At 63.7% G+C, this 57,054-nt stretch carries 51 protein-coding genes and 2 pseudogenes (2 of these 53 cut by a window edge); 30 read left to right on the forward strand and 23 right to left on the reverse strand.

The genetic code is table 11. The features are described from left to right. The 4 genes from ABID59_RS10215 to ABID59_RS10230 all read left to right on the forward strand — a co-directional run. A protein-coding gene (locus ABID59_RS10215) for a methanol/ethanol family PQQ-dependent dehydrogenase (protein WP_148756034.1) crosses the window boundary here: on the forward strand, positions 1-1,544 show its 3' portion. Its footprint begins 121 nt before the window's first position; the window shows 1,544 of its 1,665 coding nt (coding positions 122-1,665); its start codon lies off the left edge, out of view; it ends in the stop codon at positions 1,542-1,544. Positions 1,545-1,582: 38 nt separating this feature from the next. After that, the gene (locus ABID59_RS10220) at positions 1,583-1,927 is read left to right on the forward strand and encodes a c-type cytochrome (RefSeq protein ID WP_148756033.1); all 345 of its coding nucleotides are present in this window, start codon (positions 1,583-1,585) and stop codon (positions 1,925-1,927) included. After that, on the forward strand, positions 1,924-2,847 hold the full coding sequence (locus tag ABID59_RS10225) for a substrate-binding periplasmic protein (protein ID WP_354083306.1): 924 nt from the start codon (positions 1,924-1,926) through the stop codon (positions 2,845-2,847). Before ABID59_RS10220 ends, ABID59_RS10225 begins: the two co-directional genes overlap by 4 nt. Before the next feature lie 102 nt (positions 2,848-2,949). Next, positions 2,950-3,375: a hypothetical protein gene (locus ABID59_RS10230; RefSeq protein WP_148756031.1), complete on the forward strand. Its 426-nt coding sequence runs from the start codon at positions 2,950-2,952 to the stop codon at positions 3,373-3,375. Positions 3,376-3,423: 48 nt separating this feature from the next. Here ABID59_RS10230 and ABID59_RS10235 read toward each other — a convergent pair whose 3' ends face one another. Then, positions 3,424-4,392, reverse strand: a complete 969-nt coding sequence (locus tag ABID59_RS10235) for a helix-turn-helix domain-containing protein (protein WP_148756030.1) — start codon at positions 4,390-4,392, stop codon at positions 3,424-3,426. Between the two features lie 515 nt (positions 4,393-4,907). On the opposite strand from ABID59_RS10235, the gene xoxF5 reads away from it, so the two are divergent. The 7 genes from xoxF5 to ABID59_RS10270 all read left to right on the forward strand — a co-directional run bounded on the left by xoxF5 (position 4,908) and on the right by ABID59_RS10270 (position 12,769). Continuing rightward, positions 4,908-6,713, forward strand: coding sequence for a lanthanide-dependent methanol dehydrogenase XoxF5 (xoxF5, locus tag ABID59_RS10240; RefSeq protein ID WP_354035397.1), 1,806 nt, complete (start codon positions 4,908-4,910; stop codon positions 6,711-6,713). A 111-nt stretch (positions 6,714-6,824) separates the two neighbouring features. Then, a complete protein-coding gene (locus tag ABID59_RS10245) occupies positions 6,825-7,313 on the forward strand; it encodes a c-type cytochrome, methanol metabolism-related (protein ID WP_354035493.1) in 489 nt (162 codons plus the stop codon). 61 nt (positions 7,314-7,374) lie between these two features. Further along, a complete protein-coding gene (locus ABID59_RS10250) occupies positions 7,375-8,484 on the forward strand; it encodes an S-(hydroxymethyl)glutathione dehydrogenase/class III alcohol dehydrogenase (RefSeq protein WP_354083307.1) in 1,110 nt (369 codons plus the stop codon). Positions 8,485-8,517: 33 nt separating this feature from the next. Beyond that, entirely contained in the window at positions 8,518-9,078 is a 561-nt protein-coding gene (gene gfa / locus ABID59_RS10255; RefSeq protein ID WP_148756027.1) for an S-(hydroxymethyl)glutathione synthase, read from the forward strand. Between the two features lie 611 nt (positions 9,079-9,689). Further along, the gene (locus ABID59_RS10260) at positions 9,690-10,142 is read left to right on the forward strand and encodes a (2Fe-2S)-binding protein (protein ID WP_148756026.1); all 453 of its coding nucleotides are present in this window, start codon (positions 9,690-9,692) and stop codon (positions 10,140-10,142) included. Between the two features lies 1 nt (position 10,143). Next, entirely contained in the window at positions 10,144-12,456 is a 2,313-nt protein-coding gene (locus ABID59_RS10265) for a xanthine dehydrogenase family protein molybdopterin-binding subunit (protein WP_354035395.1), read from the forward strand. A 52-nt stretch (positions 12,457-12,508) separates the two neighbouring features. Further along, positions 12,509-12,769, forward strand: coding sequence for a hypothetical protein (locus ABID59_RS10270; RefSeq protein WP_354083308.1), 261 nt, complete (start codon positions 12,509-12,511; stop codon positions 12,767-12,769). Positions 12,770-12,858: 89 nt separating this feature from the next. Here ABID59_RS10270 and ABID59_RS10275 read toward each other — a convergent pair whose 3' ends face one another. The 4 genes from ABID59_RS10275 to ABID59_RS10290 form a co-directional block, all read right to left on the reverse strand. Then, positions 12,859-14,607: a methanol/ethanol family PQQ-dependent dehydrogenase gene (locus ABID59_RS10275; protein ID WP_354083309.1), complete on the reverse strand. Its 1,749-nt coding sequence runs from the start codon at positions 14,605-14,607 to the stop codon at positions 12,859-12,861. Between the two features lie 116 nt (positions 14,608-14,723). Continuing rightward, positions 14,724-15,377: a QcrA and Rieske domain-containing protein gene (locus ABID59_RS10280; RefSeq protein ID WP_148756022.1), complete on the reverse strand. Its 654-nt coding sequence runs from the start codon at positions 15,375-15,377 to the stop codon at positions 14,724-14,726. Positions 15,378-15,605: 228 nt separating this feature from the next. Next, positions 15,606-16,070, reverse strand: a complete 465-nt coding sequence (locus ABID59_RS10285) for a group III truncated hemoglobin (RefSeq protein ID WP_354035390.1) — start codon at positions 16,068-16,070, stop codon at positions 15,606-15,608. Between the two features lie 136 nt (positions 16,071-16,206). After that, positions 16,207-17,058 carry a 3-hydroxybutyryl-CoA dehydrogenase gene (locus ABID59_RS10290; protein ID WP_148756020.1) on the reverse strand — a complete coding sequence of 284 codons (852 nt, stop codon included), beginning with the start codon at positions 17,056-17,058 and terminating at the stop codon, positions 16,207-16,209. A gap of 895 nt (positions 17,059-17,953) precedes the next feature. Here ABID59_RS10290 and ABID59_RS10295 point away from each other — a divergent pair. After that, positions 17,954-18,652, forward strand: coding sequence for an ABC transporter permease (locus ABID59_RS10295; protein ID WP_148756019.1), 699 nt, complete (start codon positions 17,954-17,956; stop codon positions 18,650-18,652). Here ABID59_RS10295 and ABID59_RS10300 read toward each other — a convergent pair. Beyond that, positions 18,626-19,435, reverse strand: a complete 810-nt coding sequence (locus ABID59_RS10300) for an ABC transporter substrate-binding protein (protein WP_354083310.1) — start codon at positions 19,433-19,435, stop codon at positions 18,626-18,628. The genes ABID59_RS10295 and ABID59_RS10300 overlap by 27 nt on opposite strands. A gap of 240 nt (positions 19,436-19,675) precedes the next feature. On the opposite strand from ABID59_RS10300, the gene ABID59_RS10305 reads away from it, so the two are divergent. Together ABID59_RS10305 and ABID59_RS10310 are read left to right on the forward strand one after the other, a co-directional pair. Next, positions 19,676-19,948 carry a hypothetical protein gene (locus tag ABID59_RS10305; RefSeq protein ID WP_354035386.1) on the forward strand — a complete coding sequence of 91 codons (273 nt, stop codon included), beginning with the start codon at positions 19,676-19,678 and terminating at the stop codon, positions 19,946-19,948. Positions 19,949-20,111: 163 nt separating this feature from the next. Continuing rightward, positions 20,112-20,966, forward strand: coding sequence for a hypothetical protein (locus tag ABID59_RS10310; protein ID WP_354083311.1), 855 nt, complete (start codon positions 20,112-20,114; stop codon positions 20,964-20,966). A gap of 15 nt (positions 20,967-20,981) precedes the next feature. Here ABID59_RS10310 and ABID59_RS10315 read toward each other — a convergent pair whose 3' ends face one another. Continuing rightward, a complete protein-coding gene (locus ABID59_RS10315) occupies positions 20,982-22,298 on the reverse strand; it encodes an alpha/beta hydrolase (protein WP_354083312.1) in 1,317 nt (438 codons plus the stop codon). 265 nt (positions 22,299-22,563) lie between these two features. Between ABID59_RS10315 and blaBJP the strand changes: the two genes are divergently transcribed. Then, positions 22,564-23,454, forward strand: coding sequence for a BJP family subclass B3 metallo-beta-lactamase (gene blaBJP / locus ABID59_RS10320; RefSeq protein ID WP_354083313.1), 891 nt, complete (start codon positions 22,564-22,566; stop codon positions 23,452-23,454). 9 nt (positions 23,455-23,463) lie between these two features. Here blaBJP and hutU read toward each other — a convergent pair whose 3' ends face one another. The 3 genes from hutU to hutI are packed head-to-tail and all read right to left on the reverse strand — an operon-like array spanning position 23,464 to position 27,930. Next, positions 23,464-25,134: a urocanate hydratase gene (gene hutU / locus ABID59_RS10325; protein ID WP_354083314.1), complete on the reverse strand. Its 1,671-nt coding sequence runs from the start codon at positions 25,132-25,134 to the stop codon at positions 23,464-23,466. Between the two features lie 25 nt (positions 25,135-25,159). Further along, positions 25,160-26,719 carry a histidine ammonia-lyase gene (gene hutH / locus ABID59_RS10330; RefSeq protein ID WP_354035376.1) on the reverse strand — a complete coding sequence of 520 codons (1,560 nt, stop codon included), beginning with the start codon at positions 26,717-26,719 and terminating at the stop codon, positions 25,160-25,162. Then, positions 26,716-27,930: an imidazolonepropionase gene (hutI, locus tag ABID59_RS10335; RefSeq protein WP_354083315.1), complete on the reverse strand. Its 1,215-nt coding sequence runs from the start codon at positions 27,928-27,930 to the stop codon at positions 26,716-26,718. Before hutI ends, hutH begins: the two co-directional genes overlap by 4 nt. Positions 27,931-28,028: 98 nt before the next feature. Here hutI and ABID59_RS10340 point away from each other — a divergent pair, with 98 nt between their 5' ends. The 6 genes from ABID59_RS10340 (at position 28,029) to ABID59_RS10365 (ending at position 34,014) form a co-directional block, all read left to right on the forward strand. After that, the gene (locus ABID59_RS10340) at positions 28,029-29,387 is read left to right on the forward strand and encodes a formimidoylglutamate deiminase (RefSeq protein ID WP_354083316.1); all 1,359 of its coding nucleotides are present in this window, start codon (positions 28,029-28,031) and stop codon (positions 29,385-29,387) included. Next, positions 29,384-30,112: a histidine utilization transcriptional repressor HutC gene (gene hutC / locus ABID59_RS10345; RefSeq protein WP_148756009.1), complete on the forward strand. Its 729-nt coding sequence runs from the start codon at positions 29,384-29,386 to the stop codon at positions 30,110-30,112. The genes ABID59_RS10340 and hutC overlap by 4 nt, the downstream gene beginning before the upstream one ends. 106 nt (positions 30,113-30,218) lie before the next feature. Further along, on the forward strand, positions 30,219-31,163 hold the full coding sequence (locus ABID59_RS10350; protein WP_354083317.1) for an ABC transporter substrate-binding protein: 945 nt from the start codon (positions 30,219-30,221) through the stop codon (positions 31,161-31,163). Positions 31,164-31,233: 70 nt separating this feature from the next. Then, positions 31,234-32,007: an ABC transporter permease gene (locus ABID59_RS10355; RefSeq protein ID WP_354035492.1), complete on the forward strand. Its 774-nt coding sequence runs from the start codon at positions 31,234-31,236 to the stop codon at positions 32,005-32,007. After that, on the forward strand, positions 32,004-32,789 hold the full coding sequence (locus ABID59_RS10360; protein WP_354083318.1) for an ABC transporter ATP-binding protein: 786 nt from the start codon (positions 32,004-32,006) through the stop codon (positions 32,787-32,789). Before ABID59_RS10355 ends, ABID59_RS10360 begins: the two co-directional genes overlap by 4 nt. Then, positions 32,782-34,014, forward strand: coding sequence for a Zn-dependent hydrolase (locus tag ABID59_RS10365; protein ID WP_354035370.1), 1,233 nt, complete (start codon positions 32,782-32,784; stop codon positions 34,012-34,014). The genes ABID59_RS10360 and ABID59_RS10365 overlap by 8 nt, the downstream gene beginning before the upstream one ends. Here the strand turns inward: ABID59_RS10365 and bamA are convergent. The 6 genes from bamA to ABID59_RS10395 form a co-directional block, all read right to left on the reverse strand. Next, the gene (gene bamA / locus ABID59_RS10370) at positions 34,011-36,527 is read right to left on the reverse strand and encodes an outer membrane protein assembly factor BamA (RefSeq protein WP_354083319.1); all 2,517 of its coding nucleotides are present in this window, start codon (positions 36,525-36,527) and stop codon (positions 34,011-34,013) included. The two genes, ABID59_RS10365 and bamA, sit on opposite strands and share 4 nt — an antisense overlap. A 116-nt stretch (positions 36,528-36,643) precedes the next feature. Next, on the reverse strand, positions 36,644-38,212 hold the full coding sequence (locus tag ABID59_RS10375; protein WP_354083320.1) for a GMC family oxidoreductase: 1,569 nt from the start codon (positions 38,210-38,212) through the stop codon (positions 36,644-36,646). A gap of 40 nt (positions 38,213-38,252) precedes the next feature. Beyond that, on the reverse strand, positions 38,253-39,110 hold the full coding sequence (locus ABID59_RS10380) for a carbohydrate ABC transporter permease (RefSeq protein ID WP_354083321.1): 858 nt from the start codon (positions 39,108-39,110) through the stop codon (positions 38,253-38,255). Continuing rightward, the gene (locus ABID59_RS10385; protein ID WP_354035362.1) at positions 39,107-39,994 is read right to left on the reverse strand and encodes a carbohydrate ABC transporter permease; all 888 of its coding nucleotides are present in this window, start codon (positions 39,992-39,994) and stop codon (positions 39,107-39,109) included. The genes ABID59_RS10380 and ABID59_RS10385 overlap by 4 nt, the downstream gene beginning before the upstream one ends. Before the next feature lie 65 nt (positions 39,995-40,059). Then, a complete protein-coding gene (locus tag ABID59_RS10390) occupies positions 40,060-41,295 on the reverse strand; it encodes an extracellular solute-binding protein (RefSeq protein WP_354083322.1) in 1,236 nt (411 codons plus the stop codon). A gap of 201 nt (positions 41,296-41,496) precedes the next feature. After that, on the reverse strand, positions 41,497-42,531 hold the full coding sequence (locus ABID59_RS10395; protein ID WP_148756001.1) for a LacI family DNA-binding transcriptional regulator: 1,035 nt from the start codon (positions 42,529-42,531) through the stop codon (positions 41,497-41,499). Positions 42,532-42,662: 131 nt separating this feature from the next. On the opposite strand from ABID59_RS10395, the gene ABID59_RS10400 reads away from it, so the two are divergent. From ABID59_RS10400 to ABID59_RS10415, 4 genes are read left to right on the forward strand one after another with little or no spacing between them, the layout of a single operon-like run. Beyond that, positions 42,663-43,445: a glucosamine-6-phosphate deaminase gene (locus ABID59_RS10400; protein ID WP_354035359.1), complete on the forward strand. Its 783-nt coding sequence runs from the start codon at positions 42,663-42,665 to the stop codon at positions 43,443-43,445. Next, positions 43,442-44,590, forward strand: a complete 1,149-nt coding sequence (locus ABID59_RS10405; protein WP_354083323.1) for an N-acetylglucosamine-6-phosphate deacetylase — start codon at positions 43,442-43,444, stop codon at positions 44,588-44,590. The genes ABID59_RS10400 and ABID59_RS10405 overlap by 4 nt, the downstream gene beginning before the upstream one ends. 9 nt (positions 44,591-44,599) lie before the next feature. Beyond that, positions 44,600-45,649, forward strand: a complete 1,050-nt coding sequence (locus ABID59_RS10410; protein WP_354083324.1) for a Gfo/Idh/MocA family protein — start codon at positions 44,600-44,602, stop codon at positions 45,647-45,649. Positions 45,650-45,659: 10 nt separating this feature from the next. Further along, a complete protein-coding gene (locus ABID59_RS10415) occupies positions 45,660-46,649 on the forward strand; it encodes a Gfo/Idh/MocA family protein (protein WP_354083325.1) in 990 nt (329 codons plus the stop codon). Positions 46,650-46,686: 37 nt separating this feature from the next. Here ABID59_RS10415 and ABID59_RS10420 read toward each other — a convergent pair whose 3' ends face one another. The 6 genes from ABID59_RS10420 to ABID59_RS10445 are packed head-to-tail and all read right to left on the reverse strand — an operon-like array spanning position 46,687 to position 52,552. Beyond that, positions 46,687-47,736: a LacI family DNA-binding transcriptional regulator gene (locus ABID59_RS10420; RefSeq protein ID WP_354083326.1), complete on the reverse strand. Its 1,050-nt coding sequence runs from the start codon at positions 47,734-47,736 to the stop codon at positions 46,687-46,689. Continuing rightward, positions 47,733-48,377 (reverse strand): ThuA domain-containing protein, encoded by a 645-nt coding sequence (locus tag ABID59_RS10425; RefSeq protein WP_354083327.1) that lies wholly within the window; start codon positions 48,375-48,377, stop codon positions 47,733-47,735. The genes ABID59_RS10420 and ABID59_RS10425 overlap by 4 nt, the downstream gene beginning before the upstream one ends. A 10-nt stretch (positions 48,378-48,387) precedes the next feature. Continuing rightward, the gene (locus ABID59_RS10430) at positions 48,388-49,485 is read right to left on the reverse strand and encodes a Gfo/Idh/MocA family protein (protein ID WP_148755995.1); all 1,098 of its coding nucleotides are present in this window, start codon (positions 49,483-49,485) and stop codon (positions 48,388-48,390) included. A gap of 22 nt (positions 49,486-49,507) precedes the next feature. After that, entirely contained in the window at positions 49,508-50,356 is an 849-nt protein-coding gene (locus tag ABID59_RS10435) for a carbohydrate ABC transporter permease (RefSeq protein ID WP_354083328.1), read from the reverse strand. Then, complete coding sequence (locus ABID59_RS10440; protein WP_148755993.1) at positions 50,349-51,290, reverse strand: carbohydrate ABC transporter permease; 942 nt, start codon at positions 51,288-51,290, stop codon at positions 50,349-50,351. The genes ABID59_RS10435 and ABID59_RS10440 overlap by 8 nt, the downstream gene beginning before the upstream one ends. 2 nt (positions 51,291-51,292) lie before the next feature. Beyond that, entirely contained in the window at positions 51,293-52,552 is a 1,260-nt protein-coding gene (locus ABID59_RS10445) for an extracellular solute-binding protein (protein ID WP_354083329.1), read from the reverse strand. A gap of 161 nt (positions 52,553-52,713) precedes the next feature. Here ABID59_RS10445 and ABID59_RS10450 point away from each other — a divergent pair, with 161 nt between their 5' ends. From ABID59_RS10450 to ABID59_RS10470, 5 genes and pseudogenes are all read left to right on the forward strand, one after another. Then, on the forward strand, positions 52,714-53,472 hold the full coding sequence (locus ABID59_RS10450) for an SDR family NAD(P)-dependent oxidoreductase (RefSeq protein WP_354083330.1): 759 nt from the start codon (positions 52,714-52,716) through the stop codon (positions 53,470-53,472). A 458-nt stretch (positions 53,473-53,930) separates the two neighbouring features. Beyond that, a complete protein-coding gene (gene tnpA, locus ABID59_RS10455) occupies positions 53,931-54,335 on the forward strand; it encodes an IS66-like element accessory protein TnpA (protein WP_354083331.1) in 405 nt (134 codons plus the stop codon). Further along, positions 54,332-54,679: an IS66 family insertion sequence element accessory protein TnpB gene (tnpB, locus tag ABID59_RS10460; protein WP_354083333.1), complete on the forward strand. Its 348-nt coding sequence runs from the start codon at positions 54,332-54,334 to the stop codon at positions 54,677-54,679. The genes tnpA and tnpB overlap by 4 nt, the downstream gene beginning before the upstream one ends. A 69-nt stretch (positions 54,680-54,748) precedes the next feature. Further along, positions 54,749-55,111 (forward strand): annotated as a pseudogene (locus ABID59_RS10465) (transposase domain-containing protein); the annotation flags it as partial. A 632-nt stretch (positions 55,112-55,743) separates the two neighbouring features. Continuing rightward, positions 55,744-56,523 (forward strand): bestrophin-like domain, encoded by a 780-nt coding sequence (locus ABID59_RS10470; protein ID WP_354083334.1) that lies wholly within the window; start codon positions 55,744-55,746, stop codon positions 56,521-56,523. A gap of 174 nt (positions 56,524-56,697) precedes the next feature. Here ABID59_RS10470 and ABID59_RS10475 read toward each other — a convergent pair. Next, positions 56,698-57,054: pseudogene (locus ABID59_RS10475) on the reverse strand (arylsulfatase); it runs 1,277 nt beyond the window's last position.

Here is a 57,054-nt window from a genome sequence, read left to right on the forward strand (position 1 = left end):
TGGGCTACAATCTCCAGCGCTTCTCGACGCTGAACCAGATCAACAAGGACACCGTCAAGAACCTCGTCCCCGTCTGGAATTATTCCTTCAACGACGATCGCAGCGAGGAATCGCAGCCGCTGGTGTACCAGGGCGTGATCTACGTGACCTCTCACAACGCGACCATGGCGGTCGACGCCAAGACCGGCAAGCAGATCTGGAAATCCAAGATCGAATATCCGGCCGAGACACCGCGCATCGTCTGCTGCGGCATCATCAACCGCGGTGCCGCGCTGTTCGACGGCAAGCTGTTCCGCACCACGCTCGACGCCAACGTGATCGCTATCGACGCCAAGGACGGCAAGGAGCTGTGGCGGCAGAAGGCGGCCGACATCAAGGAAGGCTATTCGATGACGGTGGCCCCGCTGGTCGCCGACGGCGTGGTCATCACCGGCATCTCCGGGGCCGAATTCGGCACCCGCGGCTTCATCGATGGCTGGGATCCGGCAACGGGCAAGCATCTCTGGCGCACCCATTCGGTCCCCTCGCCGGACGAGCCCGGCGGCGACACCTGGAAGGGCGACACCTGGAAGCTCGGCGGCGGCTCGACCTGGATCACGGGCTCCTATGATCCCGAGCTGAACACGGTCTATTGGGGCATCGGCAATCCCGGCCCGTTCAACGCGGCTGTGCGCCCCGGCGACAATCTCTACACCTGCTCCGTGCTGGCGATGGATCCAAAGACCGGCAAGATCAAGTGGCACTACCAGTTCTCGCCGAACAATCCGTTCGACTATGACTCGGTGGCCGAGATGGTCCTCGCCGACATGAACGTCGAGGGCAAGCCGACCAAGGTGCTGATGGATGCCAACCGCAACGGCTTCTTCTACGTGCTCGACCGCACCAACGGAAAGGTGCTCGCGGCCAATCCTTACGTGAAGGTGAATTGGGCAACCGGCGTCGACCTGAAGACCGGCCGTCCGATCGAGACCGACGTCGTCAAGGATGCGCGCGAGGGCAAGAAGGTCGTCGTCTATCCGTCGATCCTCGGCGGCAAGAACTGGGAGCCGATGTCGTTCAACCCGCAGACCGGATTGGCCTACGCCAACACGCTCGCCTTCGGCGGCAGGTACAAGTCGGAGCCGGCCACCTTCAAGCAGGGTGAATGGTATCTCGGCATGGACCTGACCGATCCCTGGGAATGGGGTGACGGCGCGCGCGGCCATCTGAAGGCGATCGATCCGATGACCGGCAAGGCGAAGTGGGAGGCGGCAAGTGACATCCCGCGCTTCTCCGGCGTGCTGTCGACCGCGGGCGGCGTCGTGTTCACGGGCGCGCTGACCGGCGAGTTCGAGGCCTTCGACGCCGACACCGGCAAGAAGCTCTGGCAGTTCCAGACCGGCTCCGGCATCGAGGGACAGCCGGTGACCTGGCAGCAGGACGGCGTGCAGTACATCGCCGTCACGAGCGGCTATGGCGGCGTCTACTCGCTGTTCTCCGGCGACGAGCGGCTGGCCAAGGTGCCGCCCGGCGGCTCGCTGTGGGTCTTTGCGGTGAAGCAGTAACGGCAAGAGACGTTGAGAGACAAGAGACGTTGAGAGACATGGCTCACAAGGCGGTGGCGATCCTTGCCACCGTCGCAGTGCTGACGGTCGCGCTTGCGGCGACCGTTCGTGCCGCGGACGATTCGAACGGCAATCCGCTGCAAGCGCAGATCGACCACGGCAAGTCGACCTATGCCGAAAAATGCTCGCACTGCCACGGCCCCAACATGATGAACTCCGGCACCATCACGCCGGACCTGCGCGCCTTTCCCGACGACAGGACGCGCTTCGTCACCACCGTGAAGAACGGCAAGAACAACAAGATGCCGCCATGGGGCGACATTTTGAACGACGACGAGATCGGAAATCTCTGGGCCTTCATCTCCAGCCGGAGGAAGCCATGACAGGCCGGCTGGCAGCGCTCGGTCTCGCCATCATGCTTGCGGCTCCGGCAATGGCGTGGGCGGCAGATCCCCTCGGCATCTGTCTCGACGAGGACCGCCCGCCGCTCTCCGCGCATCACCGCGGCAAGCCGGACTCGGGCTTCGACGTGCTGCTGGCGCAGGCGCTCGCGGAGGGGCTGGGACGCCCGCTCAGGATCCAGTGGTTCGAGAGCAAGCTGGATGAGGATTCGAGCCCGCAGCTCGAGGCCAATGCGCTGCTGTCCGACGGCCGCTGCTCGCTGGTCGGCGGCTACGCGCTGACGACGGATTCCCTCGTCAAGCCCGGCCTGAAGACGGCGCGCTTGCCGGATTTCGCCGGCGCCACGCGCGATGACCGGCGCCGCCGCGTTGCGCTCGGCGTGCTCGCCCCGAGCCGGCCTTACGTCTATTCGCCGATGACGGTGGTGCTCGGGCCGAAGGCGCGCGGCCGCAAGATCAGCGATATCGGCGACCTCGCCGGCCTGCGCCTCGCGATCGAAAGCGGATCCCTGGGCGACGCCATCCTCATGACCTTCGACAGGGGGCGGCTGATCGACAACATCACCCATCTCGTGCCCGCCCGCGACGACCTCCTGGGCGCGCTCGATCGCGGCGATTATGATGCGACCCTGATCGATCTCGCGCGCTACGACGCCCATCGCGACGCGCATCCCGACACCGCGATATCAGCCTCCGGCTATTATTATCCGATCGGGGCCAATCGCGGCTATGTCGGGCTTGGCAGCGATCCTGCCTTGATCGAGGCCGTCAACAAAGCGCTGACGGATCTTGCGGCCGAGGGCAAGATCGCCGAGTTCGGCAAGCAAGCCGGCCTGACCTATCTGCCGCCGCGCGAGCCGGCGATCCTCGGCGACGTCTGGACGAAGATCATGCAGCGGTGAGCCGAGAGCGCCCGCCGCAACCCGTCCGCTGGCCTAGCGGCACCGGCCGCCGTATGATGCCGCCGGAAGCCCTTGCCGTCCCGAACGAGAAAGGCAGCCCTCATGAGACCTGATGCCGTCGCCGTTGCCGCCCTGGTCATCCTGCTTTTCCCGATGGGCTATTTCCTGCTTGCGTCGCCCGCTTTCCTGCTGGTGAAGCTCGACATCCCGCCCGTCACGCAGCTATTGCGCGGGATGTTCAACATCCAGTTCAGGATGGTGAGCGTCGCCGGCGTGATCGGGACAGTAGCTTTCATCTTCGCCGGACGACCGCTGTTCGCGGCAGGCGTCGGCCTGATAGCGGTCGTCGCGATCTGGGGCCGCCCGTGGTTCATGCAACAGATAGACGACCAGCTCAGTGCCAGAGATGCGGGCGATGCGGATGCGGTGCGCCAGCTGCGTCATTTGCATTGGAAAGCAATGCTGTGCAACGCGGCGCTGGTCGCCGCTCTCGTGGCCAGCATTCCCTACGTCGCCATATCGGCGTGAGCTATCGCGTGTCCAGCAAGCCGCGACGAGCAGCAGCGTGAGGCGCGCTTAATTCTGATCCACAGCAACAGCGCCCTGTTGCCCCTTGTGGATCGAGGACGGCACCACACCGAAATATTTCCGGAACACGCGGCTGAAATGCGATGAGCTGGAGAAGCCCCACGAGAACGCGACGTCGGTGATGGTCTTGCCGCCGTGAGCTTCCAGCTCCTGGCGGCAGTTCTGGAGGCGCGCCTGCCAGATGTAATCGCTCACCGTGGTGCCACGCTCTGAGAACAGCATGTGCAGATAGCGCTTGGAGCAGCCGAGCTCGGCGGAGATCTGGTCGATGCACAGATCGGGATCGCGCAGGTGCTCGCGGATGAAAAATTGGGCACGCACATACATCGCCTCGGGCCCGACCCGATCGAACATCGTGTCGGCTTCGCGCAGCGGCAGCAGCAGCAGGTCGATCAGCGAATCGGCAACACCGACCGCGCTGTTGGCCGACAGCTTCGCCGCCTCGTCGAACGTGGCATGGACGAAATCATGGGCGATCCGTCCTGTCCCCGTCTTCGCCGACAGCTTGCAGGCCGGCATGCGCTGCGACGGGAAGCCGCGATCGCGCAGCAGCGCCTTCGGCACGATCACCACGTCGTGGCGCGTGAAGGCGGGACTGACGATCAGATGCGGGCATGAGACGTCATAGGCGATGATGTCGCCCGGGTTCAGCTCGATGTGGCGGCCTTCCTGCTCGAAATAGGACACGCCATATGTCTGGAAGTGAATTTTGATGTAGGGGTGCTCATTGGCCTTGGCGCGCGCCAGCGTGTGCGCGATGCGATGCTGGCTGACCTCGATCTGACAGAGCTTCAGGCGCGAGACGCTGGTGTAGTCGATGCGTCCCTCGAGCGAGGTTGCTTCCAGCGGATCGACATCGAAGTGCCCGCACAGACTCGTCAGCCCGTCGATCCAGCTCTGGATCTGTCGCTTCGGCGTCAGTCCGGTCGTCGAGAGCGTGTGAATTGTGTCGGACATTAATCCAGTCACTGGTGATACCCGGAGATCCGACGCGAATCGCGGCCAGCGCCTGATGGAGCCCTCAGCCTTGATTGCGTGACGTTTACCTCAACTTTGGGCGGTCTTTGAAACGAGCGCCATCGTTCCTTTGCTGCCCTTGAAAGTTAATCCTCCGCCTTAGTTGCAACGCCGTCAAGCGGAACCTGAGCGTTGGCGCGCGGCGCCAAGCCGCGCGGAAGCCGCTGAATTCGCTACTGCAAAATCAAAAACTTTGCCTCCGTGCGCTGTCGAGCAAAGCGGCTTCTCTCTTGGGCAAGTTTCCCGATAGCGAAGTCGTTAGGAATTACGGCAGGAACAAAAAAAACGGGCCGCTCCTGCACGCGGACCTGTAGCTCTCATCCTGAGGAGGAAACAGCCCAGCATCGTTTCTGGTCCCCAACGTGACCGCCCTGCACGAGCAGACGCCGGACGAAAAGCCCGGTGATTAAGCAATGCTTCGGAAACAATAAAACGCGACCAACGGAGGAATGACTATGCGCAAGGTGCTACTGGCGACCTTTCTTGGCTCCGCAGCGGCTCTCGCCGTCGGCGGCGCCTCTGCCAATGACGAGCTGAACAAGATGTCGCAGAACCCGAAAGATTGGGTGATGCCGACGGGCGACTATGCCAATACCCGCTACTCCAAGCTCAACCAGATCAACGCACAAAATGTCGGCAAGCTCCAGGTCGCCTGGACCTTCTCGACCGGCGTGCTGCGCGGCCACGAAGGTGGCCCGCTGGTCATCGGCAACATGATGTACGTCCATACGCCGTTCCCGAACAAGGTCTACGCCATTGACCTTTCGCAGGAGAACAAGATCGTCTGGAAGTACGAGCCAAAGCAGGATCCGAACGTCATCCCGGTGATGTGCTGCGATACGGTTAACCGCGGCCTGTCTTACGGTGACGGCAAGATCTTCCTGCATCAGGCCGACACAACCTTGGTTGCGCTCGACGCCAAGTCCGGTCAAGTTGCATGGACCGCCAAGAACGGCGATCCCAGCAAGGGCGAGACCGGCACCTCCGCGCCGATGGTCATCAAGGACAAGGTGCTGGTCGGCATCTCCGGCGGTGAGTTCGGCGTTCAGGCCCACATGACCGCCTACGACATCAAGACCGGCAAGGTCGCCTGGCGCGGCTATTCCGAAGGGCCGGACGACCAGATCCTGGTTGACGACAAAACCACCGCACTCGGCAAGCCGGTCGGCAAGGACTCCAGCCTGAAGACGTGGCAAGGCGATCAGTGGAAGATCGGCGGCGGCGCGACCTGGGGCTGGATCTCCTACGATCCCGAGCTGAACCTCGTCTATTACGGATCGGGCAACCCCTCGACCTGGAATCCGAAGCAGCGTCCCGGCGACAACAAATGGTCGATGACGATCTGGGCACGCAACCCGGACACCGGTGTGGCCAAGTGGGTCTACCAGATGACGCCCCATGACGAATGGGACTATGACGGCGTCAACGAGATGATCCTCTCGGATCAGTCGATCAACGGCCAGCCGCGCAAGCTGCTGACGCATTTCGATCGCAACGGTCTCGGCTACACGCTCGATCGCACCAACGGCGAACTGCTGGTCGCCGAGAAGTACGACCCGAAGGTGAACTGGACCTCCGGCGTCGACATGGACAAGAGCTCCGCCACCTATGGCCGTCCGAAGGTGCTCGACGCAGCTTCGACCGACAAGGCCGGCGAAGATCACAACGTGAAGGGCATCTGCCCGGCGGCGCTCGGCACCAAGGACGAGCAGCCGGCGGCCTACTCGCCCGACACGCAGCTGTTCTATGTTCCGACCAACCACGTCTGCATGGACTACGAGCCGTTCAAGGTCAGCTACACCGCGGGCCAGCCCTATGTGGGCGCGACGCTCTCGATGTATCCGCCGCCAGGTGAAACCAATATGGGTAACTTCATCGCCTGGGACGGCAAGACCGGCAAGATCGTCTGGTCGAACAAGGAGCAGTTCTCGGTCTGGTCGGGTGCGCTCGCAACCGCCGGCGGCGTCGTGTTCTACGGCACGCTCGAAGGCTACCTGAAGGCAGTCGACGCCAAGACCGGCAAGGAGCTCTACAAGTTCAAGACTCCCTCCGGCATCATCGGCAACGTCACCACCTACGAGAACGGCGGCAAGCAGTATGTCGCAGTGCTCTCCGGCGTGGGCGGCTGGGCCGGTATCGGTCTGGCAGCCGGCCTGACCGATCCGACCGCAGGTCTCGGCGCGGTCGGTGGCTACGCGGCGCTCAGTAACTACACGGCACTCGGCGGCACGCTGACCGTGTTCTCGCTGCCGGCGAACTAGCCTCACCTCCGTATCGCTCCGGCGCGTGGATCAACTCCACGCGCCGGCTCGTCTCCACCGAACGCCTTCGAGGAACACCTTTTGCGTAAAATCTGCTCTGTCATTGCTGCGATGATCTTCGTTGCGTCCGGAGGAATTGCTGTCGCGGACGGCTCGGGCGACCCGACCGCCGTCAAGCAGAACGAAACTGGCGAATGGCTCGATAAGGAGGGTAACCCGACCTACAAGATCAACGGCGACTCCGTCGACTGGTACACCTATTCCGGATACCGCCGCTATCACTCGGACTGCCATGTGTGTCATGGCCCGGACGGCATGGGCTCGACCTATGCGCCCGCACTGAAGGATTCGCTCAAGACGATGAACTATGCCGATTTTCTCGGCGTCGTCGCCTCGGGCCGCAAGAACATCTCCACCGCCGCAGAGAACGTGATGCCGGCCTTCGGAGATAACCCGAACGTCGCCTGCTACATGGACGATCTCTACGTCTATCTGCGCGCCCGCTCCGACGAGGCCTGGGGCCGCGCCCGTCCCGGCAAGCATGAGGACAAGAACGACGCCTATACCAAGAGTGAAGACTCATGCATGGGCAAGAAGTGAACGTTTGCAGCCCGGCCGAGGCTTAAGTCTTGGCATCCTGCGAGAATTTGAGGAGTTACCGATGAAGACACGTGCCGCTGTCGCTTTTGAAGCCAAAAAACCGCTCGAGATCGTCGAAGTCGATCTGGAAGGGCCGAAGGCCGGCGAGGTCCTGGTCGAGATCAAGGCGACGGGCATCTGCCATACCGACGCCTACACGCTCGACGGTCTCGACAGCGAAGGAATCTTCCCGTCGATCCTCGGCCACGAGGGCGCCGGCATCATCCGCGAGATCGGCGCGGGCGTGACCTCGGTGAAGGCCGGCGATCACGTCATTCCGCTCTACACGCCGGAATGCCGTCAGTGCAAAAGCTGTCTGAGCCAGAAGACCAATCTCTGCACCGCGATCCGCGCGACGCAGGGCAAGGGCGTGATGCCCGACGGCACCAGCCGCTTCTCCTACAAGGGCAAGCCGATCTACCACTATATGGGCTGCTCGACCTTCTCCAACTTCACTGTGCTGCCCGAGATCGCGGTGGCCAAGATCCGCGAGGACGCCCCCTTCGACAAGAGCTGCTATATCGGCTGCGGCGTCACCACCGGCGTCGGCGCCGTCGTCAACACCGCGAAGGTCGAGCCGGGCTCCAACGTCGTCGTGTTCGGCCTCGGCGGAATCGGGTTGAACGTGATCCAGGGCGCCAAGATGGCCGGCGCCGACAAGATCATCGGCGTCGACCTCAACGACTCCAAGGAGGAATGGGGCCGCCGGTTTGGCATGACCGACTTCGTCAACCCCAAGAAGATCACCGGCGACATCGTCCCGCATCTGGTGACCCTAACCGACGGCGGTGCCGACTACACCTTCGACTGCACCGGCAACACCACGGTGATGCGCCAGGCACTGGAAGCCTGCCATCGCGGCTGGGGTACATCGATCATCATCGGCGTCGCCGAAGCCGGCAAGGAGATCGCAACCCGCCCATTCCAGCTCGTCACCGGCCGCAACTGGCGCGGCACCGCCTTCGGCGGCGCCCGCGGCCGCACCGACGTGCCGAAGATCGTCGACTGGTACATGAACGGAAAGATCCAGATTGACCCGATGATCACCCACACGCTCAAGCTCGAAGACATCAACAAGGGCTTCGACCTGATGCACGAGGGTAAATCAATTCGCTCAGTCGTCGTGTTCTAGCTCGCAAGCGTCACCCCCAAGGAGGATCGACCCATGACTGCACTCCATCCCTCGATCGACAACGGTATCAAGCAAGGCACAGGCCACTTCGCCGGCGGCACGCTCGCCTGCAAATGCAAGGACCACCAGGTCAAGGTCGGCGTGAAGGGCGACGTCGCCCACAACCACGCCTGCGGCTGCACCAAGTGCTGGAAGCCGGCGGGTGCGACCTTCTCGGTCGTGGCCGTCGTGCCGCGCCAGAACGTCACCGTGCTCGAGAACGGCGACAAGCTCCAGATCGTCGATCCCTCGGCGGCGATTCAGCGTCACGCCTGCAAAGCGTGCGGCACGCATATGTTCGGCCGCATCGAGAACAAGAACCATCCGTTCTACGGGCTCGACTTTATCCATCCGGAGCTGTTCCAGGAGCAGGGCTCGCAGGCGCCGCAATTCGCCGCCTTCGTCTCCTCGGTGATCGAATCCGGCGTCAAGCCGGAGCAGATGGCCGGCATCCGTTCGCGGCTGAAGGAAATTGGGCTCGAGCCCTATGACTGCCTGTCGCCAGCGCTGATGGATGCGATCGCGACCCACACGGCGAAGGCCAAGGCCGCCTGACAAGGCTGCCAGAACCTTGTCCGTCCCCTCGCTGGTCCCCAGAGAGGGGACGGACAGCTCTCGAATGGTTTGCGGCGAGCTTGCCGCCAGTGCACTTTGCGTATGCGAGCGCGTTCCGCTCCCTCAGTCCTGGTCTCTGAATGACTGCGCAGTGCCGCCCTCTTCCTGCTTGAAGTCAGCGTCCCTGCGATTCTCCCTCCCTCGACTGAGGCATACTGCTTCGTCCGCGCAGTCCCTCTGGCGGACGAAGCTTTTTTCACCGCGCCTCAGATTCCGTGATTGTGCGACGCGCGACCTGTTGCCGCGCCCTGCTTTTGACAAACCCCGGATGCAATCTGTTCACGTCGAGAACACCCGGCTGTGAATGCCGGTCCGGCGCGATCTCTGCTACGGTCGCGCCGTCACGATGCCGCGCGAGCTCAATCAATCAAGAACAAAACGGGAGGTATCGAGCACATCCGGACATTGCGATTCGTATTCCAGCTTCATGCCGGGATTTGCCCGCGCAGGACAACCGGCTGGAGTGCGGTTGCGACAGCGCACGGACCATTGTGCCGACAGACATCGGCCAGTCCAACATCGGCAAAGCTTATGAAGAGCGAGGGACGATCATGATCAAGGTGAAGATCAACGGCCAGGAACAGAGCTGGGACGGCGACCCGGATCTCCCGCTACTCTGGTTCCTGCGCGACGAAGCCGGGCTGACCGGCACCAAATTCGGATGTGGCCAGGCCCTGTGCGGCGCCTGCACCGTCATCATCGACAAGGAGGCGGTCCGCTCCTGCATCACCTCGATCAACGACGTGGCGGGGCGCGAAGTCACCACGATCGAGGGGCTGCATCCGGATGGCGATCATCCCGTCCAGAAGGCCTGGCGCGAGGTCAATGTTCCCCAATGCGGCTTCTGCCAGGCCGGCCAGATCATGCAGGCGGCTGCGCTGCTGATGGAGAACCCCAAGCCGTCGCATGACCAGATCCGCGAGGCGATGTCCGGCAACATCTGCCGCTGCGGCTGCTACCAACGCATCGAGAACGCCGTCCACCTCGCATCAACGGGAGTGTGACATGAATTTCATCGACAATCCGCGGAAGCTTCGTGGCTTCGAAAAGAATCTGAAGGTCGAGAAGATTTCGCGCCGCAGCATCCTGAAGGGGCTCGGCGTCACCGGCGGCTTCGTGCTCGCCGCACCCGTGATGACGCGCCGGGCCTTCGCCTATGAGACCGGCGCCGGCAAGATGCCGCATGGCGTCGTGGTCGATCCGCGCGTGTTCGTCGCGGTCGCGCCTGATGGCACCGTCACCATCCTCGCCCACCGCGCCGAGATGGGCACCGGCGTGCGTACCAGCCTGCCGCTGATCGTGGCCGAGGAGATGGAGGCCGACTGGTCCAAGGTCAAGGTGCAGCAGGCCCATGGTGACGAGGTCAAGTTCGGCAACCAGGACACCGACGGCTCGCGCAGCACGCGGCATTATCTCATCCCGATGCGCCAGATCGGCGCCTCCGCCCGTACCATGCTGGAGCAGGCCGCGGCAAAGCGCTGGGGCGTGCCGGCGACGGAAGTGAAGGCAGTCAATCACGAGGTCGTCCACAGCGCCAGCGGCCGCAAGCTCGGCTTCGGCGAGCTCGCAGCCGACGCCGCCAAGGAATCGGTGCCGAGCATCGAAGGCCTCAAGCTGAAAGACCCTAAGGATTTTCGCTATCTCGGCAAGGGTCAGGTCAGCATCGTCGATCTCCACGACATTACCACCGGCAAGGCGCGCTATGGCGCCGACGTGCGACTGCCCGGGATGAAATACGCCGTGATCGCCCGCCCACCGGTGACCGGCGGCAAGCTCACCTCGTTTGATCCGGACGCTGCACTGAAAGTGCCTGGCGTCGAGAAGGTGATGCAGGTGCGCGGCTGGCCGTGGCCGTCGAAATTCCAGCCGCTCGGCGGCGTCGCAGTGATCGCGCGCAACACCGGCGCTGCGATCAAGGGCCGCGACGCGCTGAAGCTCGTCTGGGACGACGGCGCCAACGGCAAATACGACTCGGTTGCCTATCGCAGGGAGCTCGAGGAGGCCTCGCGCAAGCCGGGCCTCGTCGTGCGCCAGGAGGGCGACGCGGACGCCGCGCTGAAGGCGGCGGACAAGGTCGTGATCGGCGAATATTACCTGCCGCATCTCGCTCATGTCAGCATGGAGCCGCCGGTCGCGGTCGCCGATGTCAAGGGTGACAAGGCGGAGATCTGGGCGCCGGTGCAGAGCCCCGGCGGCACCCGCGAGGACGTCGCCAAGACGCTCGGCATCCCCGAGGGCAATGTCACCGTTAATGTCACGCTGCTCGGCGGCGGTTTCGGCCGCAAGTCGAAATGCGACTTTGCGCTCGAGGCGGCGCTGCTGTCGAAGGAGCTCGGCACGCCGGTCAAGGTGCAGTGGACGCGAGAGGACGACCTCCACCACGACTTCCTGCACACCGTCTCGGTGGAACGGATCGAGGCGGGGCTGGACAAGGACGGCAAGGTGATCGCCTGGCGCCACCGCAGCGTGGCGCCGACCATCGCCTCGACCTTCGCTGCCGGTGCCAAGCATGCGGCGTCCTTCGAGCTCGGCATGGGCCTCGTCGACATGCCGTTCGAGATCGCCAATATCAGTTGCGAGAACCCGGAGGCAGCCGCATTCACCCGCATCGGCTGGTTCCGCTCGGTCTCGAACATCCCGCGCGCCTTCGCGGTGCAGTCGATGGTCGGCGAGATCGCAAATGCGACCGGACGCGACCAGAAGGAGACGCTGCTCGCACTGATCGGCACACCACGCATCGTCAAGCCCGCCGTCAAGGACATGTGGAACTACGGCGAGCCTTATGACAGCTACCCGATCGACACCGCGCGCCTGCGCAAGGTGGTCGAGCTGGTCGCCGAGAAGGGTGAATGGGGCCGACAGGTCCCGAAGGGCCACGGCCTCGGCATCGCCGTGCACCGCAGCTTCGTCAGCTACATTGCGACCATTGTCGAAGTCGCTGTCGACGACAAGGGCAAGCTGACGGTGCCGCGGGTCGATACCGCGATCGACTGCGGCACCTATGTCAACCCGGAGCGCATCGCCTCGCAGATCGAAGGCGCCGCGATCATGGGCCTGAGTCTCGCCAAATATGGCGCGGTCACTTTCAAGGACGGCAAGGTGGAGCAGAAGAACTTTGACGACTTCCAGGTCATCAGGATGGACGAATCTCCCGTGGTGACCAATGTCTACATCGTCCCGCCCGGACCCGACACGCCGCCGAGCGGCGTCGGCGAGCCCGGCGTGCCGCCGTTCGCGCCTGCACTGATGAACGCGATCTTCGCCGCGACCGGAAAGCGCATCCGCGCATTGCCGATCGGCAAGCAATTGGAGGCTTGACGGAACAGACGCGGCCTCGCGCCGTTTCCATCGATCTGACTGGAGCAGATCGATGACAGACATTCCAAGGGCGCTCGCAGTCTCGCTGCTGTCGAGCGTCTTTCTTTTGACGAATGCAGCCGCGTTCGCCCAGAGCACCGCCACGCCGCCGAGCACGGCGACGCGCCCCACCGCGCCGGAGCAAAACTCGCTTCCCAACGCCAGCGCGCCGCCCGCCTCGACCACCCAGACCACGGGGCAAAGCAGCGCCGATCCGAAGGTTCAGGAGATGAACCAGAAGGAGAAGGACAAGGTGGATCGCCAGGGGAAGTAGCGACGTTCACACACGCAAAATGCGGCGGACGTTGCCGTCCGCCGCATTTGCCCCCACTCGCTCCGCCGTCTTCGATCCGCCTGCGGAGCTTATTTCTTCAGTGCGAACACCCAGATCACGCCGCCTTGCGGCACGTTGGACTCGATGCCGATATTGTTGGTCGCGAGCGCGTCCTGGATGCGCTGCGCGTCCACGCCCCAGCCCGACTGGATCGCGATGTATTGCGTGCCGTCGATCTCATAGGACATCGGCATGCCCATGATGCCGGAGTTGGTCTTCTGCTCCCACAACTGCTCGCCGGTCTTGGCGTTGAAGGCGCGGAAGTTGCGGTCGTTGGTGCCGCCGGCGAAAACGAGATCGCCCGCGGTTGCCGTGACCGAACCGAACATCTGCGATTTCGGGAAGTTGTGCTGCCACACCTTCTTGCCGGTCGCGGGATCCCAGGCCTGGATCTCGCCGAAATGATCGGCGCCCGGCTTGGTCTTCAGGCCGATATCCTCCGGCTTGGTGCCGAGCCAGAGCTCCCCTGGCTTGAGCGCGATCTTCTCGCCGGTGAAGCCGCCGCAGAAATTCTCGTTGGCGGGAACATAGACGAGGCCGGTCTTCTGGCTGTAGGCCGCCGACGGCCAGTCCTTGCCGCCCCACAGTGACGGACAGAACTCGACGCGCTTGCCGACCACCGGCTTGTGCGCGGGATCGAGGATCGGCTTGCCGTTCTCGTCGATGCCCTTCCAGACGTCGGTCGAGACGAACGGCCAGCCGGCAACGTAGTTGATCTTGGTCGGTGTGCGCTCGAGCACCCAGAAGATTGCGTCGCGGCCCGGATGAATCAGGCTCTTGATGCTGCGGCCGTCACGCTGCAGGTCGACCAGCATCGGCGCATCGACCTCGTCCCAGTCCCAGGAATCGTTCTGGTGGTACTGGTGATAGGTCTTGATCTTGCCGTTGCCGGGATCGAGCGCGAGCACCGACGAGGTGTAGAGATTGTCGCCGGGATGCATCTCGCCGGGCCACGGCGCGGCGTTGCCGACGCCCCAATAGACCGTCTTGGTCTCCTTGTCGTAGGTCCCGGTCATCCAGGCCGAGCCGCCGCCATTCTTCCAGTCGTCGCCCTGCCATGTGTCGTGGCCGGGCTCGCCTTCGCCGGGAATGGTGAAGGTCCGCCACAGCTCCTTGCCGTCCTTGGCGTCGTAGGCGGCGACATAGCCGCGCACGCCGAACTCGCCGCCGGAGCCGCCGACGACGACCTTGCCATCGACGACCAGCGGCATCAGGGTCATGTATTGACCCTTCTTGTAATCCTGCACCTTGGTGTCCCACACCACCTTGCCGGTCTTGGCATCGAGCGCGACGACGTGGTCGTCGGTGGTGGCGAGATAGAGCTTGTCCTCCCACAGGCCAACGCCGCGGCTGGTCGGATGCAGCTGGAACAGATCGTCCGGGAGCTGCCGCTTGTAGCGCCAGTATTCATCGCCGGTTTTCGCGTTCAGCGCGATCACCTGCCCCATCGGCGTTGCCACGAACATCACGCCATTGTTGACGATCGGCGGCGCCTCATGGCCTTCGACCACGCCGGTGGCAAACGTCCAGACCGGCGTGAGGTCCTTGACGTTGGACGTATTGATCTGGTCGAGCGGGCTATAGCCCTGCCCGTCATAGGTGCGCCGATAGAGCATCCAGTTGCCTGGCTCCGGATTCTCCAGGCGTTGCTGGGTGACGGGCGAGTAGCTCTCGATCGGTCCGGCGATTGCAGCGGTCGAGACAAGGCACGTGAAGGCGACGAAGCCGGACAGCAGTATTTGCTTCCTGGTGATGGACGTTTTCTTCGACGTTTTCATGGACGTTCCCCTTTGTCATCCGTTTGAATTCTTGTTTTGAATTCTTGTCGTTCGTCCCGACGTCCGCCCCTCGGCGGATGCGGCCTCTTGTGACGCGGGCACGACCCGCACGTCCATCATCCCGGCTGCGCGCCACCTACCTTTCCGATGAATCCACCCGCGACGCTGAGCGAACCGTCAGCGAGCGCAAGCGGCAGCGCGGCGAGCCGCCGCGGCGCCGGCCCGAACACCACCTGCGCGCTGGCGCGGGGATCGTATTCGGAGTTGTGGCACATGCATTTGAACACCTCCTTGTCGCCGACATCGCTCTTGACCCAGGCGGTGACGGGACAGCCGGCGTGGGAGCAGATCGCCGAATAGGCGATGATGCCGTCGACGGCACGCGCGCGCGTTTGCTCGTCGAGCTCGGCAGCATCGAGCCGGATGATCAGGATTTCGTTGAGCCGCGAGGCATTGCGCACCACCGATGTCTTGGGATCCTGCGGCCAGGCATGCACCGGCGGGCCGCCAGCCGTCAGATCAGCCGGTTTGATGAGCTTTCCTTCGTGATCGCCTTCGGAGAACACGAGCATGTCGCCCTTCTGCGGACGTTCGTCGGAGCCGGGCGGATCTTCGCCCGCACGCGCTGGCGCGGAACAGCCGAGACAGGCGGTGGTGGCGAGTGCACCGAGCAGCAATGTTCGCCGCGTTTGCTCCGCGCTCACATCGGCTTCGGGTTCCGCAGTGCTGCCGGGGGATGATAAAGTGATATTGAATGATGCGCGCGACATGCACGGTAGCAGGCGCTGGAACTCTGCCGAAATGAAGGCGAAGAATTGGCGCCGCAATGCATCAATATGGCTTTGCTCGCTTTGATTGAACGCGATTGAACGCATTCAAACGGGTTTTTGCCATTTCAACGTCATGCCGCGCGATCGGCATGATCATTTTGCAGATCAGACTGATCATGTTGGAATTGGTGCAACGCGCTTTTAACAGCGCGACGCAACCAGTCGTGTTCAGGACCTGAGCACGTGACGCGGCGACGCGATGCGGCCGGCGATGGTGGCCGACGCCATTTCAAAACTGTCGGCGATGCGACGCGCCTTGTCGATGAACAGCGCAGCCGCCGGCGGCGGGCAGACTTCGCGCGCGGTTTGTTCGAACAAATCGAGCCAGCGGTCGAAATGATCGCCGACCAGGCTCAGCGGCATATGCGCCCGCATCGGCGAGCCATGGTAGCGGCCGCTCATCAGCACCACCGACGACCAGAACCCCTTGAGCTTCTCGAGATGCTCGTCCCAATTCTGCACGATTGCGAACACCGGTCCGAGCAGCGTGTCCTCGCGGACGCGGCCGTAGAAACGGGTGACGAGTTCCCCGATCATCTCCTCGGTGATCCCGGTGCGCTCGATCGCATTCAGGGTCAGCAGGTTCCGCCGTTCGGCCGCAGCTTCCCGCTCGGCCTTCAGTCGATCCGACATGTCCTTTGTTTTCCGTTTTTTGTTGTTCCCGCGAGCCGCCCGTTCGACATTGTCGGGCCAATTGCACGCGGCGTCTTTGTCGCAGCGCAAATTGCGGGAGTGAGCGACGGGCGCTAAGCCCGCCGCCCGCGCCAAATCAGGCGCCGTAAGTGTAAAAGCCCTGCCCGGTCTTGCGGCCGAGATGGCCGGCATCGACCATTTCCTTGAGTAAGGGGGCCGGACGGTATTTAGGGTCGTTGAAGCCCTTATAAAAGACCTCCATCACTGACAGCATGGTGTCGAGCCCGACCAGATCGGCCAGTGCCAGCGGCCCGATCGGGTGGTTGCAGCCGAGCTTCATGCCGGCGTCGATTTCCTCCGCCGTTGCGATGCCCTCCTGGAGCGCGAAGATTGCCTCGTTGATCATCGGGCACAGGATGCGGTTGACCGCGAAGCCAGGGCTGTTCTTGGCCGTGATCGCCACCTTGCCGACGCGCTGGGCGAAATCAAGCGCCTGAGCGTGGGTGTCGTCCGAGGTCTGCAAGCCGCGGATCAGCTCCAGCAGCGCCATCACCGGAACCGGGTTGAAGAAGTGCATGCCAATGAAGCGGTCGGGGCGATCGGTGGCGGCGGCAAGCTTGGTGATCGAGATCGACGAGGTGTTGGTCGCAAGCAGCGTGCGCGGCGACAGCGCGGCGCAGAGGTCCTTCAGGATCTTGACCTTGAGCTCCTCGTTCTCGGTCGCGGCCTCGATGACGAGATCGCAATCGGAGAGTTTTGCGCGATCGGTCGTGCCGGTGATACGCTTGAGCGTCGCCTCGCGATCGGCCGCCGACATTTTCTCCTTCTTGACCAGGCGCTCGAGGCTGCCGCCGACGGTCGAAATGCCGCGGTTCACTGCCGCATCGGAGATGTCGACCATCACGACCGAAAGCCCGGCCGCGGCGCAGATCTGGGCGATGCCGTTGCCCATGGTGCCTGCTCCGATGATGCCAACGGTATTGATCATAGCCTGACGTCCTTCTCGTTGAGCGAGCCCGCAATCGACTACGGCGTGCCCGGTTTGACCCGAATTTCGATCCGCGGCCGCCAAAGTGCTGCGCCGCATCCAGGCTCTTCCTTAAAGCATCCGTGGCGAGAATAAAGTCGCCTTTCCGCTCGCGAAGGGCATGATTTCGCGGTCTCGCGACCGTTTTGGCCCGAGTTTTGCGGCTCGTTTTCGCCCCCGGGATTGCCGAGGGCGCAGGGAAGGCCGGGCGCCGGCTGGCACCCGCGGTCCGCTGTGCGCGGGTAGCGCAGTGGAGAACTGCACAGCGGCGTACAGGGCAGCCGAGACATCCCGACCTTCCCTGCGCGAGTGGTTTGACGGCTTATGCCGTGCCCTCCCCGGAGCCGAATTCCTTTGGCCTCCGTCGCCTTGCGAAAAGATGGCGACGAGGAGCCGGTTGGCCCGCTGCCGCCTTCCGCAAGGCTTGACTGTAGCGACGACAGTCAGGACCACACGGTTTTGCCGTACGCAGCACGCGCCGTTCGTCACACGCGGCCGGAGCTCACGAGGTTCGGCTCAATCCTCCGCTCGCCCTGCTCCCGACCCCTGCGTGCCGACGCGCGCCCGCGTCCACCGCAACTCACCCACGTACCGGACGACTCGCGATCCGTCCCTCGTGCCGGGTAAGCTGGAACGATACATACGCCAATTCCGAATTTCGGTAAAGCGGTATATTTTCGTGATACTGGCTTGACAATCGGGAGCTCGCTGTTGGCAGAGTGTTTTGCCCGTCGGAGGAGACCTTGTATTCTCTAACCTGTCGGCACGAACGGCAGGGACCAAGTGTGAAGCAACTTCGCAGCCACGACATCGACCATTCCAGGACATTCGGCCCTGCACCGGGGCGTCAGGCCGGATGAACGACTTCGCACGATCCGTCGTTGCTGCCTTCACGCTGATTGGCGAAGCCGATCCCGAGCTGGTCGGCATTGTCGCCCTCTCGGTGCGCGTCAGCCTGACGGCCAGCATCGTCGCACTGCTGATCGGCGCGCCGTTCGGGGCCTTTCTTGCGATCACCCGCTTCCGCGGGCGGCAGGTCGTCATCGTGCTGACCAATGCGCTGCTTGGCCTGCCGCCGGTCGTGGTCGGACTGGCGCTCTATCTTCTGCTGTCGCGATCCGGTCCGCTCGGCGCCGCCGGCCTGCTGTTCACGCCGGCGGCCATGGTGATCGCACAGACGCTGCTGGCGACCCCGATCGTGGTCGCGCTGGTGCACCGGCCGGCGAGCCTGCTGTGGGCGGAATATGGCGACCTTGCGCGGATCGACGGACTATCGACGCTGCGCAGCATCGGCCTGCTGTTCGCACTCGGCCGGACCTCGCTGCTGACAGCCTTTCTCGCGGCGTTCGGACGCGCCATCGCCGAAGTGGGCGCCATCATCATTGTTGGCGGCAACATTCGTGGCTTTACCCGCACGATGACCACCGCGATCGCGCTGGAGACCAGCAAGGGCGACCTGCCGCTGGCACTCGGGCTCGGGCTGATCCTGCTCGCGCTCAGCGTGGCGGTCTCGACACTCGCCTTTCTGCTAGTGGGACGCATTGGGGAAAAATAGCTGCTCGCCGCCGACCTTGTAGCCGGCGATCGCGTCCTGCCCCTTGGGCGAGATTAGCCAGTCGATGAAGGCTTGCCCGTCCATCGCCTTCACGTTCGGATGCTTTTCCGGATTGACCAGCATGACGCCGTACTGATTGAACAGCCGCTTGTCGCCCTCGGTCAGGATCGCAAGCTCGCCGCGGTTCTTGAACGACAGCCAGGTGCCGCGGTCCGACAGAAGGTAGGCGCTCGACGACGACGCCATGTTGAGTGCCGGGCCCATGCCCTGGCCGATCTCGCGGTACCAGCTGCCCTTGCCGATCGCGACATCGACGCCGGCCTCCTTCCACAATCTCAGCTCGGCCGCATGCGTGCCGGACTTGTCGCCGCGCGAAATGAACGGCGCTTTTGACGCCGCGATTTTACGCAGGGCATCAGCGACGTCCTTGCCACCAGCAATTTTTGCGGGATCGCTCCTTGGGCCGACGATGATGAAATCGTTGTACATGACGTCAAAACGCTTCACGCCCTGCCCCTCGGACATGAACTTGTCTTCGGCCGGCCTGTCATGGACGAACACCACATCGGCATCGCCGCGCCGGCCGATGTCCAGCGCCTGGCCGGTGCCGACGGCCACGACCTTGACCTCGATGCCTTCGGCCGTCGAGAACAGCGGCAGCAAATAGCCGAACAGCCCCGACTGCTCCGTCGATGTCGTCGAGGCCACGGTAATGCTGCGGTCTTGCGCCAGTGCACATGTCGACCAGACCAGAACCGCTGCGATGGCGGCAAGCTTTTTCATTGCGTCGTCCTTACGTCCATGGACTTTCAAATTAGTCGGGAAGGATGACGTAGGAAAGCTCGACGTTCGGCGTCGTCGGCAGATCGAGCAGATCGCGCGCCGGACCGGTTCGCGAAGGGAACGCCTTCACGCCTGCCTCACGGCCGTTGAACCTCGCGTGAGCTGCCGCACGATGATGTGGTAGCGCGGAATATCGTCCGTTTCGCCCGATCCATTCGATAGAACGGTTTGGAGCGTCCCATGACAAAGACAAGCATCGTCGCCGCCTTGCGGATCATTTTGTCGCTTGCGATCGCCGGCCCGGCGCGGGCCTGGCCGGAACAGTCATCAAGCATCGACTGCGCGTGGCGCGGCGAACAGGCGGAATGCGAAGCGCTCACCATGGCGCTCGTCCGCAAGCACGCCCTCGCACATCCACACATCCGCAAGACCGAGCGCGCGGCCATCCCGCTTGCGCCAACGCACCAGCCCGATCGCAACCAAGATCCACTCGCATCGATGCATTTCGAATGAACGCCGCGGCGCGCGAGACTGTGCAGATGTTCTGCAATTGGTCCCGCCTAGATTGACAGGGGTGTGACGGCCGGGGCAGTTTTTCACATTGCTGGCGAATCAGCGATTGCCTACGGCCTGAGTATCTCTTGGACAACTCCCAGTGCTTTCGAGACTGATATCGTTGCTGAGCCGCATTCCTGCGGTGAAATGGGCGTTCAACCGGCTACGGCCTCTGCCGCACAGCGGCGGTCTCGAGGTGGCGCGTAGCGCTGCGGATGAAGAGTCGGTCATCGAGGAAGAAGCTTCGATCTCTTCGGTTGGTGTTGCGAGCGGGACGGTTGACGCGCCCGAAGTCATCAGCAGTTATCCGCCTGCGGAACACTCGACGGATGTTGAACCCGACGTCGTCGAAGAGGTCCCGGTCGCGACTGTCGAAGTCGAAGCCGTCGAGGCGCCTGAGCCCCTTATCATCAGCGAGGCATCTGCGGAACTTCCGGCCAATGTCGAGCCGGGCCTTGAGGAGCTGGTCTTCATCGCGCCTGTCGCGACGGAGACGGTTTCGGTCGAGCCCTCCGAGCTCGTCACGGAAGACGAACCCGCATCCGTCGCTTCCGTGGAGCCCGAACCGGTTGCCGTCGATGAGACGCCCGTCGCGGCCGTTGTCGCAGAGGAGACGATCGCCGACGCGCCGAAGGCGCGTGCAAAGGTCGTGGAGCCCACCGATCGCGCCGCGCTGATCCGGCAACGCTGGGCCGAGACCGGGATCAGAATGTGGAATCCGCGGCTTCACGGCGCCGGCGATGCGACGCTGAACATCCAGGGGCGCATCGGACTGCTGCCGCCCGAGCCCGGCGAGACGATGCCGCGCTACGACAAGCTCGAATTCAGGATGCTCGGCGGCCAGATCGTCTGCGAAGGCGTGATCGTCGAGGCACCCGTGCATGCGGGCCAGCGCAGCTTCACCCGGCTCGCCGAGCCGCGTGGCGCCGATCGCACCCGCGAGGCGGTGCGGGAACGTCAGGCCGCCCTCGCCTGATCCTTCTGCGATGACTCAAGGGATCGGATAGCCCTTCCAGACCCACTCCAGCGCCGAAGGCAGCGTTTGCGCGATCGTCGGACGATCGACGTGCTTGGCATTGCGCACGAACAGGAACTGGTAGTGGTAACCCTTCGCCGCCAGCACCTTCGCCATCACGGCGTTCGACAAGGTCCAGTCGTGCATGCCGTCGGGAATGGTTGGGTTGGGATAGAACAGGTCCTGGTCGCCGCCGAAATACCAGAAGCGGATCGGCTTGGTCGGCGCGGCGACGATCAGCGGCACGCCAGGCGGTTCGGCCGGCGTCAGCACGCCCGCCTTCGAGATCAGGTTCGGGCCCGCCGGTCCCGCCCACGCGCTGTGATATTCCCAGGCGCCGCCACGCAGTGACGGATCATGCGGCCATTGCTGGTTGACCATGGTCGGCGAGAACGCCAGCACGCGATGATAGAGATCGGGATAGAACCAGGCCATGGTGAAGGCTGCCACGCCGCTCGAGCTCAGCCCCATGGTGGCGCGTCCTTCGGGGTTCCTGGTGAGCTTGACGCCGGCGTTCTGCTCGACGAGCGGCAGCACCTCGCGCTCGACGAACTGCGCGTAGGCCCCCGACACCGCGTCATATTCACGGCCGCGCTGACTGCCCTGCGCATCCTGCCCGCCATTGCCGATCTGGATCGCGATCATCGGCGGCACGCGGCGCTGCGCGATCAGATTGTCGAGTGTGGCCGGGAGATCCTTGTAGGCGGCAGAGCCGCCGTCGCCGATCACAATGAAGGGCGCCTCGGTACCGGGTACGTATTGCGCCGGCACATAGACGTCGATCGTGCGCGACCAGATGCCGGGATGGCTGGTGGTGACGATCATGTTCGACTTGTCGTCCGGCGCGGTCACGGTCGTCATGATCGAGGAATTGGTGCAGCCGGCGACGTCGTCGCGGATCAGGCCGGGATTGTAGATCGTGCTGTCCTTCGACGAGAGCGTGAAGGATTTTGTCGTGCCGCGCGGCACGCCCTCCTTCGCGATGGTCTCGGGCGCGGGATTGTGGGTGGGGCCAATGATGAAATTGCCTTCCGCACCCGGTGGCGGCAGCGTGCCGTCGGGCAGCTCGGTCGCACGCGGATAGTTGGGATTGGAGGGATCGCGCGTCGGCGGCGTGGTCTTGAAATCGAGGCCGGTGGTGTCGATGAAGAACGGCGCCGCCTTGTCGGTGGTGTTGGCGCCCGGCGGCACGGCCATGTTCTGGGTCACGCAGGCCGGCTGCGCGAAGGCTGTCGAAGCCAAGCAGACGAGGGACATCAGCGCCCCCGTCAGGACGGACAATGATTTGGTCATTTCAGCTCCCGGTGCTGACGAGTCCTTGCTGGCTCGTCTTGAGGCAAAGTATGGTGGCCGGCCCGCACGCGGTCAAACGCGATCGGCGCAGTGCAGCAATCGCCGCCATGCTCAAACCGGACAGCGACCGTTATTCCGCGCATGACGCAGAATTTTTCGAGCATCAGGCCGTTGCTGCCCCACCGCGCAGCATTTAGCGTGCGCCTGGTCGATCCGCGGGCGTCACCTGCGGTCGCAACGACAACAACAACCGGGAGGACAATCCATGAGAAAGCTCGCGGCCGCGCTGTGCGCGCTGGCATTCTTCGCACCTGCCGCGCAGGCCCAGACCATCAAGGACTTCCTGGCGGCGGTCATGGTGAAGTGGACAGCGCCGTTCGAGCCATTCCAGCTCATCGACAACATCTATTATGTCGGCACCGACGGCATCGCCGTCTATGTCATCAAGACGTCGCAGGGCCTGATTCTGATTGACACCGCGATGCCGCAGTCGACCGGCATGATCAAGGACCACATCGCCAAGCTCGGCTTCAAGGTCGCCGACATCAAATACATCCTCAACAGCCACGCCCATCTCGATCACACCGGCGGCTTTGCCGAGATCAAGAAGGACAGCGGCGCGCAGCTTGTCGCGGGCGAACGCGACAAGCCGCTGCTCGAAGGCGGCTACTATCCGGGCGACGAGAAGAACGCGGACCTCGGATTTGCCCCGGTGAAGGTCGATCGCACGGTGAAGGAAGGCGACAAGGTGACGCTCGGCGACACCACGCTGACGGCGCATGAGACACCCGGCCATTCGCCGGGCTGCACCAGCTGGGAGATGACGGTGAAGGACGGCGACCAGGACCGCCAGGTGCTGTTCTTCTGCAGCGGCACCGTGGCGCTGAACCGGCTGGTCGGCCAGCCGACCTATCCCGGCATCGTCGACGACTACCGCGCGACCTTTGCCAAGGCCAAGGCGATGAAGGTCGACGTGCTGCTCGGGCCCCATCCCGAGGTCTACGGCATGCAGGACAAGCGCGCGCAGCAGATCAAGAGCGCCACGCCAAATCCGTTCGTGAAGCCCGGCGAGCTCGCGACCTACGCCACAGGCCTGTCGGAGGATTTCGACAAGCAGCTCGCCAAGCAGACGGCCGCGCTTCAAACGGCGAAGTGAAGGCCGCCGCTACTTCGTCAGGCTCGGCAGCTCTAGCCCCTTGTCACGGGCGCAGTCGATCGCGATGTCGTACCCCGCATCCGCATGGCGCATGACGCCGCTGGCCGGATCGTTCCAGAGCACGCGCTCGATGCGCTTGGCGGCCTCCGGCGTGCCGTCGGCGACGATCACCATGCCGGCATGCTGCGAATAGCCGATGCCGACGCCGCCGCCGTGATGCAGCGAGACCCAGGTCGCACCGCTGGCGCAATTCAATAATGCGTTGAGCAAGGGCCAGTCGGACACGGCATCCGACCCGTCCTTCATGGCCTCGGTCTCGCGGTTCGGGCTTGCCACCGAGCCGCTGTCGAGATGATCGCGGCCGATCACGATCGGCGCCTTCAACTCGCCGCGCGCGACCATCTCGTTGAAGGCAAGGCCGAGGCGATGACGATCGCCGAGGCCAACCCAGCAGATCCGCGCCGGCAGGCCCTGGAACTTGATGCGCTCCTTCGCCATGTCGAGCCAATTGTGCAGATGCTTGTCGTCAGGCATCAGCTCCTTGACCTTGGCATCGGTCCTGAAGATGTCCTCGGGATCGCCCGAGAGCGCGGCCCAGCGGAACGGCCCTACGCCGCGGCAGAACAGGGGACGGATATAGGCGGGCACGAAACCTGGGAAGTCGAATGCGTTCTTCAGGCCCATGTCCTGCGCCATCTGGCGGATGTTGTTGCCATAGTCGAGCGTCGGGATTCCCAGTGCGTGGAAATCCAGCATGGCCTGAACATGCTCGACCATCGATGCCTTCGACGCACGCTCCACCGACTTCGGATCAGACGCCCGCTTGGCTTCCCAATCGGCCAGCGACCAGCCCTTCGGCAAGTAGCCGTTGATCGGATCATGCGCGCTGGTCTGGTCGGTGACGATGTCGGGCTTGACGCCGCGGCGCACCAGTTCGGGAAAAATCTCCGCGGCATTGCCGAGCAGGCCGACCGAGACCGCCTTCTTCGTCTTCGCGGCCTCCGCCATGATCGCCAGCGCTTCGTCGAGCGTTGCGGCCTGACGATCGAGATAGCCGGTACGCAGGCGCATCTCGATGCGGCTCGGCTGGCATTCGACCGCCAGCATCGAAGCGCCGGCCATGGTCGCCGCCAGCGGCTGCGCGCCGCCCATGCCGCCGAGACCGGCGGTGAGAATCCATTTGCCGGCAAGCCTGCCGCCATAATGACGACGGCCGATCTCTACAAAGGTCTCGTAGGTGCCCTGCACGATGCCCTGGCTGCCGATATAGATCCAGGAGCCGGCCGTCATCTGGCCGTACATCATCAGGCCCAGGCGATCGAGCTCGTTGAAATGATCGAGCGTCGCCCAATGCGGCACGATGTTGGAGTTCGCGATCAGCACACGCGGGGCATCGGCATGGGTGCGGAACACGCCAACCGGCTTGCCGGACTGAACCAGCAGCGTCTGGTCGGCTTCCAGCGTGCGCAACGAAGCAACGATCCGGTCAAAGCTCTCCCAGTCGCGCGCGGCGCGGCCGATGCCGCCATAGACGACGAGCTCGCTCGGGCGCTCGGCGACATCAGGATCGAGATTGTTCATCAGCATGCGCAGCGGTGCTTCCGTCAGCCAGCTCTTGGCGCTGATGTCGCTGCCGCGAGGGGCGCGGATGGTGCGGTCATTGTCCAGTCGGCGGTTCATGAAGACCTCTTCAGACGAGTCTTGTTCAGTCAAGTTTTGGGAACGGATCGATTGGAAGCGCCGTGAGCGCCGCGGCCGGCAGCGCGGCGGTTTCAATCAGCGCGGCGGCCTTGGCGAGATCGCCGGCCATGTAGCGGTCGGCGCCGAGCGCGGGCACTTGCTCACGCAGCGCCGCGATGACAGCGACGAGCGGCGCGCTGGTCGCATGCGGCGCGCGCAGCGTGATGCCTTGCGCTGCGACCAGTAGCTCGATGCCTAAAATCGCGGCGAGATTGTCGGCCATGTCGGAGAGCCGCCGCGCGGCATGGGCGGCCATGGAGACGTGGTCTTCCTGGTTGGCGCTGGTCGGCGTCGAGTCGATCGAGCAGGCCGCCGCACGCTGCTTGTTCTCGGCGTAGAGTGCGGCGGCCGTCACCTCGGCGATCATGAAGCCGGAATTGATTCCGGGATCGGGGGTGAGGAACGGCGGCAGGCCAAAATTGAGCGCGGGGTCAACCAGCGTCGCGATGCGCCGCTCGCTGATCGCGCCGATTTCCGACAGCGCCAGCGCGATCGTATCGGCGGCAAAGGCCACCGGCTCCGCGTGGAAATTGCCGCCGGAGACGATCTCGCCGGTCTCGACCAGCACCAGCGGATTGTCGGTGACAGCGTTGGCCTCGGTGATCAGCGTGCGCGCGGCCTGCGTGATCAGGTCGAGCGCGGCGCCCGCGACCTGCGGCTGGCAGCGCAGGCAGTAGGGATCCTGCACGCGCTCGTCGCCCTCGAGATGGGACAGGCGGATATCGCTGCCGTCGAGCAGCGCAGTCAGGGTCGCAGCCGCGGCGATCTGCCCGGGATGACCGCGGAGCGCCTGGATCTCGGGACGGAACGGCGCCGTCGAGGCCATCGCCGCATCGACCGACAGCGCGCCGGTGACAAGGGCGGCGCGCAGCAGGCCAAATGCGCGCAGCACGCCGGCAATGGCATAGGCAGTCGAGAACTGCGTGCCGTTAATCAGCGCGAGACCCTCCTTGGGGCCGAGCGTCAACGGCGCAAGGCCGGCCGCGGCGAGCGCCTCACTGCCCGGCACCGCCTTGCCGTCGACGATCGCCTGCCCGTCGCCGATCATCACCGCCGTCATGTGGGCAAGCGGCGCGAGATCGCCGGAGGCGCCGACCGAGCCCTGCTGTGGCACCAGCGGATACACGCCCCGCGCCAGCATGGCCTGGAGCTGCTCGATGACCTCGCGGCGTACGCCGGAGGCACCGCGCCCGAGCGAGACGATTTTCAGCGCTATCATCAACCGCACGATCGGCTCCGGCGTCGCCGGGCCGACACCGCAGCAATGCGAGACGATGAGGTTGCGCTGAAGCAGCGCGGTCTGGTCCGGCGGAATCCGCTTCGACGCCAGCTTCCCGAAGCCGGTGTTGATCCCATAGACGGGAGCAGCGGCCTGCGCGGCCTTCGCAACGATCTCCGCGGCCGCCTCGACGCGCGGCCAGAACGCGGCATCGAGTATCACGGGCGCACCTGCCAGCACGCGCGCGAGGTCGTGGAGGCTCACCGTTCCCGGCTTGACGACGATCGCTGCGCGCGGCTCCATCATTGGCCCCTCCACACCCGGCGGTGCAGCGGATTGAAGCCGATGCGGTAGACGAGCTCGGCGGGACGCTCGATGTCCCAAATCGCGAGGTCGCACCATTTGCCGGCCTCAAGCGTGCCGGTCTCATCGAGCACGCCGAGTGCCCGCGCGCCTTCACGGGTGATACCGGCGAGACATTCGGCCACCGTCATCCGGAACAGCGTCGCACCCATGTTCATGGCGAGCAGCAGCGAGGTCAGCGGCGAGCTGCCGGGATTGCAGTCGGTCGCGAGCGCCATGGGAACGCCATGCTTGCGAAAGGCTTCGACCGGCGGCTTTTGCGTCTCGCGGATGAAGTAGAAGGCGCCGGGCAGCAGCACGGCCACCGTTCCGGCCTTCGCCATCGCCGCAGCGCCGGCCTCGTCGGTATGCTCCAGATGATCGGCCGACAGCGCGGAGAATTTTGCAGCGAGCGCAGCGCCGCCGAGGTTCGAGAGCTGATCGGCATGGAGCTTGACCGGCAGCCCAAGCGCCCTCGCCGCCTCGAACACCCGTGCCGTCTGCTCCGCCGAGAACGCGATGCCTTCCGTGAACGCATCAACGGCATCGGCAAGGCCCGCCTTTGCGATGGTCGGCAGCATCTCGTTGCAGACGAGATCGATATAGCGATCCTTGTCGCCGTCGGCCTCCACCGGCAGCGCGTGCGCGCCGAGGAACGAGGTGCGGATCGCGACCTTGCGCTGGCGGCCGAGACTGCGCGCGGCGGCGAGCTGACGCATCTCGGTTTCGGCGTCGAGGCCATAGCCGGACTTGATCTCGACCGTGGTGGCCCCTTCGGCGATCAGCGCATCGAGCCGTGGCAATGCGCTCGCGGCCAGGTCGGCTTCGCTCGCCTTGCGCGTCGCGGCCACCGTCGCGACGATGCCGCCGCCGGCACGCGCGATCTCCTCGTAGCTCGCGCCCTTCAGGCGCAGCTCGAACTCGTGCGCGCGGTTGCCGCCATAGACGAGATGGGTGTGGCAGTCGACGAGGCCCGGCGTGATCCAGCGCCCTTCGCAATCGATCCGCTGGACGGCGTCCGCATCCGCTGGGAAATCCGCAGCTGCACCGGCATAGACGACGTGGCCGTCGCGTATGGCGATCAGGCCATGCTCGATCTCGCCGAGATCGGGACGGTCGGCCCGCATCGTAGCGAGCCGGGCGTTGTGCCAGATCCGGTCGAAGCGCTCTGCCATGCCACTGTCCCTTCGCGAAGTCCCTGCGCCCTGGGATGCTTGACTTATATGTCTAGACATATAATCGTAAGCCGGTTCTGTCCAGCCGGCGTGTCATCATGTCCCGACTGCATTTCGCCTCCGCGCTCCTGCCCTCGGGCTGGGCCAATGACGTGCAGGTGGTCATCACCGCCGGCGCGATCGCGGAGGTGACGCCGGGCGTCGCGCCGGCCGCGGGCGACGAGCGCCACGCCATCGCGCTTCCGGGACTTGCGAGCCTGCACAGCCACGCTTTCCAGCGAGGCATGGCGGGACTTGCCGAGCTGCGCGGCGATAGCACCGATACATTCTGGACCTGGCGCGAGACGATGTATCGCTTTGCGCTAGCGATGACGCCGGACGATGTTGCCGCTGTCGCGACACTGCTTTATGTCGAGATGCTGGAGCAGGGTTTTACCCGCGTCGGCGAGTTCCATTATTTGCATCACGATCGCGACGGCTCGCCCTACGCCGATCCCGCCGAGATGGCCGCGCGCATTGCAGGGGCTGCTGAAGCCTCAAGCATCGGCCTGACGCTGCTGCCGAGTTTTTATGCGCACGGCTCCTTCGGCGGCGCCGCGCCTCACGATGGTCAACGCCGCTTCATCTGCTCGGTCGATCGGTTCGCCACACTGATGGCTGCCTCGCGCAAGGCCATTGCGGCATTGCCGGGCGCCAATATCGGGATCGCGCCGCACAGTCTGCGCGCGGTGACGCCGGACGAGCTCGCGGCGATCATTCCACTCGCCGAAGGCGGGCCGGTACACATTCATGCCGCTGAGCAGGTGAAGGAAGTCGAGGACTGCTTGGCCTGGTCGGGACGACGCCCGGTGCAATGGCTCCTTGAGCATGCCCCGGTCGATCAACGCTGGTGCCTCATTCATGCGACCCACATGACGGATGTAGAAGTCAGCGCATTCGCGAAGACCGGCGCGGTGGCAGGTCTCTGCCCTGTCACCGAGGCGAGCCTCGGCGACGGCATTTTTCCGGCACGCGAATTTCTTGACGCTGGCGGCGCGTTTGGTGTCGGCACCGATTCCAACGTGCTCGTCGGCGTCGCCGACGAGCTGCGCCAGCTTGAATATGGCCAGCGGCTCAAGCATCGCGCGCGCAACGTGCTGTCCGGCGGCGCTGGCCGTTCGACGGGGCGCTCGCTGTTCGACGATGCCCTTGCGGGCGGGGCCCGGGCGCTGGCGCAGCCGATTGCGGGCCTCGCGCCGGGCGCACATGCCGACATCATCACGCTCGACGTCGCGCATCCGTCGCTGGCGGGACGCGCGCGCGACGCCGTGATCGACGGCTGGATCTTTGCGGCAGGCCACGGCGCGATCGATTGCGTCTGGGCCGGCGGCAACAAGGTCGTTGAAGGCGGGCAGCACCAATTGCGCCGGTCCGCACGCGAACGCTTCAACGCATCGGTGCGGAGGCTCGTCGCATGAGCCTCGCAACTGATGCTGCCGACAAGCCGACGCTCTACAAGCGGATCCGCGCCGATATCGAAAAGCGGATTCTGACCGGCGAATGGCCGCCGGGCCATCGCATTCCCTTCGAGCACGAGCTGGTCGCACGTTACGGCTGCTCGCGCATGACGGTGAACAAGGCGCTGTCGGAGCTGGCCCAGGCCGACCTGATCGAGCGGCGCCGCCGTGCCGGCTCTTTCGTGCGGCGGCCGCAGCACCAGTCGGCGGTGCTCAAGATTGCCGACATCCGCGCCGAGATCACCGCACTCGGGCGCGGTTACGGCTACGAGTTGATCAGCCGCAAGCTGCGCGCCGCGACCGCTGCCGACCGCGAGCGTCTTGGCGTCAAGAAAGCCGGCAAGGTGGTCTCGATCGCCTGCCGTCACAGCGCCGACAATGTGCCCTTTGCGGTCGAGGACCGGCTGATCGATCTCGCCTCTGTGCCGAATGCTGCAACGGCGGATTTCTCGCGCGAGCCGCCGGGCTCGTGGCTGCTTCATCATGTCCCGTGGACAGAGGCCGAGCATACGATCAGCGCCATTGTCGCGGATGATCGCACGGCGGAGGCGCTCGACATCGCCGTCGGCGCGCCCTGTCTCGTGATCGACCGCTATACCTGGCGCAGCGCGCGCACGATCACCGCCGTGCGCCTGCTCTATCCCGGTGACTCTCACCGCCTTGTCGCCCGATTCAAGGGAGGTTGAGAGAACGATGTCGGCACAAATCGTGCAACGCTTCGGGCAACGGTCCCCACAGACCGACAGAGATCAACAGGACGTCAATCCATCGATCGGCAAGAGGACGACAATCATGCGTAGTTCGAAAGTATTTGCGACAATCATTGCGCTTACGGCCGCCACTCCCGTGCTCGCCGACGACGTCAAGGTCGGTGTCGGCATCTCCGGATGGACCGGCTTCGCGCCGCTGACGCTGGCGAAGGAAGCCGGCATCTTCAAGAAGAACGGCCTCGACGTCACCATCAAGAAGATTCCGCAGAAGGACCGCCACCTCGCGATTGCCTCCGGCGACGTGCAGTGCGCGGCGACCACGGTCGAGACCTGGATCTCCTGGAACGCCAACGGCGTCGCGACCAAGCAGATCTTCCAGCTCGACAAAAGCTTTGGCGCCGACGGCATGGCCGTGCGCAACGACGTCACGTCGATCAAGGAGCTGAAGGGCAAGACGGTTGCGGCTTCCGCGCCCGGGACCTCGCCCTATTTCGCGCTGGCCTGGATGCTGAAGAAGAACGGCCTCACGGTGAAGGACGTCACGGTCGTGAACCTCGAGCCGGCCGCGGCCGCGCAGGCCTTCGTCTCCGGCCAGAACGACGCCGCGATGACCTACGAGCCGTATCTGTCGACGGTGCGCGCCGCACCCGACAAGGGCAAGATCATCGCGACCACGCTGGACTACCCGATCGTGATGGACACGTTCGGCTGCACGCCGAAATTCCTCAGCGAGAACCCGAAGGCGGCGCAGGCGCTGGCCGACAGTTATTTCGAATCGCTCGAGATGATCGCCAAGGACCAGGCCAAGGCCTATGAGATCATGGGCGCCGACGTGAAGCAGACCGGCGAGGCGTTCGGCAACTCGGCAAAGTACCTGCGTTGGCAGGACAAGGCCGCGAACCAGAAATTCTTCGCGGGCGATTTCCTCGCCTTCAACAAGGATGCCGCCGAGCTCCTGCTCGAGATCGGCATCATCAAGGCCGCACCGAAGGTCGAAGACCTCTACGACGCGAGCTTCATCAAGTAAGCTTCAACGAGCTGCCGGTCCCGCCGCGAGGCGGGACCGGAGCCTGATCGACCATTCGGATAGATAGTTGATGCGTCCCCTGGATTCCGTGACATCGAAGCAGCGCGTGGCCTACGGCCTCGCGTTCTTCGTGCTGTTCGTCGCCCTCTGGTCCTGGGCGACTTTCGGCGGCCATGTATCGAAGACCTTCCTCGCCAATCCGCTGACCATGGTGCAGGAAGGTTATGACCTCCTGGCCAAGCAAGGCTTCCTGTACGACATCGGCATGACGATCTGGCGCGTCGTCGGCGGCTTTGCGCTGGCCGCGATCATCGCAGTGCCGCTCGGCGTCCTCATGGGCGCCTACAAGCCGATCGAGGCCTTCCTCGAACCGTTCGTCTCCTTTGCGCGCTATCTGCCTGCCTCGGCGTTCATCCCGCTGTTAATCCTGTGGGCCGGGATCGGCGAACTGCAGAAGCTGCTGGTCATCTTCATCGGCTCGGTGTTCCAAATCATCCTGATGATTGCAGTCACCGTCGGCACGACGCGGCGCGATCTGGTGGAAGCCGCCTACACGCTCGGCGCCAGCGACCGCGGCATCATCCGCCGCGTGCTGCTGCCCTCCTCCGCCCCTGAGATTGCGGAAATCCTGCGGCTGGTGCTGGGCTGGGCCTGGACCTACGTCATCGTCGCCGAGCTGATCGGCTCGTCCTCCGGCATTGGCCACATGATCACCGACAGCCAGGCGCTTCTCAATACCGGCCAGATCATCTTCGGCATCATCGTGATCGGGCTGATCGGCCTCCTCTCGGACTTCATGTTCAAGGCGTTCAACGCCTGGCTGTTTCCATGGAGGCTCGCATGACCACGCTGAAGATCGAGCAGGTCTCGCGAATCTTCCCGGCACGCCACGGCAACGCGCCGACCAGAGCGCTGGAGCCGACCGACCTCATCATCGGCAACAACGACTTCGTCACGATCCTCGGTCCCTCGGGCTGCGGCAAGTCCACGCTGCTTCGCATCGTCGCCGGCCTCGACCGTCCGACCAGCGGGCGCGTCACGCTCGACGGGCGCGAGGTCACCGGCCCCGGCGCCGATCGCGGCATGGTGTTCCAGTCCTACACGCTGTTTCCCTGGCTCACCGTGCGCGAGAACATCGCCTTCGGCCTGCGCGAGCGTGGCGTGTCCGAGGCGGAGCGCAACAAGATCGCCGATGCCTTCATCCGCCGGGTCGGACTGTCCGGCTTCGAGAACCACTGGCCGAAGCAGCTCTCGGGCGGCATGCAGCAGCGCACGGCGATTGCACGCGCGCTCGCCAACGATCCAAAGATCCTGCTGCTCGACGAGCCCTTCGGTGCGCTGGACAACCAGACCCGCGCCCTGATGCAGGAAATGCTGCTGGGCATCTGGGAGCGCGACCAGAAGACGGTGCTGTTCGTCACCCACGACATCGAGGAGGCGATCTTCCTCGGCAGCCGCGTCATCGTCATGAGTGCGCGTCCCGGCCGGATCAAGGCCGAGATCAATGTGGACCTGCCGCATCCACGCTCCTACAAGATCAAGACCACGCCGGAATTCGTCCAGCTCAAGGAACGCCTGGTCGAAGAGATCCGCACCGAGGCGCTGAAGGTTGCCGAACATGCCTGACACCAAGCCACGCGCCAATGGCGAGCGCGTCCTCGCCGATCTCAATGCACTGCGTAGCCTGGGCGCCTACAAGACCGGCGTGCACAAGCCGACCTTCTCCGAGCCGCACAAGCAATCGCTGGACTGGCTGGTGCAGAAGCTGCCCGAAGCCGGCCTCACTGGTGCGATCGACGGCATCGGCAATATCCTCGGCACCAGCGCGAAGGCTGGACCGAAGCTGCTGGCGGGCTCGCATCTGGAAAGCCAGAACTATGCCGGCTGGCTCGATGGCCCGCTCGGCGTCGTCTATGCGCTCGAGGCGGCGCGCGTGCTCAACACGGATCCCTCCGTGAAAGGCGCGGTCGAAGTGGCTGCGTGGTGCGACGAGGAAGGTCATTTCGGCAGCTTCCTCGGCTCGCGTTCCTATGTCGGGCAGGTGACCGAGGCGGAGATCGACGCCGCGCGGGACCGCACCAATGGCCGCACCATGCGCGACGCGCTGACCGACATGGGGCTTGCCGGACGCGCGCGCATCGCTGCCGAGCCGGGACGGCACGTCGGTTATCTCGAGGCGCATATCGAGCAGGGCGACACGCTCGAGAGCGGCGGGCTCGCGATCGGCGTCGTGACCTCCATCGTCGGCATCTGGCAGTACCGCATCAATTTCACCGGTGAGCAGAACCACGCAGGCACCACGCGCATGGCCGTGCGCAAGGATGCCGGCCTCGCGCTGGCTAAATTCTGCGTGGCGGTCGACCAGCGTTTCCCGGCTGCGTGCGGACCGCGTACGGTCTGGACTACCGGCCGCATCACGCTCGATCCGGGCGCGCCGAGCATCATTCCCGGCGGTGCCGAAATGCTGTTTCAGATCCGCGATGACAACCCGGCCGTCATCGCGCGGCTCGAAGAGCTGCTGCGAACGCTGGCGGACGAGGCCAATGCCAAAGGCCCCTGTACCGTGACCGTGGAGCGGATCCGCTTGGGCGCACCTGCCATGATGGACTCCCGCTTCCAGGATGCGATCGAGGCGGCGAGCAAGGCCGTGGCGGACGGACGATCGGTGCGCATGCCGAGCGGCGCCGGCCACGACGCGCAGATGCTCGCGGCTATCATGCCCGCAGGCATGCTGTTCGTGCCCTCGATCGGCGGCATCAGCCACCACTGGACCGAGAACACCGCCGATGCCGACATCGTCATGGGCGCGCAGGTGTTTGTTGATGCATGCCGGCGGATTTTGGCCGGCTAGAACGACGTTCCGCCGCCGAACCTGAACTCCTGCACCACGTCGTATTTGCCCTTCGTGAGCGGCACGGCGTAGTCGAAGCGCAGCGGTCCGAACGGCGAAGCCCAGATCAGGCCGACGCCGACTGACGAGCGCACCATGCTGCTGTCGTCATATTGCAGTCCACAGGTCGGGCAGGCCTTGGTATTGACCTCGCCGGTGGCCGTCCACGAGGTCGGTCCCTGATAACCCCAGAGCGAGCCGGCATCGGCATAGACCGCGCCCTTCAGGCCGACCTCCTTGGGCAGGAACCAGAACGGCATCTGCAGCTCCATGGACGCGCCCCAGTACTTCGTGCCGCCCAGCGCATCGCCCGTGGCGCCGTAGCTGGCATAGGTGATGTCGCGCGGACCGATGCCGTTGGAGGCGAAGCCGCGCACGAGGTTCGGGCCCATCTGGAAGTGATCCAGCATGCGCAGATCGTTGTCGCCGATCTTGCTGAGGACGCCACCCTGAAGATGGATCACACTGACGATCTCGGAGACCAGCGGCGTGTAATACTTGGTGTCCAGCGCTGTCTTCAGATAGGTGACGTCGCCACCAACTCCGGCAAAATCCTGCTTGAAGTCAACGAGCAGGCCGTCGGTCGGGTTTTTGGTGTTGTCGAGCGTGTTGTAGGTCAGCGTGTAGCCCAGCGCCGAGGTCCAGGTCGGGCCGCTCGCCAGTTCTTTTCGGACCGGCAGGCTGGTTTCGCCATCGCCATAGCAACCGTAACCGTAGAGGCCCGAGCTCGTGGAATTCGTCGGATCAACCCCGCCCAGGACATTCTGGATGTAGGCCGCCGTCGGGTTGAAGGCCAGCGATGTGTTGGCTGCGTTGTTATTGCAATTGTTGTAGGCGCTGGCGAGCGTGATGCTCTGCTGATAGAGCGAGTAGCGGAGCTGGAGCGACAGGTCCTCGCGCAACGCGAAGCCCAGGCGCGGCGAGAAGCCCAGCGTCGTCACCCCGTAGCTCGTATAGCTGTTCGACAATTGCTGACGCCAGTAGGTGTCGAATCCGAGCGCGATCCGGTAGTCGAGCAAATACGGCTCGACGAACGACAGCGATACCCCGCGGGCATATTGGCCGTAAGTCACCGACGCCTTGCCGAAAAGCCCCTTGCCGAACAGGTTGCGTTCGGAGACCGAGACTTCGGCCAGCGCGCCGTCGGTCGTGGAGTAGCCGCCCGAGACCGAGAAGTCGCCGGTCGACTTCTCCTCCATGTCGACGATCAGGATCACACGGTCGCTGGACGAGCCGGGCTCCGTGGTGATCTTGACGCTCTTGAAATAGTCGAGGTTCTTCAACCGGCGCTCGGCGCGGTCGACCAGGGCGCGGTTGTAGGCGTCGCCCTCGGAGAGGTCGAACTCGCGACGGATCACGTAGTCGCGCGTGCGGGTATTGCCCCGCAGACTGATGCGCTCGATATAGGTGCGCGGCCCTTCGTCGATGTTGAACACCACCGAGACGGTGTGTGATTCGAAATTGCGGTCGCCGCTCGGCCGCACCACGGCGAACGCGTAGCCGCGGCGCGAGGCCTCGATCTGCATCTCCTCGGTAGACTTCTCTACCGATTCGACATTGTAGAGCGAGCCGACATTGACGCGCGAGAAGTTGCGCAGCGTGGTCGCGTCGAAATTGACGATGCTGGAGCGGAAGTCGACCGTGTCGACGCGATATTGCTGGCCTTCCTCGATCTTGAAGCTGACGAGGAAGCCCTTCTTGTCCGGATCATATTCGGTCAGCGCCGCCACGACCTGCGCGTCCGCAAAGCCGTTCTTGAGATAGAAGCGGCGGATCAGGTCGCGGTCGGCCTCGACCCGGTCCGGATCGTAGATGTCTCCGCTGCTGAGGAAGCTCAGCAGATTCGATTCGTGCGTCTTGATCACGTCCCTGAGGCGGTAGGACGAGAAGGCGCTGTTGCCGATGAACTCGATCGATTTGACGCCGGTCTTGGCGCCCTCCTCGACCGTGAAGACGAGATCGACGCGGTTGCTCGGCTGCTCGATGATTTCTGGCGTGACGCGGACGTCGTAGCGGCCCGAACGGCGATAGATCTCGGCGATCCGCAGCGTGTCGGACTGCACCATCGCGCGCGAGAAAGTCCCGCGCGGCTTGGACTGGATTTCGGCCGAGAGCTGCTCGTCCTTGATCTTCTTGTTGCCCTCGAACGCAATGCGGCCGATCACGGCGTTTTCCACCACCGACACCACGATATGGCCGCCGGCCCTGATAACCTTCACATCCTGAAACAGGCCGGTCTCGATCAACGCCTTGAGGCCGTCGTCGAGAGCCACCTGGTCGAACTGCCCGTTGGGGCCGGCCTTGAAGTAGGAGCGAACCGTCTCGGCCTCGACGCGGCGATTGCCTTCGACCACGATCGTATCCGTGGCCTGCGCCGCCGCGGCCGGCTGCGGCAACAGCACCAGCGGAAGTGAGGCTGCAATCGACACGCCACCCACGACCACCGCGACAAGCCAGGCCCGCAAAAACGACATTCCACACCTCAAGAGCACCTGACTGCTCTGAAACGGGAAAGCTATGGCCGCGGTGTGGCTTTCAGATTGCTGTACTGTTTCTGCGGATTAAGTTTGATTGAGCCGCAACGTGCGTCTTATATTACGCCCTTCAACCGATCTGCCATGCGCTCAGCGATGGCGACCGTGGTCAAATGAGTGTTGGCGCGCGGCACTTCCGGCATGATCGAGGCATCGATCACGCGCAATCCCGTGCATCCGATCACCCGGCATTCGTGATCGACGACTGAACGTGCATCGTCCGGTGCGCCCATTCTGCAGGTGCCGCTGGCGTGCTGCGCGTCGCTGCACTCGGCGAACAGCCAATCATCCAACTCGGCGTCGCTGAACGGCTCGTCCATGGAGCGTCCGCTGGCGCCATAGTCGACGCGGCCAGCGATATCGGTTACCGCAGGCTGCAGGCAGATATCACGCAGGCGTCGGACGCCGTCGCGCAGGCGTTGGAGATCGCGAGGGTCGGACAGCATGCGCTCCTCGACCGCCGGATCGACCTCGGGGTCCGTCGTGACGATGCGAACGTAACCTTGGCTGAAAGCCTGATAGACGGAAACGGCGATCCGTCCCAGCGTGACATCGGCCATCGATTGCGACGAGCGCGCAAGATTGCCGGCGATCATGATCATGTCGTTGTCGCCGGCGCCTGCGAGGCCGGACGAGTAGCGCAGGCAGCAATTGGTGTGCCGGTGCATCAGCGTGCTGACCTGGCTGCCTTCGCGCAAATGCAGCAGCGCGTTCACGATCGGATGGTCCAGCAAATTCTCGCCCACCGGCAAGTCCGCGCGGATGGGGATGCCGAGCCTCTCCAACAGGGCGGCGGGCCCAATGCCGGAGCGCTGCAGGATGGCCGGCGAATGGATGGCGCCGGCGCAGAGGATAACGTCACGCGTCGCGCGGGGCGCGTAGGATCGATCGTTTACGCGAACCTGGACGCCGTTGGCGTGCAGCCGGTTGCCTTCGAAGGTAATGGTGTCGACCAGCGCGTGACCGACGATGTCGAGATTGGCGCGATCACGCGCCGGCTCCAGATAGCCGTCATTGGTGGAGATTCGTAAGCCGCCCTCGCTGTTGATGGCGTAGGGCGAGACGCCGGTGCCGGTTGGCGCGTTGTGATCCTCGCACCAGCCATAGCCAAGGCCAAGCGCCGACGCGCGCAGAGCGCGGTCGACGTTACCCCAATCCGGGATCGGAGCGCGATACACCGGGATCGGACCGCGATCGCCGTGATAGGGTGCGTCGGGGAAATTTCTGTCCGTTTCAAGCTTGCAGAAATAGGGCAGAAGGTGGTCCCACGACCAGCCAGTGCAGCCTGCAGCCGCCCAGCGGTCGATGTCGTCGGGAACGGCTCGGATTGCGATCTGGCCATTGATCGTCGAGCTGCCGCCCATGGCGCGGCCACGCCAGAGCAGCAGCGGCTGCTGCCGCTCGGTGCGTCGCGCCAACAGCTTCGGCCAGCGGAAGTCGTCGTCGCCGATGGCGCGCATGGGGTTCGGGATGCGAATGTGTTCCGGCGTGGTCGCGGTGCGGAGATCCCGCCCCGCCTCGAGCAGCAGCACACGACGCGATGGATCTTCGCTGAGGCGCGCGGCCAGCGTCGCTCCGGCAGAACCTCCGCCGATGATGATCGTATCGTATTCCTGTTCAATCACGTCCTGTGCGCTCCTGCGACGGCCCAATGGGACGTGGCGATCATTCCTTCAGACCCGTTCCAGCCACGCCACGCACGAAATTTCGGCGCATCAGCGAGAAGAATAGCGCGCTGGGAACGAGAGCAAGCGCCGCGGCCGCACTGAGATGACCGATATCCACCGTGAAGCCGGTCTGAAACAACGCCAGCCCAACTTCGAGCGTATAGGTATCCTTGTTGGTCGTCACGACGAGCGGCCAAGCAAACGCGGTCCAGGCCTGAAAGAACGCCAGCACGGCCAGCGCTCCCAACGGGCCCCGCATCAGCGGGAGCACAATCCGCAGGAAGATCCATCCCTCGCCTGCCCCATCCACCCGCGCGGCCTCCAGCAGCTCGTCGGGAATCGACGTCGTCACATATTGCCGCACCAGGAAGATGCCGAAGCTCATCACGAGATAACCGACCAGGAGTCCGGGCAGCGTGTTCAGCATGCCTGCAGCCTGAACGTTCAGGTAGAGCGGGATCATGTACACTTCAAAGGGAACGACCGATGTCGCGATAATGATGCCGAAGACGGCAGGGAACCAAGGCAGATCGAACTTGCCGAGCACGTAGCCGGCAATGGCGGAGGTGGTGACGATGCTGGCCGTCGAAATCCCTGCAAAGATGAGCGTATTGCCGATCCAATGAAGCAGTGGCGTTTCGTGCAGCACGCCGAGGATGTTCTCCAGCGTCGGCCGGTCCGGAATGATGGTTGGCGGCCAGGCCAGCAGCTCCGGCGGCGTCTTGAACGCGTTGCTGATCAGGAAGACGAGCGGCAGCAGCATCATCAGGCCGACAGCGAAAAGAACGACGTCGATCGCGAGGCCGGCAGGCGTGTTCCGATCAACATCGCTGGACGGATGGTCTGGATCGCTCACGCGCGGCTCCGATCCCGAAACAGCCTGAACTGCGCGCCGGTCAGGACGAGCACGATCACGAGAAGGACCACGGCTTCGGCCGCGGCATAGCCGACCCGGTAATTTCGAAAGCTGTTTTCGAGCATGTCGAGGACGAGGACGCGAACGAGATGCCCCGGCGCGCCCTGGACGTCCGAGGCCAGGACGAAGGCCTGCGCATAAATGTTATACGACGAGATCAGCGTGATCACCGACACGTACAGCATCACCGGTCTCAACAGAGGTATTGCGACGTAACGGAATGCCTGGAGAGCGGATGCGCCATCCAAGCGCGCCGCCTCGTACAGCGCCTCCGGAACGTTCTTCAATCCGACCAGAAAGATCAGGACCGCGTAGCCAATTGACTGCCAGGAGCACAGAACGATCAGACACACCAGCGATAAGGCAGGGTCGAACAACCAAGCCTGGGCCGGGATTCCGAACCATCCAATCAGGGCGTTGAGGGGCCCGAGCCGCGCATCGAAAATCCATTTCCAGGCCATCGCCGCCGGCACCAGCGACACGACATGCGGCAGGAAGATCGAGGTTTCGTAGAAGCCACTGCGCCGCAGCCCCTGCCGGCTGTTGATCAGCGCGGCGAGTGCCAACCCGACGGGGATCGTGATCACCAGCACGCCGAAGGCAACGATGGTGGTATTGAAGATCGCTTCGAGAAACAGCGGATCACTCATCAACTCGACAAAGTTGTCGAGTCCGACGAACGGCTTGCGCCGCGAGATGATGTTCCACTTGAACAGGCTGAGACGCAGTGTCTCGGCGATCGGATAGATCCGCAGGCAAGCGTAGAGGCCGAGAACCGGGAGCAGCGCCAGAACCGGAAATAGCCATTTCGGCTTGGAACGCATGGAGTCTCCCGGAGCGGCCGCCGGCTAGCGCTGCAACTGTGTGGTCGCGACCATCGGATGCGATCTCACGGTTTGGCCAGCAGATCTTCCCGGGCAAGGATCTTGTCGCTCTCCTCAGCCGCAGATTTCAGGAAAGCGTCGATGCCGGCATCGTTTCCTGCCAGCGATTTGTCGGTGAATGCCTTCTCGAGCCGGGCCGCGAGCCGGGTGAGGATTTCGCTCGCCGGACTGATCGCCGGAACGGTGAAGAAGACGTGGTCGGCGGGCGTGTTCACAAACGCGCCGAGCTGGGGGATCTTGCCGAGGACCACAGAGTAGTCGAGCCCCTTGCGATTGGGCACCCACGCCGTGTTCTCGAGCAGCCAAAGCAGATTCTCCGGCTCATTGGCCTTCTGAACGAAATCCCAGGCGATCTGGCTCTTCGGCCCCTTGTTGGGAACGTAGAGGTCCACCGGGACCATCAACGTTCCCTTCGGCAACGGCGCCGTCGCGTATTTGAGGTTAGGCGCCTTCTTGGCGACGTCGCCGATCACCCAGGACTCCCGGATGAACATCGCGGTCTGGCCGAGCTCGAAGGCTTCAGCGTCCGCCTTCATCTCAGGCGACACCGTCCGATAGGTCACGACGTTGTCGAGATACTGCTTGAGCGCATTGCGGCCGGCCTCGTTCGCATAGGCCGAGCGCCACTTCCCGCCCTTCTCCTCCAGCAACGTCCCGCCGAAATTATAGAGGATCGTCCAGTACTTCTCGGCGATACCTGAACCACCACCGCTGAGACGCAGGCTCCAGCCGCTCACCGTCGGCGCACCGGACGCGTCACGCTGGACAAGCTTCTGCGCATAGGCCGTATAGTCCGCCATCGTCTTGGGCGGCGAATTAAGGCCGGCCTTGGCAAACATGTCGGTGTTGTAGAACAGCGCGCCCTGCCCCTGGAACAACGGGACGCCGTAGATCTTGCCCTCATAAGTGGCGGTCTTCACGCGCGTCATGTCGTAATTGGCTTTGACGAACTCCACGATCGAGGCCGGCGGCTCCGGAATCAGGCCGGCCTCCAGATATCGCGCCGCCTCGACCTCCATCTCGATGACGTCTCCGGCCGCGCCGGATGGAAGCGACAGCGCCAGCCGCTTCTCATGCTCACGCAAGGCGATTGCCTCGACGCTGATGTCGAGATCGGGATACTTCGCCTTCAGCTGGTCGCCGACGCGCTTATAGAATGGGACGAGGTCGGGCCAGCCGCTCCAGATGGTCAGCTTCTCCGCTGACGCCGGCGACGCCAGCATTGGCAGGGCAACAGCCACTGCCAGCAATCCAGCAGCCGACAACCATGTATGACGCTTCTTCCCGGGAGAGGCTGGATATCCGAACGTGCCAACCGATGTCGCGATGAAGGCCATGTCCCCGCTCCCAGAACTACATAAATCCCGACCAAAGGCTGTCATGCAACCGGTTGCGTGTCAATTGCGATCCGTTGCCGCTTTCGAAGGCTATTGACCAAATCGTCAGCGGCTTTTTCGTTTCGCCGGCGCCGGGCCGGTGCTCGCGCGAACGACGAGATGAGAGTTCAGCTTGTGGCGGATTTCGCCCGACGCGCCACCGCTCATCTGGCTGAGCAGGAGGCCGACCGCGACGTCGCCGGCATCGGCGCAGCGCGCCGACACTGTCGTGAGCTGCGGGTAAGTGGTTTCGCCGAGGACATCATCGCAGCCGACGACGCTGAACGATCTGGGCACGTCGACGTCGAGGGCAGCAAGCCCCGCCAGCAAACCCTGGGCAACGAGATCGTCAAACGCGATGGCCGCGGTCACCCCGCTGGCGACGATCGGGGCGGCGGCAAGCCGGCCGGTGTCGTAGGACGGCGGGCGGGCCGGAATGGCGATCACCTTGAGCCCGCGCTTCGCCGCCTCCTTCCGGACGGCATTGCGCCGCTGCTGGTTGGACCATGACGTTGTGGGGCCGCTGACATAGGCGATGTGCCGATGCCCGAGCTCGGCAAGATGTGCGATCGCGGCTGCAACGCCTGGTGCTGTGTCGATCAAGACCCGCGTAATTCCCTCGATATCGCGATTGATCAGCACCAACGGACGGCGCGCCGCATAGATCCGGATTTGCGCTTCGTCCAGGCGGGACGAGGCGAGGACAAGTCCTTCCACCTGGCCGATAAAGCGGCCGAGCAGCAACTCCTCACGGGCGGGATCCTCGTCCGAATTGCCCAGAAAGACGCACAGTCCCGCCCTGTCGGCATGAAGCTGGGCCGCTCTGATCAAAGGTGGAAAGAACGGATTCGCAACGTCGGAGACAATGAGCGCGACATTGCCATGCCGCCCGGTCGAAAGTGCGCGCGCGACCTGGTTGGGCACATATCCCAGCTTGTCGGCGACAGCCTTGACGCGCCGGACGGTCTCCTCGCTCAGCATTCCCGGGCGCGTGAAGGCGCGCGATACGGTTGCACGCGAGACCCCGGAGATCTTTGCGACCTGACTGATGGTCGGCGCGATCTTGGCACGCTGCTCCCTGCCGTCGGAATCGCGTTTCACCGGGGGCGTCTCCTATGCGGGATCTCGATACTACACATGCCTTGATCGTCGCCGGGGCGCAAGCTTGACATGCAACCGATTGCATTACATCCTCGATCGCACGGAGTGACAGGCCCCGGCAAGAACCACGGATGAGCATGATGGCTTCGGTCGCTCCAGGGATCGCGATATCAGAGACGCGGGATGCGATGGGCCGGGCTGCGGCTTTGGACATCGCAGCCGCGCTGCGCGATCGCCTCGCGCGGCAAGACAGGGTGAGGATGGTGTTCGCCGCCGCTCCGAGCCAGGCAGAGATGCTGGACGCGTTGGCAGCAGAGCGCGATGTCGATTGGCGACGCGTGATCGCGTTCCACATGGACGAATACCTCGGGCTTCCGGCGCACGCACCCGAGCGCTTCGGAGTGTGGCTGACCCGCCATTTCTTCTCGCGCGTCCCTCTGGGCGCCGCCCATTTGATCGGACAAGAATTAGATCCGGACCACGAGGCGGCGCGCTACACCGCCCTTCTGGCCGAGGCCCCGATCGACATCGTGTGCCTCGGCATCGGCGTCAACGGGCATCTGGCGTTCAACGATCCGCCCGTCGCGGATTTGCTCGACACCAGGCAGGTCAAGATCGTCGAGCTCGACGCGATCTGCCGTCAGCAGCAGGTTGACGACAAGTGCTTTGCGACTCTGGGCGACGTTCCGACACACGCGATCACCCTGACGATTCCCCGATTGCTGGACGCTCATCAGCTTTTTTGCGTAGTGCCCGGCGCGGCCAAGCGCGCCGCCGTCGAGCAGTCCCTGTACGGCCCGATAGGTGCTGCCTGTCCGGCGAGCGCATTGCGTACGCATCCGCGATGCACGTTGTATCTCGACCGTGATTCCGCACCACTACGGCTTTCACTGCAAGCACCGGCACGCGCATGAGCGTGGTTACGACGCAGGTCTGGGGTCGCGATCCGGAGACCGGGCAACCTCGCACGATCACATTTATGGATGGCCATATTTCAGACATCGCCCCCGGCGGCCCTGATGACGGGCATTGGTTGTCGCTCGGACTGTTCGATCTGCAATTGAACGGCTTCGGCGGCCATGACCTCAATGGCGGCACCGATCCGCAGACGGTTCGCGATCTCACCCTCGCCGTCCATGGCAGCGGCGTTTCGCGTTTTGCTCCGACGTTGATCACGGCATCACGCGCTGCGCTCATCGATGCGTTGAAGGCGATCGCACAGGCGCGCGACAGCGATCCGCTGGTCAGGCACGCGATCCCCTTCGTCCATGTTGAAGGGCCCCATATCGCACCGGAGGACGGTCCTCGCGGCGCGCACCCGGCCGAACACGTCAGACCACTGGATCTCGCTGAGTTCGACGCCTGGCAAGCCGCCAGCGGAAACCTCGTCGGCCTGGTGACCTTGTCACCGCACTGGCCGGAGACGGCCGACTATGTGCGAGGGCTTCGCTCGCGCGGAGTTCATGTCGCGCTCGGCCATACCAATGCTACGACAGCTCAGATCTCCGCCGCGGTCGAGGCTGGAGCGATGTTGTCGACGCACCTTGGCAACGGCATCGCGGCCCAGCTGCCGCGGCACCCCAATCCGATCTGGACGCAGCTGGCGGAAGACCGGCTCTGGGCGAGCTTCATCGCCGATGGCCACCACCTCCCGCCCGAGACCTTCAAGGCCATGCTGCGCGCAAAGGGCCTCGAACGATCCATGCTGGTTTCGGACGCCGTCGCGCTCGCGGGCTGTCCACCCGCGATCTACGACATGCCTGTGGGCGGACGCGTCGAACTCAAAGCGAATGGCCGGCTGGAAGTCGTCGGCACGCCGTTTCTGGCGGGCGCAGCAGCCGGCCTTCCGTTCGGGGTCGCGACGGCCAGGCGAGTGGCCGGCTTGACGCTGGCCGAGGCACTCCGGCTGGCAACGATCAATCCACGCACACCATTCCAGCTGCCAGCTCTGACAGTCGGCGCGCCGGCGGATCTGCTTCGATTTCGTCTCGGAGACGACGGGTCCATCATTCCCGAGACCGTCTATGTCGCTGGTCAACCCTTTCCAGCCAAGCATTGAGGAATTGAGATGAACCAACTTCGCATCGGGTTGGTCGGTCCAGGGGCGATCGGTGAAACACACGCGCGGGCGATCAGGGCGCTCGACGAGACAGTTTTGGCCGCTGTCGCCGGCGGTACCCCCGAGCAGATTGCCGCATGCATCGACGGCGCGCCTGTTCCGGCATTTGCAACCACCGACGCCATGCTGGCCGGTGCAGACATCGACGCCGTCGTTGTCTGCACTCCGAGCGGCGCTCATCATGACGCAGCACTTGCCGCCATCAGGTCCGGACGACATGTGCTGGTCGAGAAACCCCTCTGCGTCGATCCCGCCGAGGCCGCATCGCTGGTCCGTGCGGCCGAGAGCTCGCAGCTGACCTGCGGCGTGGTCTCGCAGCGCCGGCTCGAACCGCAACATTTGGCGATCAAGAAGCTGCTCGATGCAGGCAGCCTCGGACAACCGCGTCTGATCGAGGCGGCGATCCACTGGTATCGTTCCGACGCATATTATGCGGAGAAGCCATGGCGCGCCGAGGCCGATCACGGCGGCGGCTCGCTCTTCAACCAGGGCGTCCACAATCTGGATCTGATGCTTTGGCTGTTCGGACCAGTGGCGAGTGTTCAGGGCAAGACGGCGACGCTAGGACACGTTCACGCGATCGAGGACACGACGGCGGCGCTACTGTCCTTCGCATCCGGCCCCCTCGGCGTGATCGTGACGAGCACGGCACTGCCGCCGGGACGGCCGGCCATGCTGCGCCTGTTCACCGATCGGGGCAGCTGCGAGCTTGCACACGACCGCATCGTCTGCTGGGATTTTCCCGATATCCCGCAGCCGGCGAGCGCGACGGGACCAGGAAGTGCCGCCAACGATCCCAAGGCGATCGGAATCGAGGGGCATATCGCGCAATGGCGCGACTTCGTCCAGGCGGTCCGGGAGCGACGGGCACCCGCCACTCCGTTCAGGGATGGATTCGAGGCTACGCGCGTCGTCACCGCGATCTATCGCTCGGCCGCAGAAGGCCGGGCCGTCACCCCCAACGACGTCTTGCCGGAGATGGCCCTCGATGCCAGGTGATGCCTCTTCCATGCTCGACATTGCCATCATTGGTGCGGCTCATCCGCATGTCGAATACGTGCTCTCGGAGATCGCTGTCAGGACCGACGTCAGGATCGCTGCGGTCGCCGATCACGATGCCGCGCGCCTCACCGAGCTCGAGCGACGCACGCAATCTCCCGGCTATGCTGACCCGATCGCATTGCTGGAGGCGCACAAGGTCCAGGCCGTGGCTGTTTTCACTGAGTTCGGTCTTCGAGCGCCGATCGTGGCCGAACTGCTGCGCCGGAATATTTTTGCGATCGTCGACAAGCCGATGGCGGTGACGCTTCCCCAGCTCGCCCTGATTGAGAACGCCCTTGCCGGGCGCAACCTGCTGACGCTTCTGCTCGAGAAGCGCTTCTATCCGGTCACACTCGCGCTCCGCTCGGTTCTCGAAAGCGGCGAATTGGGAGACATCGTATCGATCAACTCGACCGGGCCGCACAAGCTCGTGCCAAGCCGTCGTCCGGCATGGATGTTCGAGCCATCGACCTATGGCGGCATCCTCGCCGACCTGACGGTCCACGACATCGATCTTGCACTTTGGCTGACAGGGCACACCAGCGGCACGATCAGCGGCTGGGTCTCGCCCACTCCGGCTGCCGGCACGACGAGCTTTCCCGCTTTGGGACGCGCCATCCTCGCATGCGACAACGGCCCGCAATTTTCGATCGAAGTGGACTGGATTCAGCCGGAAGCTTCTCCCCGCCATGGCGATTATGCCATGCGGATCTCAGGGACACGCGGGCGCGCGGACGTTCTCTTCGCGGAAAACAGGCTCCTCGTTGAAACGGCGACACGCCCTCGACGCGACGTCGACCTTCCCCCGGGCGCCCCGCCTGCCGCCTTCGCTTTCGATCACCTCGCGCGCGGCGAAGCCCTGCAGATTTCGGCGAAGGATGCCCTGCGCGCCACGCGCATCGCGATCCTCGCCGAGGAAAGTGCGAAGCAAGGCGGCAAACCCATACGGTGGGGTTGAGGCGCAAGACCAGGAGTTGCCGCGACGATGCCCGACGTTACGGCAGATTATCCCGCAGAAAAATGTCGATGCGGATGCGCTCCTGATCGGGGCTGATCGGCTCGCCGGAACAATGCGCGAGCAGGACGCGCGCCGCAGACCGTGCCTCATGGCCCGGGTCCTGGTTGATGATGGCATCGAGGGTGCCGCGGACCAGGAAACGCCGCGTGTACTGCGTCAGCTCATGGGTGATCCAGACCACCTCGCGCGCGCGGCCGGAGGCCTCGAGCGCATCGGCGATGCCACGGTTTCCAGCACCGCAGCAATAGATGCCGCGGAGATCGGCATGACGCGCGAGCAACGCCGCGGTGAGCTGGCGCGTTCGCTCGCTGTCGTCGCGACCCTCGATGACCGGTAGCGCGCGCAGGTTCGGATACTCGCTAGACAGGATCTGGTGGAAGCCGAACTGCCGCTCGGTGTGATCGCGCAGCGACAACGATCCCGCGATCACGGCGACCGTCCCCTCGCGCCCGGCCAGGAAACGTCCCATCAGCGTCGAGGCAGTCCGCCCGGCTGCCGGGTTGTCGATACCGACATAATGCAGGCGGCGCGAGCTCGGCGCGTCCGACACAAGGGTCACCACGGCGACCTCGCGCGCGATGAGCTCGTCGATCGCGGCACGCACCCTTGGATGGTCGAGCGCGATGACGGCGACGCCCTGATAGGCCGGCGACAGGTTTTCCAGCGCGCCGGCCAGCACATCCGGATCGAACACGTCGACATGGAGGATATCGATGAAGCCGCGCTGGCCGGCGAGCCAGTCCGCGGTGCGCTGGACCTGCTCGGTCAGGTTGGTCATGAAGCTGTTGCTGCCGGATGGCAGCACGAAGGCGAAGCGAAAACTCTGCCCGCGTGCGAGCCGTGCGGCCGCCACGTCCGCGCGGTAGCCGAGCTTGGCGACGGCGGCCTCGACACGCGCGACGGTCTTGGCGCGCACGCCGTCGCGCCGGTTGACAACGCGATCGACGGTGGCAAGCGAAACGCCCGCCGCACGTGCGACGTCCTCCAGCGTGGCGCGAACCGCCGGCTGCGTCGCGCCAGCTGTCATTCGCGCGCCGCCCACAGCATGCCGCGGGTCATCAACGTCCGGATCTCCGGTACGTCGAGCTCGTAGGCGCGGTGGCCGAGCGAGGAATAGAACACCCTGCCCGCGCCGTATCGCTTCTTCCAGACCACCGGCATCGCCACGCCGTCGATCCAGGATGCGTGCTCGCCGGTAAAGGTCGTCGTTGCCAACACCTCGATGGCGGGGTCGACATGCATGTAGTACTGCTCGGAACGATGCTCGAAGCTCTTCAGGCCCTTCATGACGGGATCATCAGGCTTCGTCACGTCGACCTTGTAGTCGATGATATTGCCGGGATGCGCGACCCATTGCCCGCCGCACAGGAACTGATAGTCGACGGACTCGCGGAACGCATCGCACATGCCGCCATGATGGCCGGCGAGCCCGACGCCGCCACGCACCGCCGCGCAGAGATTGAGCGCGTCCGCCTTCTCGATCTCCGACATGGTGTAGATCGGGATGATCAACGAGAGATCATGGATCGCAGGATCGCCGAATGCCTCCGTCGTCGTTTCAATCCGGACCTCGAAGCCTTCCGCCTTCAGCCAGCCGCGGATCATTGAGGCACAGAGATCGGGATCGTGTCCCGGCCAGCCACCCCATACAATCAATGCCTTGCGCATGGTCATTCCCTCAGTCGATCTGTCCGGTTTCACGCCCGGCCGGCAGCATCGCCGGCCGCTCGACGCGGTTCTCGATCTTGATGCGCCGCCCTTCGTCGGCGGAGGTCTGGAACGCCTCCATCACCTCCAGCACGTGGAAGGCAAGCGCACCGCTGGCACGATGCGGCCGGTTGTTCAGGATCGCGGAGGCCATGTCGGCGACGCCGATGGAACGGAATTCGCCCTCGACATGACCGTGTGTCAACGGCACCGTCTCCCATTCGCCGCCGGTCTTCGCGACCTGCACCTCGCCGCCGAAGCGGTTCGGGTCCGGCACCACCATGCTGCCCTTGTCGCCGAATATCTCGATCGGCGCGTGCCGGTGCTTCGGCACATCGAAGCTCATCGCGATCGAGACGACCGCGCCGCTCTCGAATTCGAGCGTGCCCGCGACATGGGTCGAAACCTCGACCGGGATCAAGGTGCCGTTCATCGGCTGGCTGGTGACCAGACGTTCGGATTTCGGGCGCGCGGTCGAGCCCATCACACTCGCCACCGGGCCAAGCAGCTGCACGAGATCGGTGATGTAATACGGCCCCATGTCGAGCATCGGTCCGCCGCCGCGCAAGTAATAAAATCCCGGCGCCGGATGCCAGCGCTCGTGGCCGGGACAGCCGAAGAAGGCGCTGCCTGCCACCGGCGTGCCGATAGCGCCGTCGTCGATCAGCTTGCGCGCGGTCTGGTGCCCACCGCCGAGGAACGTGTCGGGCGCGCAGCCGACGCGAAGGCCCTTCTGCGCGGCGAGGTCCATCACCTTGCGGGCCTCCGCGACGTTGATGCCGAGCGGCTTCTCGGAATGGACATGCTTGCCGGCATTCAGCACCGCGAGACTGACGTCGGTGTGGGCAAGCGGCACGGTGAGATTGATGACGATCTCGACGTCGTCGCGCTTGAGCAGCTGGTCGACCCGCATCGCCGGCAGCCCGAAGGCGGCACCCTGACGCTCGGCCGCGTCGCTGCGCATGTCGGCGAGCGCCTTGATCTCCATGACCGGAAAGCGCTGGGCCGCTTTCAGATAGGCGGTGCTGATATTGCCGCAGCCGATGATTCCGACGCCGACTTTTCTCATTGTGATCTCCGTGAGGTACCGTTCATCCCTTGACCGCGCCTGCAGTGAGGCCGGCGACGATGTGCTTCTGTGCCAGCAGGAACAGAATGATCGTCGGCAGGATGGTGAGGGTGATGAAGGCCAGGATCAGGTGCCACTCGGACGAATACTCGCCCTGGTAAACCATGATGCCGAGCGGCCAGGGATAGAGCGCATCGGTGTTGAGCATCACCAGCGGCAGCAGATAGGCGTTCCAGCTGTTGACGAAGGTGATGGTGCCGACGGTCGCCAGGATCGGCCGCGACAGCGGCAGCGTCACGTAGCGGAAGAATTTGACATAGCTGCAGCCATCGACCAGCGCCGCTTCGAGCAGCTCATGAGGGATGTCCCTAAAGAAGCGCCGCAGCAGCAGCACGCTCATGGCAAGGCTGAAGGCCACCTGCGGCAGCGCGACGCCGAAGTAAGTATCGAGCAGTCCGAGATCGCGCACCTTGATGAACAACGGCAGTACGGCGGTCGCCGCCGGAAACAGCAGGCCGAGCGTCAGGTAGCTCAGCAGCATCGACGAGCCGTAGAACTTGACATGGGCGAAGGTGAACGCCGCCATCGAGGCTGTGATCAGGGTCAATGTCACCGTGAGCGTCGAGATGATCAGCGAGTTGCGCAAGAGCTGCCAGTAACGGCCGGAGAACAGGATGTCGGCATAATTCTGCCATTCCCAGTGCGCGGGCCAGCCGAATGGATTGACGCGCAATTCGCCGAGCGATTTGAAGCCGCCGAGCAAGGTCGCGAGCAGCGGCACCAGCACGAAGACGGCGACAGCCGTGAGGAACGCCGCCTTGAACAGCACGGCGGGATCGAACGGCGCGCGGGTGGTCTCGGCACTACTCATCGCGCATGAACCATCGCTTGTAGGTGAAGGCAAAGGTCACGCAGATCACGAACAGGATGACGCCGATGGCGCTGCCATAGCCGACCCGCATGCGCGAGATGCCGTTGTTGTAGAGGAAGCTCACCATCGTGTTGGAGGAATCCGCAGGCCCCCCGCGCGTCAGCGGCATGACGAGATCGAACAGCTGCAGCGAGCCGACGACGGCGAAGAACACGGAGAGCCGGATCGTCGGATAGAGCAAGGGGATGACGACATGGCGCAGGGCTTGCGAGCGCGTTGCGCCGTCGATCCGCGCCGCCTCGATCAGGCTCTTGTCGAGGCTCTGGAGCGCCGCGATGAACAGCATCATGTGGAAGCCAAAATACTTCCAGACGATCACGATCAGCACCGCCAGCATCGCGGTGTCGGTCGAGGCCAGCAGATGCGGCGCCTCGGCGCCGAACGTGCGCCAGATCGAGGCAACCAGTCCGTAGTCTCCGTCGTAAACAAACGAGAAGATCAACCCGGTCGCGATCTCGGCCAGGATGTAGGGCATGAAGAACAGCATGCGCAGCGCCACCGCGCCACGAAAGCGCTCGGCGAGCATCAGGGCCAGCGTGAGCGCCAGCGGCAGCTGGACCGCGAGCGAGACTGCGATGATCAGTCCGTTGTTGCGCAGCGCGAGCCAGAAAGCGCGTGTCTCCAGCACGAAGCGGTAATTGTCGAAGCCGATCCAGTTGGTCGGCCGGCCGAATCCATTCCAGTTGAAGCCCGAATACCAGGCCGCCTCGCCGATCGGCAGAACCACGAATAGCGTGAACAGCAGCAATGCCGGCGGCAGGAACAGGATCAGGACGGTGAAGCGTCCGTCCCAGCTCGGGCCGCGGGTCGTGGCCTGCGGGACCGTCTCGCCGGTAACGCCCACCGCCGACACGATCGCGATCCGCCGCGTCATCGTCAGTTGCCCTGCTTCCGCGCCGCTTCGATCGCTTTGGCTGCGTCCTGCGGGCTCATGCTGCCACCGGCGATCTCCGCCGTGACATCGTTGACGACGCGACCGACCGAGGGGCCGAGGCTCTGGTCATAGAAGTTCTGGTGGTAGTTCGACTTCGCGAGATTGGCCGCGATCAGCTTCATGAAGGCGTTGTTGAGGCCGGCGTCCGCGCCCTGGACCACGGGGATAATGTAGTTGCCCGCCGCAAGCCGCGTCTGCACGTCCTTCGAGACGAAGTACTTCAGGAAATCGACCGCTTCCTTGGGGGAGTCCTTGGTGATCAGCCAGCCGGTGATGCCGCCCAGCGTATCCGTCGGCGCGCCCTTGCCGCCCGCGACGACCGGAAAATCGAACCAGCAGATCTTGCCTTCGCTCAATCCGACCTTGTCGGCGGCAAGCGCGCGCTGCAAATTATAGACGGTCGAGATCGCGAGCGTCATCGCGGCCTTGCCGTCGCCGAAATAGCCGACGGCCTGCGGGTTCTTGAAGCCGAGAAAACCGTTCTGGAACGGCTGGAGATCAACGAGCTGCTTGAACAGCTCGCCGGATTTCTGGAAGGTTTCGCCGGCAAAGCCACCATTCTCGCCGCGCAGCGCCGCATCGAAGGCCGCCTTGCCGCCGACGCGCACTGCAAGATGCGTCCAGTAGAAGTGCAGCGGCCATTTGTCGGCGCCACCGACCACGATCGGCGTGACACCAGCTGCCTTCAGCGTCTTCACGGCGGCAAGCAGATCGTCCCAGGTCTTGATCCCGGCGGGATCGACCTTCGCCTTGGCCATCAGGTCCTTGTTGCAGAGGAAGCCGACCTGCGACAGCGCGACGGGCAGTCCATAGACGCGGCCATTGCTGGTGAATGCGGCGAGCGCTGCCGGCGTGAGACTATCGCTGTAGCCCTTCACCTGATCGGTGATGTCGTCGAGGACCCCGGCCTCGATCTGCGTCTTCAGGACCCCGCCGGCCCAGCTGTAAATGATGTTCGGCCGATCCTTGGATTGCAGGATGGTGGGCAGCTTGGCCTTATAGGCCTCGTTCTCGAGGAACTGCATCTCGACCTTGACGCCCGGATGCGACGCCTCATAGCTGCGCGCGACCTCCTCCCAGATCTTCACCTGGGCCGGGTTGACCTCGATGTGCAGCCATTTCACCGTGGTGTCGGCTGCGGCGACGTTGGCGCCAAGCAGGCATGCGGCCGCGGCGAGTCCCAGCTTCCCGAGCAGTCTCATCACATCCTCCCAACCGGCTTTTATTCTTGCTGTAATCCTGCCTTCAATTTTTGAGGTACGCAACTGAAAATCTGACCTATGCACCTCACGGAAGGAATGGCTAAGGTCTGGAAAAGAATCGGGGCGGCCCGTCGCGTTGCCCAAAACAAGCTGAGGTGCCCATGGCTGCCACCTATTCCGACCTCGCCGGCAAGGTCGTGCTCGTCACCGGAGGTGCAGCGGGAATTGGCGCTGCGATCGTGCGGCGCTTCGCGGAGCAGAAATCCAAGGTCGTGTTCTTCGACATCAAGGTCGACGAAGGCCTGCGCTTGGCGCGCGACCTGTCCGATCAGGGACTGGCTGCGCATTTCCAGCACGTCGACCTGACCGACATCCCCGCACTGCGCGCCGGCGTGGCGGAGGCACGCAAGGTGCACGGCGCGATCAACATCCTGATCAACAACGCCGCCCATGACGAACGGCACAACACCGAGGAGATGACGCCGGAATATTGGGACGACCGCGTCGCGGTAAATCTGAAACACCAATTCTTTGCATCGCAAGCCGTCCTGCCGGATATGAAGGCTGCGAACGCCGGGGCCATCATCAATTTCGGCTCGGTGTCGTGGATCGCCGGACAAGGCGGCATGGCCGCCTACACCGCCAGCAAATCAGGCGTGATCGGACTGACGCGCTCGCTGGCGCGTGACTACGGTCCCTACAATGTCCGCGTGAACGCGATCGCGCCGGGTTGGATCATGACCGACCGCCAGCTCGAGAAATGGATGACGCCGGCGGGCGAGATCGAACTTCAGCAGCGACAGTGCCTGAAGCGCAGGCTGGTGCCGGACGAGGTCGCGAAATTCACCGTCTTCCTCGCCTCCGACGAGGCCTCTGCCTGCACCTCCCAGCACTATATCGTCGATGGTGGCTGGGTGTGATGCTTGCGCCGTTGTCGGGCTACTCCGCGCGATAGTGCTGCTGCCAACGCAGCAGGTAAGCCTGCAATCGCTGGAACAACGCGGCGGGCTAGCGCAACACCGACCACTGAGGGTGTAATTCTCAAAGGTTTGACCGATTGAGCCTCAACGCGCGGTCGAACGTTCTCTCACCGTTCTACGCGATCCCGTCGTAAGTCTTTGGAATGCTTGGTGGGCGCACCAGGGCTCGAACCTGGGACCCGCTGATTAAGAGTCAGCCACGGGTTGAGAAAAATCAATAACTTACGAGTCGCACACTGAGGCTTGTCCGACAGAGAATGGGCATTCGTCGCACGATCATGATCGTTCGTTGGACTGTTGTGGTCAGTTGTCGGATCATCCCGAGTCGTCTGCATATCCGTCTCCCTCCGGTGAGGGCCGCCTTGTCAGGTTAAGACGAGTGCTGTGTAACAGCCCTTATGGACATCGATAAGTGCAGTGCTCAGGTCGAACGGTTCGAGGTAGTTGAGACTGGCCGGCGTCGTCGATGGAGCGACGATGAGAAGCTCAAGATCGTCTTGGAGAGTTTGCAGACCCCACGGCCCGTCTCATCGACAGCGCGGCGATACGGCATCTCGCGCTCGCTGCTGTTGACTTGGCGGCGATCGTTTGGGGCCCGGGCGAGCGGTGATGAAGAGGCTCGGCCCAGCTTTGTCCCGGCGATGGTGATGCCGGATCCGCCGCCGGTGCAGTCGACAGCTCTAGCGACGTCGGCAAGCGGACGCATGGAGATTGTCTCCGGCAAAGCTTATCGAGTGATCGGGGATGCCGGCGTCGATATGACCGCGTTGTCTCGCGTGTTGGATCTGCTGGAGCGGCGATGATCCCGATCGCAGCAGGGGCGAGAATCTGGATCGCAACCGGTCACACTGACATGCGCAAACGCATGCAGGGCCTGGCGTTGCTGGTGCAGGAGGGCCTCGGGCGAGATCCCTTTGCCGGCGACGTTTTTGTGTTCCGTGGTCGTGCCGGCACCCTAATCAAGGCGCTTTGGCACGACGGGGTCGGGCTGTCGCTCTACGCCAAGCGGCTGGACCGTGGCCGCTTCATCTGGCCGGCGACGGTGGACGGTGTTGTGTCGCTGACCGCAGCTCAGATGGGCTATTTGCTGGAGGCGATCGACTGGCGCAACCCACAACACAGCTGGCGGCCGCAGAGCGCCGGATAGGTTACTCAAGAATCCCGTGAGATTGCAAAAAGTACGCGCCAAATCGTGGCTTTTGTGATTCATCGGTGCATGGGTGATAGTCCCAGGAAGCTGCCGGAAGACATTGAGGCGCTGCAGGCGGCGTTGCTGGCAACGCGTGCCGAACTCGCCAACGTTCGCGCCCAACAGTCTGATGACCAGGCGCTGATCGCTCACCTGAAGCTGCAGATCGAAAAGCTGAACCGTGATCGTTATGGCCCTCGCTCGGAGCGTACCGCGCGGCTGTTGGATCAGCTCGAACTAACGCTGGAGGAGCTCGAGGCCTCAGCGACCGAGGATGAACTGGCCGCCGAAATGTCTGCGGCCAAGACCACGAAGGTGGCGTCGTTCACGCGCAAGCGACCATCGCGCCAGCCGCTCCCGGAGCATCTGCCTCGCGAGCGGGTGATCGTCGGCAAAAGGGAAAACCGCCTGACATGCCGATGGATCATCAAGACTGAAAACTCGGAGCGATGCCATTCTGTTGCTCAAATAGCAAATGCCCTCTGGTCGGCCAACTTCTTCTAAAAATGACGAGCGTCCGAAGGACCTAACTTTCAAAAAAGGCAATGTGCTCCGGGCGATCCGAATTCGGAGTTGTATTCTAGACTAGCTCTGCCACAACTTGTGATCAACGTGCGATTATTTGAGTTAGATCAATGTGCCGATTGTGACACGGCAGCTCCGCTCCATCTACTTGCGCTTACAGAGACAATTCGCAAACCGCAATTCGTCGCGGTGCCTGGAAACACGCGGCGCGCCCAAACGCCCAAGAGAAACAGCATGGGCGGTTCGTCCCGACTTTGCAATGCGGGGCCCGGACACCGGGAACGGCGTTGGTTGCCGCCCGAGGGCGACCGACGGCAAGGCAGAAAATGTTACGTTTCGTTGAAGGAAATTCTCTGATTTCTGCCGAAATCGCATAGCGTGGCCAGCAAACGACTGATCGAATAGTGCGCGTTAGCTTGGGCGCCGCACGTGTGCGTTCGAGCGAATTGGGTCTCGATGGTCAAGTAAATCGAATGTCCGATCAAGCGACCTAGTCGATGGACAATCTTACACACTATCCATTACTACTTTTTATGGCCGCCTTCGTCGGGCTGTGGCTCGGTGCAGCGGCGGGCTCATGGCTCCGCCGACGAGGGCCAGAGGTCAACGAGGAGCAAACCGAGGATCTTGGCATCGTTCTCGGGGCCACATTGACGCTATTGGCATTGATCATCGGCTTCAGCGTTTCCATGGCCAGCAGCCGCTACGAACAGCGCAAGGGTCTCGAAGAAGCCGAAGCCAATGCGATTGGAACCGAACTGTTGCGCGCGGATCTTTTACCCTCAGAAGATGCCGCAAACGTGCGGAGGCTTCTTGGCGCTTACCTCGACCAGCGGATATTGTTCTTCCTCAATCGAGATGAGGCCCGACAAACCGAGATCGATCAGTCGACTGGCCAGCTGCAAACTGATTTGTGGGCGTCGGTCCGCAGGTCGGCGAGCACGCAACCAACTCCCATTACGGCGCTGGTGCTCGCCGGCATGAACGATGTGATAAATTCGCAGGGCTATACACAGGCGGCGTTCTGGAATCGAATCCCGCGCGCGACCTGGTGGCTCATGGTAGCCATCGCACTGTGCTCCAACGTGCTTTTCGGATATAGGTCGCGGAATCGCAAGGCAGTGAGAACTATCGATCTTGTGTTGCCATTTGTCGTCTCGACGGCCTTCCTTCTGATAGCTGACATTGACGCGCCGCGGCATGGCTTAATTCACGTCATACCCCAGAACCTGCAGAGCCTAGCCAACTCACTTGGGCACGCGGAAGTGCGGCCGTAGCTTTCGCTTCTTTGCTGGGCGGCCTCCATTGTGGCCGCCGCTTCCGCTCAATTCTTCCAAGATCTGCGAGCTGGTGAAGCTCGCCGCTTTCTAGCGCGGCGGGTATTCCTTGAATGTTGCAAGGCGGTTGTCTTGAGACATCGCCCCCGGGTCGGGGCGATGTCCGATTTGCCGCTACTTCGCGATTGCTGCTCTGGCCGCCTCGATCTTTGCCTTTACGGCCTCAAGATTGAAGCTCGCTCCCCTTTGCATCGGTGGAAATTCGATCGCAGTCATCGCAAGCTTCTCGACATACTGCTGAACAAACACGAAGGGCCAAAATTCGTATTTGAACCAGTCGAAATATTGCTGCGCTCCCTCTTTGGTCCCGGCATTGGGCCAGCCGGTGCGCTCGAAGGGATCGAGGCGAAGGTTGGTCAGGTAAGGTACATCAGGCTTGGTTTTTTCACCCAACCAGCCCCCAGGCTGGTCGATGAAGCGATACTTCATGTCGTCGATGCGCACGGCACCCAACTCGCTCTCGCCGAAGTA

It is taken from the genome of Bradyrhizobium sp. S3.3.6, assembly GCF_040546905.1.
Taxonomy (GTDB): Bacteria; Pseudomonadota; Alphaproteobacteria; order Rhizobiales; family Xanthobacteraceae; genus Bradyrhizobium; species Bradyrhizobium cytisi.

Bases quoted from the DNA above. Each gene is read 5' to 3' on its own strand.
- ABID59_RS10220 (WP_148756033.1), top strand. From the start codon at position 1,583: ATGGCTCACAAGGCGGTGGCGATCCTTGCCACCGTCGCAGTGCTGACG.
- ABID59_RS10225 (WP_354083306.1), top strand. From the start codon at position 1,924: ATGACAGGCCGGCTGGCAGCGCTCGGTCTCGCCATCATGCTTGCGGCT.
- ABID59_RS10230 (WP_148756031.1), top strand. From the start codon at position 2,950: ATGAGACCTGATGCCGTCGCCGTTGCCGCCCTGGTCATCCTGCTTTTC.
- ABID59_RS10235 (WP_148756030.1), bottom strand. From the start codon at position 4,392: ATGTCCGACACAATTCACACGCTCTCGACGACCGGACTGACGCCGAAG.
- xoxF5 (WP_354035397.1), top strand. From the start codon at position 4,908: ATGCGCAAGGTGCTACTGGCGACCTTTCTTGGCTCCGCAGCGGCTCTC.
- ABID59_RS10245 (WP_354035493.1), top strand. From the start codon at position 6,825: ATGATCTTCGTTGCGTCCGGAGGAATTGCTGTCGCGGACGGCTCGGGC.
- ABID59_RS10250 (WP_354083307.1), top strand. From the start codon at position 7,375: ATGAAGACACGTGCCGCTGTCGCTTTTGAAGCCAAAAAACCGCTCGAG.
- gfa (WP_148756027.1), top strand. From the start codon at position 8,518: ATGACTGCACTCCATCCCTCGATCGACAACGGTATCAAGCAAGGCACA.
- ABID59_RS10260 (WP_148756026.1), top strand. From the start codon at position 9,690: ATGATCAAGGTGAAGATCAACGGCCAGGAACAGAGCTGGGACGGCGAC.
- ABID59_RS10265 (WP_354035395.1), top strand. From the start codon at position 10,144: ATGAATTTCATCGACAATCCGCGGAAGCTTCGTGGCTTCGAAAAGAAT.
- ABID59_RS10270 (WP_354083308.1), top strand. From the start codon at position 12,509: ATGACAGACATTCCAAGGGCGCTCGCAGTCTCGCTGCTGTCGAGCGTC.
- ABID59_RS10275 (WP_354083309.1), bottom strand. From the start codon at position 14,607: ATGAAAACGTCGAAGAAAACGTCCATCACCAGGAAGCAAATACTGCTG.
- ABID59_RS10280 (WP_148756022.1), bottom strand. From the start codon at position 15,377: ATGTCGCGCGCATCATTCAATATCACTTTATCATCCCCCGGCAGCACT.
- ABID59_RS10285 (WP_354035390.1), bottom strand. From the start codon at position 16,070: ATGTCGGATCGACTGAAGGCCGAGCGGGAAGCTGCGGCCGAACGGCGG.
- ABID59_RS10290 (WP_148756020.1), bottom strand. From the start codon at position 17,058: ATGATCAATACCGTTGGCATCATCGGAGCAGGCACCATGGGCAACGGC.
- ABID59_RS10295 (WP_148756019.1), top strand. From the start codon at position 17,954: ATGAACGACTTCGCACGATCCGTCGTTGCTGCCTTCACGCTGATTGGC.
- ABID59_RS10300 (WP_354083310.1), bottom strand. From the start codon at position 19,435: ATGAAAAAGCTTGCCGCCATCGCAGCGGTTCTGGTCTGGTCGACATGT.
- ABID59_RS10305 (WP_354035386.1), top strand. From the start codon at position 19,676: ATGACAAAGACAAGCATCGTCGCCGCCTTGCGGATCATTTTGTCGCTT.
- ABID59_RS10315 (WP_354083312.1), bottom strand. From the start codon at position 22,298: ATGACCAAATCATTGTCCGTCCTGACGGGGGCGCTGATGTCCCTCGTC.
- blaBJP (WP_354083313.1), top strand. From the start codon at position 22,564: ATGAGAAAGCTCGCGGCCGCGCTGTGCGCGCTGGCATTCTTCGCACCT.
- hutU (WP_354083314.1), bottom strand. From the start codon at position 25,134: ATGAACCGCCGACTGGACAATGACCGCACCATCCGCGCCCCTCGCGGC.
- hutH (WP_354035376.1), bottom strand. From the start codon at position 26,719: ATGATGGAGCCGCGCGCAGCGATCGTCGTCAAGCCGGGAACGGTGAGC.
- hutI (WP_354083315.1), bottom strand. From the start codon at position 27,930: ATGGCAGAGCGCTTCGACCGGATCTGGCACAACGCCCGGCTCGCTACG.
- ABID59_RS10340 (WP_354083316.1), top strand. From the start codon at position 28,029: ATGTCCCGACTGCATTTCGCCTCCGCGCTCCTGCCCTCGGGCTGGGCC.
- hutC (WP_148756009.1), top strand. From the start codon at position 29,384: ATGAGCCTCGCAACTGATGCTGCCGACAAGCCGACGCTCTACAAGCGG.
- ABID59_RS10350 (WP_354083317.1), top strand. From the start codon at position 30,219: ATGCGTAGTTCGAAAGTATTTGCGACAATCATTGCGCTTACGGCCGCC.
- ABID59_RS10355 (WP_354035492.1), top strand. From the start codon at position 31,234: ATGCGTCCCCTGGATTCCGTGACATCGAAGCAGCGCGTGGCCTACGGC.
- ABID59_RS10360 (WP_354083318.1), top strand. From the start codon at position 32,004: ATGACCACGCTGAAGATCGAGCAGGTCTCGCGAATCTTCCCGGCACGC.
- ABID59_RS10365 (WP_354035370.1), top strand. From the start codon at position 32,782: ATGCCTGACACCAAGCCACGCGCCAATGGCGAGCGCGTCCTCGCCGAT.
- bamA (WP_354083319.1), bottom strand. From the start codon at position 36,527: ATGTCGTTTTTGCGGGCCTGGCTTGTCGCGGTGGTCGTGGGTGGCGTG.
- ABID59_RS10385 (WP_354035362.1), bottom strand. From the start codon at position 39,994: ATGCGTTCCAAGCCGAAATGGCTATTTCCGGTTCTGGCGCTGCTCCCG.
- ABID59_RS10400 (WP_354035359.1), top strand. From the start codon at position 42,663: ATGAGCATGATGGCTTCGGTCGCTCCAGGGATCGCGATATCAGAGACG.
- ABID59_RS10405 (WP_354083323.1), top strand. From the start codon at position 43,442: ATGAGCGTGGTTACGACGCAGGTCTGGGGTCGCGATCCGGAGACCGGG.
- ABID59_RS10410 (WP_354083324.1), top strand. From the start codon at position 44,600: ATGAACCAACTTCGCATCGGGTTGGTCGGTCCAGGGGCGATCGGTGAA.
- ABID59_RS10415 (WP_354083325.1), top strand. From the start codon at position 45,660: ATGCTCGACATTGCCATCATTGGTGCGGCTCATCCGCATGTCGAATAC.
- ABID59_RS10420 (WP_354083326.1), bottom strand. From the start codon at position 47,736: ATGACAGCTGGCGCGACGCAGCCGGCGGTTCGCGCCACGCTGGAGGAC.
- ABID59_RS10425 (WP_354083327.1), bottom strand. From the start codon at position 48,377: ATGCGCAAGGCATTGATTGTATGGGGTGGCTGGCCGGGACACGATCCC.
- ABID59_RS10430 (WP_148755995.1), bottom strand. From the start codon at position 49,485: ATGAGAAAAGTCGGCGTCGGAATCATCGGCTGCGGCAATATCAGCACC.
- ABID59_RS10435 (WP_354083328.1), bottom strand. From the start codon at position 50,356: ATGAGTAGTGCCGAGACCACCCGCGCGCCGTTCGATCCCGCCGTGCTG.
- ABID59_RS10440 (WP_148755993.1), bottom strand. From the start codon at position 51,290: ATGACGCGGCGGATCGCGATCGTGTCGGCGGTGGGCGTTACCGGCGAG.
- ABID59_RS10445 (WP_354083329.1), bottom strand. From the start codon at position 52,552: ATGAGACTGCTCGGGAAGCTGGGACTCGCCGCGGCCGCATGCCTGCTT.
- ABID59_RS10450 (WP_354083330.1), top strand. From the start codon at position 52,714: ATGGCTGCCACCTATTCCGACCTCGCCGGCAAGGTCGTGCTCGTCACC.
- tnpA (WP_354083331.1), top strand. From the start codon at position 53,931: ATGGACATCGATAAGTGCAGTGCTCAGGTCGAACGGTTCGAGGTAGTT.
- tnpB (WP_354083333.1), top strand. From the start codon at position 54,332: ATGATCCCGATCGCAGCAGGGGCGAGAATCTGGATCGCAACCGGTCAC.
- ABID59_RS10470 (WP_354083334.1), top strand. From the start codon at position 55,744: ATGGACAATCTTACACACTATCCATTACTACTTTTTATGGCCGCCTTC.